Consider the following 57,671-nt stretch of genomic DNA (forward strand, 5'->3'; position numbering starts at 1 on the left):
CCTAAACAATAATCCAAATTCAGCAGGATGGACATGGCTGCCCGCAACTTTTAACACGCAATCAGGAGATAACGATGAGTATGCTGCCAACATCGGCACGGCATTAACTTCTGGAACCTATTATTACGCAAGCCGATTTCAATTAGAAGGTGGTCCTTACAGTTATGGGGGTTATAGTGGATCAGGTGGCGGTTTTTGGAATGGCACTTCCAATTTGAACGGCGTATTAAGTGTGGATACCGTAGGGTTCTGCAACCTACAATTCCCAGGTATTGGAACTATAAATTTAGGAGATGCTTTTAATGTGTACGGACAAGTATATGAACAAGACGTCACTCCTGGTCCTGGGCAAGGTCCTGGCATAGTGGCGGAAATCGGTTACAGCACTAGCAATTCCAATCCAAACACATGGTCCAATTGGACTCCTGCGGTTTATAACACCGCTTGTTTAGATTGCAACGATGGACAGAATGACGAATATGTCACTAATTTAGGTCCGCTCATTACCAGCCCTGGAACCTATTATTACGCTACCCGTTTTAGGCTTAATAACGGCATCTGGTTATACGGTGGCATTTTGGCGGATGGATCAGCAGGGAGCTTTTGGGATGGTACGACCTATATTTCTGGAGTGTTAAATGTGACGGCGCCAGAAATTAGGGTGGAGGGCAACTTAGGCACATTTCCTGAAATCGTTAATGGCGATATTTCTCCGCAGGGTACTGATAATACATTATTCGCTGCTCAGTTTATAGGCGCTTCGCAGTCAAAGTCCTACCGGATTCGAAACCTTGGCAACTTAGATTTAAATGTTCCCAGCGTAAATATCATTGGCGCAAATCCTGGGGATTTTATAATCACCATATTTCCCGCAACAACAATTCGTCCTGGGGAATTTTCAATTTTTGAAATTGAATTTTCGCCTTTAGCTGCTGACCTTAGAAATGCAACCGTGTCCATCGTCAATAATGATCCTGATAAAAACCCCTATACTTTCGCGATACGAGGTACTGGTCGTTGTGTTGCCACCACTAGTGTCGTTAGTCCAATAAATGGTCCATCAGGTACCATCGTGACGGTTACCGGAACGAATTTTAACGCCTCAACCTTAGCCAGTATAAACGGCAATGCTATGCCAACAGGCTTTATCAATTCAACCACCCTTGAAGTGACGATTCCTGAGAATGCGGCTACAGGCCATATCGTGGTTGTCAACAGCATTGGATGTATCAGTACCATGCCTTTTACGGTCATAGACCAACGCATTGGGGGTTGCGAAGGGAGTGCCAGTCTTACTGATTTATTTATTAGTGAGGTTACCGATGCTACCGTAGGCGGATTAAGTTATGTGGAAATTTATAACGGGACTGGTGCCACAATAGCTTTGGGCGATTATTCCGTTGGCATTTACAACAACGGATCCAGTTCTCCTAGCAGTCTTATTCAACTTCATCCGGTGAACCTAGCAAACAATTCAACCTATGTTATTGCCATTGGAGTATCTGCGAGTAACTCAAACACCTGTCCTATAACGGGAGGAAATGGCCAATTAGCTGACCAAGTGAGTCCTTTGAGCGGCATCAACAAAAAAGATAATGAACACGACCTCATCCGTTTATTAAAATCCAATGGGACCGAAGTTATTGATCAATTTGGCGTGTATATGGATAATACATGGATGGACGCCACCCTAATTACCGGTGATCGCGGCTTTAATTTTAGACGTTTGAATACCGCTTCCCTGCTTCCAAACCCGAATTTTAATCTAAGTGATTGGAATATCATTGATTGGGTGGGATCTGGTCCTAGCTCCTGTGGCACAAATGATTATTCAGACATTGGGTATTACGATTATTCAGGCGGTGCTTCGCCTACCCTAACCCTTCAGCCAATTGCACCAAGTTCAAACTGTCTTTTATCAACAACCTTATTGATTGCAGGTTCAGAAGGTGTTCCAGGTGGATCTCCTTTAACCTATCAATGGTTCTATCACGCACCAGGAACATCCTCTTGGGTAGAAATATTAGTTGTAAATCCTGCGTACTCCGGCCAGCAAAGTGATTCCTTGACTATCGTGAGTACTCTAGATTTTGACGGCTTTCAATTTTATGCACAAATCCGTGAGGACACAGCCACATGTTATTCAGCCAGCAATGCTGTAAGATTAAAAATCAATCAAAGCACTTGGGTTGGGTCCAATTGGATTACTTCAGCCCCAGATCAAAACACCATCGCCGTCATTAATGGGAATTACACCACAAGTTCTACATCTGGAAGCTTCACTGCTTGTAGCCTGGTTGTGAATTCTGGATTTACTTTAAACATCACGGAAGAGTATTATGTGGAAGTGATGACTGATGTGATAGTCAAGGGAAATTCGTCTATGGACTTTGGTGAGATCTTGGTCGATAGTAAAGGAGCATTTGTACAGCGCGGGGATGACGAAAATGCAGGACGTTTTACATTGAATACCCTAGGTGTTTCCAATGTGAGAAAATCTACTGCTGAAAAGCAGAATTGGTATGACTACACCTACTGGAGCTCACCCGTAACCAATGAAATGATTGAATCTGCCCTGAGTATGGCATCTCCAAGTAGACGGTTTTATTTTGAGGCTGAAAATTATGAAGACACTAATGGTGATGATGTCGATGACAATGGTGACGATTGGCAATTAGCAACTGGACGCATGATCCCAGGTGTAGGCTATGCGGCAACCTCCAACAATTCCGGAACATTCCCACGAATTGATAGCACCTTGTTTAACGGAGAATTTAACAACGGAAATATCTCGGTCACCATTCATACAAACGCCATTACTACCGACAATGACTGGAATTTTATTGGAAATCCCTACGCCTCTGCCATCGATTTTAAATATGTTCATAACCAAAATTCAGAGGTGATTTCTGGCGCAGCCTATCTCTGGTCTCAAGCTAGTCCGCCTTTAGCCAGTAATCCCGGCAATCAAGTGCTTAATTTTAATAGAAATGATTACGCAATAATTACTGCGGGCAGTGGAAATATAGCTGGTGGTAAAAACGAAATACCTTCAGATTACATTCCATCAGGACAAGGTTTTTTTGTTATAGGAATCAATGATGGCGGCATCTTGACTTTCAAAAACTCCATGAGGATGGCGGATGGTAACAGTAACTCCCAATTTTTCAGAAATGCTCCTGAAGATGTTCCAAATAAATTTTGGATCAACCTCACCTCCGATAATGGCATCTTTAATCAAATTCTAGTGGCTTATGTGGAAGGCGCAACCAATGGGGTTGACGGATTTACCTATGATGCTGAGCGCAATCTATCAACCGGCTTGGGTGCCATTATCTATACTGAAATTCCTGAAAGCAATAAGAAATATGCCATTCAGGGAAAGGCGGTCAATAGTTTAACGCTAGATGAAAATATTCCCTTAGGATTAAAGACTTCAATAACACAGCCAACCTTGTATAAATTGTCCGTCGCCCAGTTTCAGGGCCAATTTTTTGAACACAACCATCTCTTTCTGAATGATGAATTACTGAATATCCAACATAATCTGTCGGCCTCCGATTATAATTTCACCTCAGCAACTGGCGACTTTAACAATCGGTTCGTTATTATATTTCAAAGTAAAACCTTACCCACCATCGACTTTATTTTGGACACCAAAGAGTTGTCAATTATTGAGCTCAGCAATGTACAAGTTGAATTTTCCGTTAGGCAAAACCTTAGTATCAAATCCGTAGAAATTATGGATATATTGGGTAGAACTTTAAATCAATTTAAAGGTAACCATACCACTGAAACTTACGATCTAAGCCATCTCAGTCAAGCTGCTTATCTTGCCAAAATCGAAATTTCCAACGGTCAAATAATTACCAAACGTTTTGTTCTAAGGTCTGGGCTTTAAGTATTTAAATTTCGGGTTTGGCAATATAATTGAACTGTCTTGGTTCTTGAATTACCCCCCCCTGTACCGAAAATAGTTCGTTCGTGCGGGGCAACATTCTTAAAACGTATATTTTAAAGACATTATAAAATTACGTCCCGGAGCCGCGATTCCTGAGGAGTAAGGTTTATAGCGTTGGTCTGTAATATTTTCCAAACCCGCCGTTAGAGATATTGCGTCGCTAAATTTATATTGGGTTCTTAAATTTATTGTATACCATGAGGGTGCATACGGATGACCATTAGCATCCAATGCGTAAATATAATCCTTACTCTGTTCTGAAGGCGCCAATTGATTATAAGACAACGCAGCATTATATCTAACAAATCCATCTACTTGCAACTGTTCATTTTGCCATATTAAATGGGTGGCTCCAAACTGTGGCGCAGCGTGGCGCAATGGTTTTTTTTCGCCATTATTGCCCTCTTCTTCACCTCCAATGATATTATAATAAGATTTCAATTTTAGTGCTTTGGTAAAATTGACATGCATTCCAACTTCAAAACCATATATGCGAGATTCTGCGGCGTTTTGAATAGCCTGTACAGTGCTTAACTCGCCATCATACATAATTTCCGAGGCGCCATTCAGTTTAAAATCACGCCGAACCAAAGTATTGTCCAAATGTGTATAATAAGTGGCCATATCTAGTATAAACACGTTTTCGAAATTCAGTTTTACACCAAACTCAAGTCCGTATGCATATTCTGCTTTTAAATTATCATTGGGCACCACGACTGCACCCGGCTCAGAATCAAAAACTTTTCCAATGTCATCTATGTTTGGCGCCCTAAATGCCGATGATACATTGAACCTCATCCCCAGCGTTTGGTTTGGATTCCAGTTGATGCCGGCGGTTCCTGTAATAGCACCCGCATTGATATTGGTCGTAGTATAGGGCAACTTGAGATAGGTATTGTTTTCTGTAAAATCGGCATGGACAATAACATGATTGTAGCGAACGCCTGTTTGAAACACAAATTTCTGATTAGGTTTAAACTTAAGGCTTGTATAAGCAGCCATAGATTGCCAATCTGATCCATTAGGATAACGTGATACTGCTGGGACGCTCGTTCCTGTATTGATATTTTCTTGCATCCCGCTAGAAATAACCTGATTGTAGATGTACTCTAACCCGTAAAAGAATTCCGTTCTTTTACCTAGTTGCTTTTCAAGATCCAAATTAAATGAAAGGGCATCTACTGCTTCCTCTTTGATATGTCTGTCAGTTTTACTGAAATCCCGATCCATTCTACTTTCCTGAAAATTTTGATAGGCTACAGTAGATTGTATTTTATCATAAAGATTGGAATTGCTACTTAATTTTGTCACTTGCAAATTGCCCATGAACCAGCGCTGAGGTCCATAATTCCATTCGGCGGAACGCAAACTTCCATTTTTGTAACGAATTAATCTGTCATATCGTGAAAACTCAGATGTGGTCTTATAATACAAACCTAAATCAAAACTCCAATCTTGTTTGGGCTCGTATCGTATCTTCTGTAAAAGGTTAATTTGGTCATAACCGGTAGGAATTTGTATTAGAGCATGGTCATTTGCGACGATCCTGTCAACACCGCCTGAAGTTTGCACAAATTCTGGTCTGATATAGTCTATCGGTCCATGGCTGCCCATTCGTAAATCATCAAAATCAGTATAACTCACGCTAGTGAAAAAGGCCCATTTCTTTAATCCAAAATTCAAATCGAGATGTCCGGTTTTCTCCTTATTGGCTGTGGCATATCTGCCGACAACACTACCTTTAAAATATAGCGAATCCGAATAAGAAAGTTGTGGCGTTTTGGTGTAGAAGCTCAATACCCCTCCAATGGCATCACTACCATAAACCACTGAACCTGCGCCCAAGGTGACTTCAGTATTGTGGATGGAAAAGGGATCAATAGAGATTACATTTTGTAAATTACCACCCCTAAAAATTGCGTTGTTCATGCGCACCCCATCTACAGTCATTAAAAGCCGATTGGCAGACAAACCTCTTATCATCGGACTTCCGCCCCCCATTTGACTTTTTTGAATAAACACATTACCTCCATTCTCCAATAGATCGGCGCTGGTTTGTGGGTTTGAAAACGTGATGGACTTCGCATTGATATTGATGATCTTTTGTGGTATATCTCGTTTCCTTTGTTGAAACTTTGAAGCCGAGACGACAATTTCATCCAAACCCTCAATTTTAGGTCTCAAATAAATTGTGCTATTGTTAAGGTCTGTAATTAAAAAACTGCCACTTTTATAAAGTATGTGTTCTATAAAAATCAATTCACCTGCTGTAAACCGGCTTAAATTAGAAACACCATCAATATCAGAGGTTGTTGATCTGCTTTTTGAAGCATTGTAAATAGCCGCACCAGCAATTGGAAGGTTTGTGGATTCTTCTAAGATTTTAACATTCTGTGATTGTCCTGGACCAATAGCGAGCAGGAAAGCACTTATCAAAAAGAAAAATCTCATAGTGTAAAACTTAGTTTAATGAAACACTTCATTAAATATTTGAAGTGATTTTGGTTTTCTAAAATCTGATAGGTGCAATTCAAAATAAAGTAATAATATATTCAGAAGGGCCTGTCTTTGTTTGGAATGTAGCTTTAGAGACTTCAGAGCATCAAACTTTATGCCCAACAGCTGTTTCATAAGTATTAAATTTTCGCCTGAAATGGTGTAGGGTGTTTGTGGCTTAAGTTCGAAACTTCCGGAGCGTAAATTAAAGTACGGAAACTCAGATTGTGAGGTATCTGGATAAAAACCTAAATGCTTGGAAAGTTCTAGTAAGAACAACAAATGAAAATTCGCGAAATCAGTTTCATGATCCAACCACTGTAGCGTAGTTTCCAAAAATTCATATAAAGACAGATTAGCTTCTTCTTCTTTTAAGGTGGTCGCCAAAACTTCTGACAAAAACATAACAATCGCGCCTTTAAGGATATTGGTATGCATGCTTTGGTAGACCACAGCCAATTTGACATCGGCAATATAATGCAAGGATTGGTTCGCCCTGTAGTTCTCTTCAATTTCTAATTGCGACAAAGGCTGGTAATACGCAATTTTAGAATTACTTCTTTTGCTTTTTAAAACACCTCGCAATAAATAGCTGACAATACCTCTATTGTGGGTATAGCATTTTACAATCACATCATGGTCTCCATACCTGATCTTGGAAAGAACAATGGCGTTGGTCTTAACTAACATAGTCTTTAAAATGAGTGGGTTACCTGATGATCAATAATTTTAAGACCTTGGTTTCAAAAGAATCCAGGTCAGAAATCAAAATCAAATAAACTCCGGAAGCCACAATATTATTGGCTAAGTTTTTACCGTTCCAAATGGCTGTTCCGCCATCAATTGCAAAATTATAATTGGAACGTGAAGCTCTTAAATTGACCCTTGACTGCGCTTCTGCAACAAGATTGCCTTCAATATCGGTGATTTTTATATTGACATTTTCAGTGATACCTCTAATTTTCACACCTTTATTAATATCATTTAAATTGTTGGCACCAAGAATATCATATTCGGGTCTTACAGGATTGGGATAAACAAAAGCACTTGCCAATTCCTCTTCTGGTTTCGAGCCACCAGAAGAAAAAGACACCAATCCTTTTGATGTTGCAATATAAACTTTACCATTTTGGGCATCAATAGATATATCTTTAATGAAATTGGAAGGCAACGGCGAATTCTTTGTGGTAAAGTGATAGATGGTTTGTTGACCATCAGGGGAAAAATAGAAAATACCGGCATCTAACGTTCCAATCCATTTGTTATTGGAGCCATCTACTTTAATATCCGTAATATATTGGTTGGACAAAAGCTCTTGAGGAATGCCGTCGTCAAGCACCACAATTTCCTTTACACTCTGGTTGGGCGTATCGAAAAAACCACCAGTGTTATAAAGCACTCTTAATCCTTTTATGGTACCAATCCATAGTTGATTGTTGTTGTCCACTGCAACGGCTGAGACTATATGGTCGGGCATATTCTGCTCTTCAGAATTTATGTAACCTATCTTATTGCCGTTTTCATTAAAACCAATAAGACCTTTTTTATACGCACCAATCCATTTGGTACCACTTCTATCGATTACCAAATCACCAAAGCCAAATTCGTCTAGAAGAGGATCTTGAATGATTTCACTAAAACTATAACCTCGCCATTGTCCGGTGCTTGGATTGTAAGACTTTAAAGCTTTATCAACACGACTGGTCATGGTCCATAAGATTCCATTTCTATCAAACTGAGACCCCGTCTGTCTCACGGAGGGATCCGTAGCAGCAATGGGTTCCAGACCACTATTGTTCTGATCCAATAACACGGTTGCCTCTTCATTATTAAGCTCCAAAATCCCCTGTTGACAGGCACTTATAAATACTTGCGCCGGATTAAAAGGATTCACAGCAATATAATTCAGGTTCTGGGCATTTAAAAGATCGCTAAAAGGCGTATTTATCCAATTTTCCTCTACTAAGTGACTAAGGCCGTAGCTACGCAAGGGATACGGATTGTAAGAAACGGTATAATCGCCATAGGTGACCCACAAATTGTTATGTCCAGCTTCAATCTTAAAAGCGTCATTCATAAGTGGTCCTTCTGGTCTAACCACATCATAAGCCATCGTGTTTGATAAGTTGGTTTTTAAAACACCAGAGCTGCTTGTCCCAATATAAATATGATTTTCAGAGATTGTGGCAGTAGTAAACCTTGTGCTCAACTCAGGTTGAAGCGTTGCTGTAGCCAATGTAGCAAAATTACCATTATAAACATACACATTGTTTCCAGTGGTAATTACTAAATTATCATTTACCGCTTTGGTATCCAAAGGCATGTCAGAATATGTAAATAAGGCAGCAAAACCACCATTGGATATTTCGTAGACCACATGATTTGAATTAACAGCAAACAATCGACTTCCGACACTTTCAACCGAAACAAAACTCCCACTTCCTATGGTTTGCCATTGCTTATAGTCTATAAGGTTAGGGTTTGATAATGCTCCCGTTTTTATAGCGTTATTATTCCCACAAGCTGCGTAAATTATATTATTCAGCACCGTGGTTTGGTTCACATTAATCTGGCTCCCACCGTTGCCAATAAAATAGGAATCCCCAAACTCAAGACGTTCCAAGTTATAAATCGAAATTCCAAAGTCAGTAGAGATATAAGCCAACCCATCAAGGACATTAAAATGATTGATGCGCTTAAGGTTTGGTGGAATGGTTTGTTTATCAAGAATATCAACCACCGAAAGTATCTCATTTTCAGGACCTGAAACTATTTCAATAAGACCATTTTCATAACCAATTATTAAGGTGTCATAAGCTTCACTATAGGCAATGGTTGAAATAGTCTCGCCGGATAAGCCGTCTATCGTGGTTATGGTTTCAATTTGATTGGATGACAAATCATAGGTAAAAATTGCATTTTCAGAAGCACCATAAACTTTATTGTCCCCAATAGCAATATCCTTAATGTTATAATAAGAAAAATAACCTTGCCATAATGTGGAAAAATCCTGCGCTTGGGATGAAAGCACTAGGAAAAATAAAAAAACGGATGCAATCTGTTTTATCATAGCATAGTAATAGAGGTCAAAGATATTTATTACTAATGACATTTTTGGTCTATTCATATATTAAGAACATAAATAAGGCTCCAATAATATCTTATTGAAGCCTTTAAATCATTATTCTTATGATATATTAGACTACCCCTTGGGCCAACATAGCATCTGCTACTTTAACAAAACCAGCAATGTTTGCCCCCTTTACGTAATCAATAAAACCATCCTCTTGCTTTCCGTAAGTCACACAGGATTGATGGATATCTTCCATAATAGTCACTAGTTTGCCATCTATCTTCTCTCGATCCCAAGAAAGCTTTAAGGCATTCTGGCTCATTTCCAGCCCAGAAGTGGCAACTCCACCTGCATTTGCTGCTTTTCCTGGTCCAAATAAAACTCTCGCTTTTTGAAATACCTCGATGGCTTCTGGCGTACATGGCATATTAGCACCTTCCGCAACGGCTATTACTTTATTTTTCACAAGTAGCTTTGCATCTTCCTCATTCAATTCATTTTGTGTGGCTGATGGTAAAGCGATATCGGCTTTTACTGACCAAGGTCTACCTTCATGGAATGTTGCCGATTTGTACTTATCTGCATATTCACTTATTCTTCCGCGCTTTACGTTTTTTAACTCCATAATAAACGCGAGTTTATCTACATCTATTCCATCCCGATCATATATATATCCAGAGGAATCCGACATTGTCAATACTTTTGCGCCAAATTCCGTGGCTTTTTCACAAGCATATTGCGCTACGTTTCCAGACCCTGAAATGGATATTGTTTTTCCCTCTAAAGTGTCCTCCTGAACTGCCAACATACTTCTTACAAAATATACGCAACCATACCCTGTTGATTCCGGTCTGATCAAAGAGCCACCATAGGACAGACCTTTACCAGTCAAAATTCCCGTAAATTCATTTCGTAACTTTTTATATTGCCCAAACATATAGCCAATTTCTCGAAACCCAATCCCTATATCGCCAGCAGGAATATCTGTACTTTCACCGATATGTCGGTATAACTCATTCATGAAAGATTGACAAAAACGCATCACCTCATTGTCGCTTTTCCCTTTAGGATCAAAATCAGAACCCCCTTTTCCACCTCCCAATGGAAGCGTGGTAAGCGAGTTTTTGAACGTTTGTTCAAAGCCTAAAAATTTTAAAATACTTAAATTTACGGTGGGATGAAATCGCAACCCACCCTTGTAAGGCCCTATTGCCGAATTGAATTCGACCCTAATGCCTCTATTTACTTGGATCTTACCTTTATCATCAACCCAGGGAACTCTGAAAATAATTGTGCGCTCTGGTTCAACCATGCGCTCCAATAACATCTTATCTTTGTATTTTGAATTTTCTTCTATATAAGGTAAGATGGTTTCGGCTACTTCATGCACTGCTTGTAAGAACTCTGGTTCATTGGGATTATTTCTACGCACATAATCTAAAAAAGATGTTACTTGCTCTGTCATTTATTAACTTATTATCAACATTTATTACATTTAACCTAGCAAATATAAGCATTTTAAAGGTTTTGATGGATTTTTCATAATAGAATCTTGAATCGTTTATTAAAAATTACGAAATTCATAAATCAACTGTAATTCATTGGCATTTTTTGATGTTTCGACCCAAAAAAGAAGGTAAATAAATCAATATCTCAACAAATAAGATCTTTTCTTTGTTATAATCTTCACGTTGCTAATGTTTTGTTTGGAAGTTAAGTCAGTTTTCATATATTTGTTAATACCAACACCGTTAAATAAATAACACTATATGGCGCCTAGTTTGAAACAGTTATCCATAGTATCTGTATTTATTATGGGTATTTCAACAGGCTTTGCTCAAAACAGGTTCACTAATGAATTCGGTATTATTTTGGGCCCTACAGCTTTTCAATCGGACTTTGGGGAACGTCGTGATTTTGAAAGTACCGCTGGCAATACAGGTTTTGGTATTGGAATTGTCCACTTCATGAATTTTGAAGATACACCTGGCTACAAGCCCTATGCTTATTTTAACGATCATTTTAAGGTACGCAGTGAACTTTCTTTTAACACCACCAAACTTAAACATTTTGGCAAATGGGCGGATGCCTCAAAAACAGGTGAAAATGCTGATAAATTAAGAGCTCATACTGGAGAAACACAGAACTTTGATATTGGGATGCAACTGGACTACTTCCCCTTCAGTCTAAGAGAGTTTTCATATGCGACGAATTCTTTCACTCCATTTGTAAGTTTTGGAATACATTACACTTTGTATAATCCTAAGGTTTACACCTCATACGGTGATGGAGATCCAAAAAACTTAGATAACTTCTACGGACCTTGGTACCGGCATTCCGACGGAACAATTAGAGACACTGAATTTGTAAATATTGAAATTGGAACCACTTTTTCTCTTGTAGGAAGTGTTGGTACGCGATATAAAGTATCTTATTACTCAGATTTCATGCTCGACCTAAGATGGCAACACTATTTTAGCGATAAGGTGGATGGCTTAAACCATAAATTACCCTCTAATAAATCCAATGATTATATGGTATGGTTAAACATAGGCTTTATCCATTATTTTGACTAAAAGCAAATATTCAAACCCGTTATAAGACGAAATAATTCAAGATCAAATCGTGTTTTTAAATTCAGATCTCCTTATCCTATCGCCTGTTTCAAATCGGCAATCAAATCTTCTTCATCTTCAATTCCAACGCTCAATCTTATTAAAGAATCCACAACTCCAATTTTTTCACGCTCTTCTTTAGGTATACTGGCATGCGTCATACTAGCTGGATGCCCAGCAAGAGATTCAACACCACCTAAAGACTCTGCTAAAGTGAAGATTTTCAAGTTTTCCACAATCTTGATGGCTTCTTTGTAATTATTTCCTTTGGTGGTAAAAGACACCATGCCTCCAAAATCCTTCATTTGTGCTTTTGCAATATCATGATTCGGATGGTGTTTAAAACCTGGCCAATACACGTTTTCTATCTTTGGATGTTGATTCAAATACTCAGCTACGGCTTTTCCGTTTTCGCAATGACGTTGCATCCTAATGTGCAAGGTCTTAATCCCCCGCAACACTAAAAAACTGTCTAGGGGTCCACACACCGCACCACTCGCATTTTGGATAAAATACAATCGATCTGCAAGTTCCTTATCTTTTACAATGAGCGCTCCCATGACTACATCACTATGGCCCCCCAAATATTTTGTGGCCGAATGCATCACGATATCCGCACCCAAGTCTAACGGCTGTTGTAAATAAGGTGTCGCAAAAGTATTGTCAACCGCCAATAAAATATTATGTTTTTTAGCCACCGCCGCGGTTGCTTCAATGTCTATGATATTCATCATTGGGTTTGTGGGTGTTTCCACCCATATCAATTTTGTGTTTTTATTGACATAGGATTCAATATTTGACGCATTTTCCATCCCAACAAAATGGAATTTGATTCCAAAACCTTCAAAAATCTTCGTAAACAACCGATAAGTACCACCATAAAGATCATTGGTTGAAATGACCTCGTCTCCAGGTTTTAGAAGTTTCATGACCGCATCAATAGCAGCCAAACCTGATCCAAAAGCCAAACCATGATTGCCATTTTCAATACTGGCAAATGAATTTTCCAATGCCGTACGGGTTGGATTTCCACTTCGTGAGTATTCATACCCTTTATGGCCTCCAGGTGTAGTCTGCGCAAAAGTAGTGGTTTGATATATTGGCGGCATCACAGCACCGTAAGCCTTATCATGCTCCTGATTACCGTGAATGGTTTTAGTGTTGAATTTCATAACAGAACATTTTGTTGAGAACAAATTTAAGCTTTAAGCACTTGGTTACAAAAGGATGTAATATCTTTATTGATTGTTTAACAAAACCTCTAATACCTTGAAAAAACTAAGTTTCTTTTTGATGACTGCTTTCCTGTTATCAGGTTGTAATAAAGATGTTAAATTAACTTTCGAAACACAACACATCGAAAAATCATCTGATGCAACAATTGTTATTAATTATCCAAAAGCCATAGGATCTAAAGATGTTGCCCATAACATAAACCAACAGATAGCACATGTCATTATCAACGAAATAAATATGGCTGATACTCCAGAAAATGACATTTCTATTTCTGAAGCCGCTTCACAATTTGACAAGGAATACAAATCGTTTAAACAGGATTTTCAAGACAGCAGTCAAAAATGGGAAGTCAAAGTGGACGGCCAAGTGATTTATGACTCTCCAGAAATCATTTGCATTAGCCTTCAAACTTATACTGATACTGGCGGTGCACATGGAAATGGAAAAACTACATACTTAAATTTCAACCCAGCAAACGGGGTTCTATTTGAACAAAAAGATTTTATCAAGAATTTGGACGAATTTAAAAAAGTTGCCGAAAAAGCTTTTAAAGAACAAACCAAACCAAAGGATAATGATGAAAGCATGGAGGATTTTTTCTTTGGTGAGGATTTTCAATTACCATCAAACATAGGCTACACCAACAAAGGTTTGGTTTTACTTTACAACAATTACGAGATTGCATCTTACGCGCAAGGCATCACAGAAATCGTTTTACCTTATGCTCAAATTAAGGAATATCTAAAAGTAAATCCATAGTATCTAACAATAGAACCTGAAACATTTGATGCCACGCCAATTTCTAACGTAAAATAAATTGATATCCTAGTTGAAATTTCTTTATTTTGACGCCTATCATTTTTAAACCTTAAATCCACTTGTTTTGAAAAAAATATATCATTTAAAATCATGCAGTACGTGTATCAGGATCATCAAAAGCCTAGAATTACCTTCTGATTTTATTTTTCAAGATATTAAAAGTGAACCGATCACGGCCGAACAATTGGAAGAACTCCACGAGCTCTCCGGCAGCTATGAGGCCTTATTCAGCAAAAGGGCACAACGGTATAAAGCCTTGGGGCTTAAAGACAAAAATCTGACGGAAAAAGATTTCAAAAATTATATACTTGAACATTACACCTTCTTGAGCCGACCAGTTGTGGTTTTTAACCATCAGATATTTATTGGAAATAGTGCAAAAACCGTAGAAGCCGCGAAGAAAGCTATTTATGAAGGCTAGAAATACGTCGATCTGTAATGCTCAGAGTTTACGCTAGAACCTCATTGTTTTTGCGTCTCTATTCTAAAAGATCGAAATATAAAACATTACTCGTATCGCTAAAAAACCTAAATTCTCAACTTAAGTTCACTGGCTTTTTACCAAATTTGCGAGTATCCTCCTTGGTCAAGATTTTAAAATCCTTGGATTTAGGAAAAGTACCCATCTCCTCTAAAAACTCTGATGGCAATCCTGTTAATTGGCGCGTTTTTAAATTTATCCAAGCGCCCAAAAGCTCACAATTAGCCAAGTTTTCTCCTTTATCATTGTAGATATTGTGTTCTATCCTAAAAAACATACCGTCCTCACTCAGCCCTGTAACTTCAAGACTAACCCGTATTGGCGTACCCAAAAAGGCTTCCTTGAAATAAAAAATATGCTCATAAAAAACAACAGGACTGATTTGAAACTTTACAAGATTGGATAATGAAAACCCATGTTCTTCAAAAAATGCCACACGTGTATGGCTCATAAAATTCACATAAGCTGAATTGGCCAAATGTCTGTTGGCATCTACATCACTCCATCGGATTTCAAAATTCTTTAAGTACATAGTTTTTAGAATGTAGAGGATAGATTTTAGAAAATAGATCTGATTTAACACATTTAAAAATCACCACTAGATTAACAAGCCCACCTCCAGGTTAAAATTTAAAGAAGCAAATTTAGAATTTTTAAATGTCTCGGACACAATTCCATCGATTTATTATCTTATGAAAACTGATGATTTTCATTACCTTTGTGCAACTTTTAAAATAAGTCCATGATACACTCCATGACCGGTTACGGAAAATCTGTAATTCAGCTTCCTACTAAAAAAATATCAATTGAGATCAAGTCGCTTAACAGCAAAAATCTCGACCTGAATACAAGAATGCCCTCTTTATACCGAGAAAAAGAATTAGATATTCGCAAATTGATCGCTTCAAAATTGGAACGTGGCAAAATTGATTTTTCTATGTACATGGAAATTACCGGCGAAGAAACTTCTACACAAATCAATAAAACAGTGGTCAAACAGTACATCAAGCAGTTGAAAGAAGTGGTGGATGGTGACGAAACAGAATTGCTTAAAATGGCCATCCGATTACCAGACGCCGTGACTACGGAACGTGATGAGATGGATGAAGACGAATGGGGCGAAATTGCTGCAGAAATCAACATCGCCTTGGACAAAATACAACAATACCGTCTCGATGAAGGCAAAAGCTTGGAATCTGAATTTTTTGATCGTGTTGAAAATATATCTAATTTATTAGAGGAGGTTATTGCTATGGACCCCGACCGTATTGAAGCGGTGAGAGAACGTTTGCACAAGGGTGTTGCTGAATTGAAAGAAAAAGTTGACGAAAATCGCTTCGAGCAGGAATTGGTTTTCTATATCGAAAAATTCGACATTACGGAAGAAAAAGTACGCCTAAAAAACCATTTGGACTATTTCATCAAAGCACTTAAGAGTGATGATTCCAACGGTAAAAAATTAGGATTTATCAGCCAGGAGATGGGACGTGAAATCAACACCATCGGTTCAAAAAGCAACCATGCACCTATGCAGAAATTAGTGGTTCAGATGAAAGACGAATTGGAAAAAATTAAAGAACAACTGCTGAATGTACTATAGTGGGCAGTCTTCAGTAGGCATTAGACGGTTAGCGGTGGGAAGATTATCGTTTGATTAACGATTAGCGACCCGTCTACACGTGCCATTAAGGTACGTGCGGATTGAGGAATGTTGATTTTTGAATATCAATTAACAGTCAGTACCAATCAGATAAGTTCATGATACAAACTAATAAAATTTCCTTTTAATTGGAAAACTATATATTTAAAAATTATTAATTAGTGACGAAACTTAAAGACATCCCAGGTCAAGGGAAACTCATCGTATTCTCAGCGCCTTCGGGCTCAGGCAAAACAACACTTGTGAGACATTTACTCCAACAGGAAGAACTTAATTTGGAGTTTTCCATTTCGGCAACATCCAGAGAAAAAAGGAACAACGAGACCGACGGTAAGGATTATTATTTCTTAGACGCTCAGGCATTTAAAAACCGGATTAAAAATGATGAATTCTTAGAATGGGAAGAAGTCTATCGCGATAACTTTTACGGGACTTTAAAAACCGAAGTGAAGCGTATCTGGGCCAAAGGAAAAAATGTCATCTTTGATATTGATGTTTCTGGAGGTTTACGTATCAAACGAAAATTCCCTGATCAAACCATTGCCATCTTTGTAAAACCACCTAGTATAGACGAATTAAAGATTCGTTTAAAAAAGCGTCAGACGGAAAGCAATGATAAGATCAATATGCGTATTGCTAAGGCATCCGCCGAATTGGCGACTGCACCGCTGTTTGATGTCATAGTAATTAACGATGATCTTGATAAAGCCATTGCCGAATCGTACAAATTGGTGTCCGACTTTGTCAATGGAGATAGTCATAAATAAAAAAAAATACAGATGAAAATCGGACTCTACTTTGGCACGTTTAATCCTATTCATATTGGCCATCTCATTATTGCCAACCATATGGCCGAACATAGCGATCTTGACCAAATTTGGTTTGTAGTTACGCCTCAAAGTCCGTTTAAAGTCAAAGCGTCCATGCTTGATAATCACGATCGTTTCGAAATGGTGTATCGGGCCACGGCAGACTATCCTAAATTGCGCGCCAACGACATCGAATTTGGGATGCCTCAACCCAACTACACCATCAACACACTTGCCTATTTACAAGAGAAATATCCAATGCATGAGTTCGCATTGATTATGGGTGAAGACAACCTAAAAAGTCTCCATAAATGGAAGAACTACCAATTGATCTTGGCCAACCATCATATCTATGTTTATCCAAGATTATCAGAAGGAAAAGTTGAATCCCAATTTGATCAACATCCAAAGATCCATAAGGTCTCTGCTCCTATTATGGAATTATCCTCTACGTTTATAAGACAATCCATAAAAGAGGGCAAAAACGTTAAACCCATGTTGCCCGAACATGTTTGGGAATATCTGGATGAAATGAATTTTTATCGGTAAACACATCCCCGCCAGCATAAAACCTCTCAGGTTTTTAAAACCTGAGAGGTTTCCTAATTACAACACAGGAATTTCAATCGCATCTATTTCATCCTTATAGATCATAATATCGGATTGAATCTCATTTTTATTCAAATGAAACGTTTCTTCGAAAAGACCTTGATAGTATACAATCCCCTCTAATAAATTACTCTTAAAAACCGACCATTTCTTTATGTTTTTAATAGTTAATTCATCAGTAAAGGTCGCGATATCATTTTTCAAATAATCCACATACATTTTTAATTCCTTTACAAACATATTCGGTCGGTAAGTTTGCGAAAGTACTGACTGACCTCCATAAATATGCTGCACCATTTGGGACAAAGAAACTTCTTTATCAAAATAAGCCAAATTGGGCCCTGGACAGATGACCACACCTTGTTGTTGACCTTTGACAGGAATGTCGTTTTCAAGATAGGACGCATTAGCCAAACCAACACAAAGGCACGCCTTTTCAGTAATTTTATTTTTAGCGATTTCATAATGCGAAGATGGCATCGTCTCCTTTTTCAAATCCAATTCAGATAGTTTCACATCTTGATATTTCTTTGATGCGGTACAAATACCTTCCGGTCCAAACTCTTTACTTAAAGCCAAAAACTTTTTAGGGCAGGAACTTCCTGCTTTATTATTAGCAATCCGGTCTTGCTTATAAAACTCATTTGAAGTGCCTTTAAGTGTGTTAAAAGGCACACCTAGTGGTGAAATATCACTTAAATACAAATCGGCTTCCTTAGCCTCTGCCATGAGTTTTCGTGTTTCATTATCTACAGAGGTCGCTTCAGGAACTAATAGAAATGGTGTTCCCCAACCTACAGAATCTACCTGATAGTTATCAATTAGAAACTCATGTTCAGCCGCAGTACCCACGCCGCCTTGGACCGTAATCCTAATCTCTAAGTGATGTTCTGGAACATCTGTCTGTTTATCTACCAAAGCCTTTACAAAAACAGCATGCGTGCCTTGGAGTAACTCCGTTTTTTTACTTTTAAATTCCTCCAAAATTGGTCCTAATAAAAATCCTTCGGTTGCAAAGGCATGACCACCACAATTCAAGCCAGATTCCACACGGTATTCTGAAACCCAAAGTCCTTTTTTGGCTAAGTATTTCCCTTGGATCAATGCAGATCGGAAATCGCTCACCTTTAAAATAATTTTCTTTTTTAATTGGCCTTTGGCATCCGGATAAAAATCTTTGAAATTTTCAAAATAGCTATATAATCTTGGATTCATCCCAGCAGAAAGCACAACGGAAGAAGACAAATTACTATTTGCAAAACCACGGAGCGATGCATGGGCATCATTGTATTCTACCGGTAATTGCTCAGAGCCCTCGAAATTATCTTTATCAATTTTGGTCATGATGTTCACATCAATTTCTCCGGCAGACAAATGTGTATCGATATAATTTTTAATACTTTCCTTTATCAGCATCCCCTCTTCCAGCATTTTTAAAAGACCTTCTTTTATGCTCGATTTATGAGGAAGCATGCCTACAAAGTTTTCTAGGGCAGATTTGCTTTCTGACAATTCTTCCTTAAATTTTTTAAACTTGTCCTTAACGATGATATCCACTACATTCAAATACGCTGTAATACGTTTGGCGCGATAATCGTCTACTTTTTTGGAAATCTCTTGATAGGGTAAACTGAATTTCTGACTATAAAAAGCAGTCATCTTTTCTATAAGGTCGTCATCAATAATAGAGATGACGGAGGAAATACCAAATTGCGCCACACGAATGGGACTATCTATGGTATAAGCTAAACCCATAACAGGAATATGAAAACTGTGGGCTTGTTGGATGGCTATCATAATATGATTTGCTAAAAAATTAAGCCTCAAATGTAGATAACCTGGAAAATTCAAAAGATGACAATTGTCACCGCTTATTAAATCTTATTGTATTATATTGGAGGTTTTGTTCTTACCACCTGTTGGGATTTAGCTTTCAAATATCACATCCATGCCATAAAGTCTTCTGGTGATTTCCAGTTTTGTGTCTACCAAAAAGGACTGATTAGGGATTAAAAGTGATAAAACGCATTTTGATAATGCGTTAATTCTTCTTTTGTTTTATTCTTCAAAATAGCGATAATATCAAATCGAGATTCCAAATTAATATCGTTTTCAATGATAAAGGCATCCATCGCTTTGACCAAGAGTTTGATTTTACTTGGCTTCACAAATTCTTGGGGATCACCGAAAAAATCGGAATTTCGGGTTTTGACCTCCACACAAACCATCATGTTGTTATGTTTTGCAATAATATCAATTTCGGCCTTTTGGAAGAAATAGTTTTTGCACATAATCTCATAACCTTTTGAGAGAAGGTATTCCGCGGCAATTTTTTCGCCAATTTTACCAAGTTCGTTGTGGTGTGCCATTATTCCTGCGAAGGCAGGAATTTCATCCTGCTATTTTGAACTAATTAAAAAGCCACGAATTATGAAAGTAGTCTTCATTCAGCAGTCGGCAGTCTTCAGTCGGCAGTGAGCTACTAAGAAAAATCCTACTTGTCAAATTTTACCGTTGATACCTCTTTCCCAACGGAAAGTTCAATGTTTCGACCAAAAATCATGGCTCTATTATCATCTTCATGTCCGGCCGGCATTTTAAATGCAATAGGAAAATCATAATCAGCCAAGGCATCTAAAATCAATTGTTCAATAGAGCTTCCCCATGGGGTGGGGTTTTCCCTTACTTTGGAAAAATCGCCCACAATAACCCCTTTACAATTGTCAAAATAGCCTGCGCGCTTTAAACTTTGCAACATCCTATCGGTATGGTAAGCATATTCTCCAATTTCTTCAATAAATAGAATCTTACCTGAAGTATCAATGCTGGTTTTAGACCCCAACAGGGTATGTATCAACGTTAAGTTCCCGCCAACCAATTCACCGGTCACAGTTCCTACTTTGTTATACTCTGACCCTTCTAAGGTATAAGCCAAAGGTTTTCCGAAAATTGCATCCTTAAAGGTACTGACAGTTTCTTCAATGCCTTTCAGGTCTTTGGTTATGCCTGCAGCCATGATGGCATGAATAGATTCAAAACCTTCATTGTGCAATTGGCTGTGTAATGCGGTGATATCAGAATAACCTATCACCCATTTTGGTTTCTTCTTAAATTTGGTATAATCTAATTTATCCAAAATCCGCACGGTTCCGTAACCGCCACGTGCTGACCAAATAGCGCTGATGGTTGGATCATCCATCGCCTGTTGAAAATCGGCGCAACGCTCCGCATCGGTTCCTGCAAAATGATTACTTTCAGCATAAAGATGTGTTCCCAAAACGGTATGCAATCCCCAACTTGCCATCAGATCTTGGGCATTTTGGATTTCCGCATTTCTATTTTTCAGAACACCAGATGGCGCCACAATGGCCACCGTGTCTCCAGCTTTCAAATAGGCAGGACGCACAAGCGTTTGCTGTTTCATAGATGATGATTTTTCTTGTGCAAATAGGTCTTGTGGGCCTAGCCACATAACTATGCAACTTAAAACGAGGGTAAATGATATTTTCGACATAATGTAAAAATACATTTTTTTTCTAAATCGAGGCCAAAATGTGTACTTTTGTGGCTTCTAAAAACAGTGCGTCATTGTGAGTAAAAAAAAGCAATCAATCAGTTCAAAACTGAAGTTTGCTGTTTCGTCTTGTTCCTTGCAATAAATCACCATTAAATTACTAGTTGATGAATCAACCTAAAAGATATACCATTACAGCAGCATTGCCATACACCAACGGCGCCATCCATATTGGTCATTTGGCGGGAGTTTATGTACCTGCCGATATTTATGCGCGCTATTTAAGATTAATTGGAAAAGACGTCGCCTTTATCTGCGGAAGCGATGAACACGGCGTTCCCATTACCATAAAAGCAAAAAAGGAAGGGGTGACACCTCAGGATATTGTGGATAAATACCACGCCATTATCAAAACCTCCTTTGAAGATTTTGGGATCAGCTTTGATAACTATTCACGGACCACGGCTAAAATCCATCATGAAACGGCTCAAGAATTTTTCAAAACCCTGTACGATAAAGGTGAATTTATTGAAGAAACTACCGAACAACTTTATGATGAAGAGGCCGATCAATTCTTGGCCGATCGCTTTGTAACGGGAACTTGTCCAAAATGTGGTTATGAGGAAGCGTATGGCGACCAATGCGAAAAATGCGGAAGCAGCTTAAATGCTACAGATTTGATCAATCCGAAATCGGCTATCAGTGGCAACGTACCTACTTTAAAACAGACCAAACATTGGTTTTTACCTTTAGACAAGCATGAAGCATTCTTAAGAGAATGGATTCTGGAAGGTCACAAGAAAGATTGGAAACCTAACGTTTACGGTCAAGTTAAATCATGGATTGATGATGGCTTGCGCCCAAGAGCAGTCACCAGAGATCTCGATTGGGGCATTCCTGTGCCTGTTGAAGGCGCTGAAGGTAAAGTCTTATATGTCTGGTTTGATGCGCCAATTGGTTACATTTCCTCTACCAAGGAATGGGCCGAACGTGTTGGAAAAGATTGGGAACCTTATTGGAAGGACGAAAACACCAAACTGGTGCATTTTATAGGAAAGGATAATATTGTGTTTCACTGTATCATTTTCCCGGCCATGTTGAAAGCAGAAGGTTCTTATATTTTACCCGACAATGTTCCGGCCAATGAATTTTTGAATTTAGAAGGCAATAAATTATCCACTTCAAAAAATTGGGCCGTTTGGTTGCCAGAATATTTGGAGGATTTTCCAAACCAGCAAGATGTTTTGCGTTATGCACTAACTGCCAATGCCCCAGAAACCAAAGACAACGATTTTACTTGGAAAGATTTCCAGGCCAGAAACAATAATGAATTGGTGGCCATTTTCGGAAATTTCATCAATCGTGTGGTGGTGTTGACTGATAAATATTATGACGGCATTGCTCCCGATCCATCAGAATTTAGCGCTGTAGATGAAGAAACATTGGCAGCAGTAAAAGCTTATCCAGATGTGATTGCAAGCTCCATAGAACGTTACCGATTTAGGGAAGCGAGCCAAGAACTCCTCAATTTAGCCAGATTGGGCAATAAATACTTGGCAGATGAAGAACCATGGAAACTGGTAAAAACCGACGAAGCGCGCACCAAAACCATCATGTTTGTGTCACTTCAAATAGCGTCGGCTTTGGCCACATTGAGCGAGCCTTTTTTACCATTTACGTCTGATAAATTGAAAACCATTTTGAACATTCATTCTGGTGACGCCAAAAATTCATGGACGGATATCGCCTCCAAGAAAGTCCTACTTCCTACGGGACACCGGATTGGAAAGGCAGAACTTTTATTTTCAAAAATTGAAGACGAGGCCATCCAAAGTCAATTGGATAAGCTCATTGCAAGCAAATTAGCCAATGAAGCCGCTAACAAGAAAGTAGAGCCACAAAAAGAAACCATCACTTTTGAGGATTTCTCAAAGCTGGATCTTCGCGTGGGCACCATTTTGGAAGCTGAAAAAATGCCAAAGGCCAATAAATTATTGGTTTTAAAAATTGACACTGGAATTGACGTACGAACGATCGTTTCTGGAATTGCTGAGAGCTTTACTCCGGAAGAAATCATTGGTAAACGCGTCACCGTATTGGTCAATTTAGCGCCAAGAATTTTAAGAGGCGTTGAGAGTCAAGGGATGATTTTAATGACAGAATCTGAAGATGGAAAACTGGTCTTTGTCAATCCGGACACCTCAACTGAAGCCAAAGTCCCTAACGGTTTGCAGATTAGCTAAATTAACGGTTTTACGTAACCAGCTATTTTATTTTGTAAATGGCTTAAAATAGTTTCTTAACTTTGATAAACAAATTAATAAAAAGGTCACCATGAAAAATATTATTCGTTTATCATTTTTGACTTGCATCCTACTTTTTAATTGTAAAACGCAAGTGCCACCGCAAGCGCCTTCCAGTAAAGGAGAAACACCTTTTATTGGCACAAAATGGGTATTGACCAAACTCAATGAAGACGTCTTGAATCTCACCAAAACTGAATTAGAACAACCATTCATAAAGCTTAGTGCCAAAGATAATGGCGTAGGCGGCAATGGGGGGTGTAATTCCTTTGGAGGCACATTTACCTTAAAAGACAACCAGCATATAGAATTTTCCCAAATGATGGCAACTATGAGATATTGTGAAGGAAGCAGTATTGAAAACATGTTCATGGCCAATTTGCAAAAAGCGGTAAGTTATACTATCAATAATGGCGAATTGACCCTTAGGGACGAAAACGGCTATGTTTTGGCATCCTTCGAACCAGAATCAGAGAAAACGGACTAATTAATTCGCCGAAAGCGCAATTATCCTTTCTAATCTTATGATTAATTAAAACTAAAACACTTAAAATGAAAAAAACTATCATCAACACCTTATGCATCACCCTTGTTTTCCTCATAACAAGTTGTAATTCTGGAAAGAAAAAAGAAACACAAGTTATTGAGGAACCACAACAAGAAATAGAAATGGAAGCTACTGGCGACAACAGTATGACCTCCTTAGATTGGGATGGCGTATATGAAGGCGAATTGCCTTGTGCAGATTGTGAAGGCATCAAAACCGTAGTCACAATCAACAGCGACAAGACCTATACCATACAAGAAACCTATTTAGGAAAAGAAACGACACCAATTGAAACTAAAGGTACTTTTGAATGGGATGACCAAGGTCAAAAAATTATCTTATCAAATGACAGAAATCCTTTCTTTGTTGGCGAAAACACTCTGACCCTTTTGGACAGTGATGGCAACAAAAATACTGGAGAACTCGAATCCTTTTACGTTTTGAGAAAAGTCATGGATTAATCCAAAATCACAAAATATAAAATTAAGAACTGTTTGAAATTTCAAGCAGTTTTTTTTATCTTCTTATCTTTACAACTCATTCTTTAAAGCCTTTACATGTCATTGATTTCTTATATCATTTCCCAAACAAAACTTCCAGAACTCTCGGTAAAAAATACGGTCGAATTATTAAATGAAGATGCCACCATTCCGTTTATTTCGCGATATCGAAAGGAACGCACAGGCAATCTTGATGAAGTGCAGATTGGTGATATTGTAAAATATAAGGAGCAATTTGAAGCGCTCGAAAAACGTAAAACGGCAGTTTTAAAAGCGATTGAAGAGCAAGATGCCTTAACTCCTGAATTAAAACAAAAAATTGAATCCGTCCAGGATTTGACGGCGCTGGAAGATTTATATCTCCCCTTCAAGAAAAGCAGGAAAACAAAGGCTGAAACGGCGCGACAAAACGGTTTGGAACCTTTGGCCAAAATAATTATGAGTCAAAATGCGTCAGATTTGGGATCGATTGCATTTAAATACATTAAAGGTAATATCGCTTCCGCAGATGACGCTCTGGAAGGCGCCCGGCATATAATTGCGGAATGGATCAATGAACGTACCGATATTAGAACTAACATCCGTCACCAATTGGAGCGTTTTGCGATGATCTCCACAAAAGTTGTTAAGTCCAAAATAGAAGACGAAGACGCACAAAAATTCCGTGATTATTTTGATTGGGAAGAGTCATTGAGCCGCATACCATCGCATCGATTATTAGCTATTTTGAGAGCCGAAACCGAAGGCTTTATCAAATCTAAAATCACCATTGACGATGATAAAGCATTGACGAAAATTGAAGACCGAATCATCCGCGCAAATAACGAAAGTACTGAACACATAAAAATGGCCATTCAGGATGCTTATAAACGATTGCTCCTACCTTCCCTTTCAAACGAAGCCCTTCAAAATGCCAAAATTAAAGCTGATGAAGCCGCCATTTCGGTATTTGCAAAAAACTTAAAACAATTGCTTTTGGGCTCCCCCTTAGGCGAAAAGCGAATTTTAGCCATCGATCCTGGATTTAGATCAGGATGTAAAGTGGTGTGTCTCGATGCTCAAGGCGGATTGCTTTACAACGAAACCATTTATCCGCATCCTCCAAAAAACGATACCCTTGGGGCGATGAAAAAAATAAGCTCGCTATCCGAAGCTTACCAAATTGAAGCTATTGCTATTGGTAATGGCACCGCATCTAGAGAAACAGAAGCGTTTATCAGAAAAATAAGGTTTAAAGACGACATTCAGGTTTTTGTAGTCAGTGAAGCTGGTGCGAGTATTTACTCGGCTTCAAAAATCGCACGTGATGAATTTCCCAATTATGATGTCACCGTTAGAGGATCGGTTTCCATTGGCAGACGACTTCAGGATCCCTTGGCAGAGTTGGTGAAAATTGACGCTAAGTCTATTGGTGTTGGACAATATCAGCATGATGTGGATCAAACAAAGCTTAAAAAAGAATTGGACGTCGTAGTGGAAAGTTGCGTGAATGCCGTTGGCGTTAACCTCAACACCGCCAGTGCAAGTTTGTTGAGTTATGTGTCTGGAATCGGGCCAAAATTAGCGGAGAATATTGTCAATTATCGCGACGAGCATGGCGCTTTTTCATCAAGAAAAGACATCCAAAAAGTGCCGCGCTTAGGGGCTAAAGCTTTTGAACAAGGTGCTGGATTTTTAAGGGTCAAATCGGCTAAAAACCCCTTGGATGATTCTGCTGTACATCCTGAAAGCTATTCCATAGTTGAAAAAATGGCAAAAGATTTGGGCAAGGAAGTGTCTGATTTAATCGGTAATACATCCGAACTTCAAAAACTCGATTTGAAAAAATATTGTACAGATACTGTTGGATTGCCTACACTTCAGGACATTATTAAAGAATTGGAAAAACCAGGATTGGACATTCGGGAGCAAGCCAAAGTTTTCACTTTCAACCAAAATATCAAAACGATCAACGATTTGGAAGAAGGTCAATTATTACCTGGAATTATTAACAACGTGACCAATTTTGGTGCGTTTGTAGATATCGGTATCAAAGAAAGTGGCCTGATCCATGTATCTAATTTATCGGATACTTTCGTTACGGATGTGAATGCCCATGTGGCCTTACATCAACAAGTGATCGTTAAGGTTTTGGACGTCGATATTCCGCGAAAGCGTATCCAACTAAAGTTGCAAAAATAACAACTTATTGCAGTTCCTTGCTTACAAGATACGTGGTATAACCTATAAACACCAACAAAAGGATTCCGGCTTCCCAGCGGTCTAAAGTTTTTTTCTTACCGGTAAACATGGCCACAAACAAAAACAAAGTCCCGCCCAATAAGAGGTAAATATCGGTATTGAACACCGTACTGAATGTAATTGGCCGCACAAGGGAACTCACCGAAAGGATCAGGAAAATGTTAAAAATATTGGAGCCAATAATATTTCCGATAGCAATATCACTATTTTTTTTCATGGCTGCCACTACTGAAGTCATCAATTCTGGCAAAGAAGTGCCGGCCGCAATAATGGTAAGTCCTATAATCTTCTCGCTCACCCCCAAATCGCTTGCGATAGAAACCGCATTGTCCACAATTAATTTTCCACCAATAACCAAACCGATCAAACCCAAAACAATCAATCCCCAAATTTTGTAGTTGGAGGCTTTAATGATTACAACCTCTTCAGTAGAGGGATCACTTTTCATTTGTTTATAAATATAAAATAAGAAAAGTAAAAACATTATGAGAAAGATTATCCCGTCAATTCTTGATAATCCCATATCAGAAAACAAATAGCCATTGGCTAGCACCAGAAAGACTACAGCCGCTAAAAATGAAATGGGAATTTCCTTCCAAACGGTTGAGGATTGTACAGCAATCGGAAAAATAAGACCCACAATACCTAAAATCATGAACAGATTAAAGTTATTGCTCCCGATGATATTACCCAGAACAATATCTGAATGGTTTTCAAAAGAAGCCACGGTATTTACTACCAATTCTGGAGCAGAAGTTCCAAAGGCTACAATGGTCAACCCAATGGCCAAATCTGGAATTCTATTCTTTTTTGCCAATAGCGTAGAACCATTGACCATCCAGTCTGCACCTTTTATTAAAAGGACAAAACCCACAATAATAAGAAAACCATCGAGCAACATAACCTATTTATTTATCATCAAAAGTAGCGGAAAAACTGACACGAAATAGGGTGTTATAATTATTTTATATAAAAAAACCATCCCTGTATTTCTTCCATTTTGAAGAAGTCAAAAGGTCGAAAAGAGATGGTTCTTTTTGCGTTTGCATTAGTTATGCCGCTACGACATTATTCTTGTTGTACTTATGTTTATTAATAAGTGCCAACCATTTTTCGGCGCGCGCCACCTCTTGGTTTTGAGAGAAATTATCGTCATTATTATATAACGTTATGGTCACCGGCGGTCTATTGGACACAAAAGTGAACTCTAATTCAAGACGCATCATTTCAGAATAGTGCTTATCACCATTTTTATAATCTTTATTTATTTTATTGATGACACATTTTCTGACATCATCCAACTCTACTTTTTCAAATTCAGAATCTGGTGTGTTCAAGTTGTTATGTAGTAATGTGTTTTCTTGGGCATCATAACCCAAGCAGTGATTATTCCAATATTCTACCTGCGATAGGTTAAGATTTTGTGCCTGGGCAATTTTTTGAAATGCTTTCTTCTTTTTAGAAACAGCACTTCTTTCAGCCATGATAAACCAGGCGAAAGGTACGATGACGATGAGTACGACGACTAACATCACCACATTTAATGAGATATCCATTGTTTTATGTTTTTAAATGATAATATAAACTTGAAGAGATGCGATTAGGCATCTTAGATTTTAAACGAGAAGAAAAATCAGTTTATGTAAAACAATGAAAAGGAAAAATAATGTCCTTGATAGTGAAGTTGACCACAATTTGTTGACCAATGGTGTAATAAGAAAGCGAATAGGACGATTGAGGAGTTGGGCTGCTATCTGGTTTACTTGGCTGAGTGAAGGTTTTTACTGGTGGCGTCTCATGGGTTGACGACTGGTTGACTTCAAAAACCGCATCCAAAAATAACGGACTATGATCATGGTCGTCCGTGGCAGAAATGTTGTCTACGGGTGTATATGACGCACTTGGCAATGTTCCTAGATCATTAGATCCGAACAACATCAACCATCCGAAAAGATAAAATATAATACCTTTTAAAGCGAACATCATCGTGTTTTTACATTACAAAGATAAGTTATAGGGATGTTAAAAAAATCAAAACCTCTGCAATTAATTTCACCGCAGAAAACAAGTATAAAAAAGAATACCTACGGTGCCCAATATAGTTATCTGTTTTTTATCCAATTTTTAGGATAGATTTTTATATTTTGCCACCTCGATCTTTGATAAGAGATCACCATCATCTCATTCCATTCCACAAGTTATTACTTATGCTTAAAATAGCGTTCCATCCTATTTACAACCATCCATTACCAGAAGGGCATCGGTTTCCAATGCTTAAATATGAATTGCTCCGAGACCAACTGTTATATGAAGGCACCTGTACCCGCAATAATTTTTTTGAGCCTACTTCGTTGGAGGATTCCTTTATTCTGAATGTTCATACTTCAGACTACTTTAACGATTTAAAAAACCTCACCTTAGATGCCAGGGCGGCACGTAAAATCGGATTTCCGCTAAGCGAAGAGTTGATCAAACGTGAAATCATTATTGCAGGCGGTACCGCAAAAGCGAGCGAATTCGCTATAAAAAACGGTATTTCTATGAATATTGCTGGAGGTACCCACCACGCCTATTCCAATCGAGGTGAAGGATTTTGTATGCTGAACGATCAGGCTATCGGCGCGCGCTATCTTCAGGAAAAAAAGTTAGCGGAAAAAATTTTAATTGTCGATTTAGACGTGCACCAAGGGAACGGCACTGCTGAAATATTCCATAATGATCCATCGGTTTTTACGTTTTCGATGCATGGAAAAAGCAATTATCCATTTAAAAAAGAAATCAGCGATTTGGATATTGCTCTAGAAGATGGTTGTGATGATGACACCTATCTTTCGATCTTAAAAGATAATTTACCCAAGTTGATCCAAACTGAAAACCCAGATTTCATCTATTTTTTATGTGGTGTCGATGTGATTGCTTCCGACAAGTTGGGAAGATTGGACCTATCCATAGAAGGTTGTAAAGAACGCGACCGTTATGTCCTACAAATCTGCAAGGATCATAAAATTCCCGTTATGTGCAGTATGGGCGGTGGTTATTCGCCAGAGATCAAAACTATTATTGACTCGCATGCCAACACGTTTCGATTGGCTCAAAGCATATTTTTCTGAAATTTCAATAAAAAAATTCCAAATCCCAATGGTTTGCATTGGAATTTGGAATTTGAATATTGAAATTGAATTTCTCCTATTTCCCTCCCAATAGCAGGAGTTCATTACAGAACACTTCTGTGATATAATGCTTCTTGCCATCTTTATCGTCCCATGAGCGGTTGGTCAATTTACCTTCAATGGCGATTTCTTTGCCTTTGGCCACATATTTTTCTACAATTTCTACCAGACCACCCCTTACTATAATGTTGTGCCAATAGGTGCGCTCCACTTTGGCGCCGTCTTTGTCTTTATAGCTGTCATCTGTAGCCATAGAGAATTTCGCCATTTTGTTTCCGTCAGGAAAGTTTACAATTTCAGGATCTTGTCCTAATCTTCCAATCAACTGTACTGTGTTTCTTAATGCGTTCATGATTTCTAAAATTTAAAGGTTAAACAGTTAATACTATTGAATATCGTTCGGTCAATTCAACATTACAAAGATGCAATGGCTTCCTAATGTTATTCGGTTGTTAACTAATTAAACTCGTTTGTAAATGATTGTAGTCGTTTGTAAACAGATAAAATTCACTTCAAAAAAACTATTTTAGAATAGACCGTTTGGTTGAAAAATAAGTACTTATCGCTAACTTTACTTGAAACTTAAAATATAATATTATGGCAGTAATTATGCATGTCGATTTTCCGCATAAGAATATTTGGGGAAAAGAAATGGCAATTCAAATGAAAGAACTTGCGGAAAGCATTAATAAGGAACCTGGTTTTATCTGGAAATTTTGGACAGAAAGCAAGAAAGACGACATGGCCGGAGGTGTTTATATGTTCGATTCTCGACAACATGCAGAGAACTATTTCAAAATGCATTCAGCAAGATTAAAGGAATTTGACTATTCAGATATCCGAGGAAATATTTTTGAAATAAATGATGAACTTTCCACCCTAAATAAAGCGCCTTTTTAATTGATTTGATTTTATAATTATATCTATCTTATTTTACGGGGATGTTGTTCCTTCGAGTCAAGAACACAGAATCATGAAATTGAAAGGTGCAACATCTATTCCACCCGCTTCAGCGCCTCAAATAGCAATTTGGCTTTCTTGCCTTCTATAGTGCCGCGATCAGAATATACTATAGTGCCCGCACTATTGATAACGAAATAGGACGGAAACGAACGCAAATCATAATGCTGATCAAAAATGGCATCACCTTGCAGGACCATGTAATTGATCTTTCCAGTTTTAACTGCCTGTCTGGTTTCCTCTAGATTATAATCAAAATTTACCGTGATGACTTTAATCTTGGTGCCAAATTCATTTTCTATTTCTTTGACTTTTGGAAGGGATGCCATACAATGGCTGCACGACGATGTCCAAGCTTCCAAAAAGATTGGGGACCCTTGAAAATCCTTCAACGACACTTTTTTACCATCCAAATCCAATAAGGTCCAGGCAGGGGCTTTAATATTGAGCATCGGCTCTTTTTTAATTCCGAAAACAGAAGAAACATAGCCCTCCTTCTCCTTATGTGTAAAGGTATCGTCATCCATAACCTCATTAAATACAAGCGCGTCATAGACTATTTCTTTTTTACCAGAACCGTCATTAGCTATTTCAAGTTTTAAAGGAATCTCCAATTTGGTGTCTAACCAAATTTTGTATTTATCAAAGCTATATATATAGGCTGTTCTATCATTAAAATCCGTTTGTTCAACATAGACCATGTCCTCTTTAAATTGATTCATGAGTTTCGTCGTCACCAATAGATTATCATCATCTCCCATATATGCCTCCAAATATCTTGGAATAGAGCGGTCTTTGGCATAATCAAAGATGGTAATTTTATTCTTTTTATCTTCTACCACAGCCAAAGAAGCGAGTTTATAAAAAATAGATATGTCTTGGTTCATTTCCTTGAAGAAAAACAGTTTTAAATGTGGCTCATAACCAACCTTCTTTAATTTATAAACGGTTTGGGTAGTTGGTTTGGAGGTATTGGATGTTGTGGATGTAAAACTTAAGGTCTCCCAAGTATTCAATTTCTCCAAAGTTTTGGCCAATACCTCATCTGGAGAGGCTATTTTCTCCTTTCCTTCACAGGAGAATAAACTAAGAGCGACGGATAATACAAGCACATATAATTTCATGAATCTCAAATTTTTAGCAAAAATGAAATTTACAGCCTTATTTACTATTAAAAAAACCTGAGCTTATTCTTTTGAAGAAATCAAAGAGGCTCCCCTACTTATACACTTCAAAACAGAGATGAAACATGACCTAATAAAAATGCAAAATCGCTGTTTAGAACTTTTATCCGACCCTTCTACGTGCGCTTCTAAAAACCTATAAGTTCTTTGGAGTCAAGGCATCCGTTTTAGATAAGCCAATAAAAACAAGCTTACTTTAAAGAACTTTTTATATATTTAAGAGAATTTAGCCATTGTGGACTGCAGAGCTTAATAGAGTTGTTAGGTTCATGAGTATAAACTAGAAACCCAGCTCCAAAACCGTCCGCATAGCTCGGGAAAGATTAAAAATAAAAACAGGGAATTATGAAATTAACCTCAAGAGAAACAGAAAAACTCATGCTCTTTTTGGCGGGTGAACTTGCTGAAAAAAGAAAAGCGAGGGGTTTAAAATTAAACTATCCGGAATCCATAGCTTTAATAAGCGCAAGACTTCATGAATTAGCCCGTGATGGTAAGAAAGTAGCAGAACTCATGCAATTAGGGGCCACTTTTCTTACCCGAGAAGACGTGATGGAAGGTGTTCCTGAAATGGTCAAAGACATTCAAATTGAAGCCACTTTTCCCGATGGAACCAAGTTGGTAACCGTAACCAATCCTATCCGTTAACAAAACTCAGAAACCATGATACCAGGAGAATATATTTTAAAAGAAGAGGACATTGTTTGTAATGCAAAACAGGAAAGTACCACTCTTAAAGTTATCAATACGGGAGATCGACCAGTACAGGTTGGGTCGCATTTTCATTTTTTTGAAGTCAATAAGGAAATTTCGTTCGATCGCGAAAAAGCCTTTGGAAAACGCATGGATATCCTATCGGGAACCGCAATACGCCTAGAGCCAGGAGAAGCTACTGAAGTACAATTAATAGATATTGGTGGAAACAGGAAGTTTTACGGCGCCAGTAATCTAACTCAAGGGGATACGACATCTAAAGAGAGCTTGGCAAAAGCCATGAAGAAAATGGAAGCAGAAAATTTTAAAAACATCAAATCATGAGTTTTAAAGTAAACAGAATAAAATACGCCAATAGTTACGGTCCTACCGTGGGTGATAAAGTACGCTTGGGAGATACTGAACTTTTTATTCAAATTGAAAACGATTTTAACAGTGACCATTATGGGGAAGAAAGCACGTTTGGTGGGGGTAAAAATGTTCGCGATGGGATGGCACAGTCGTCAACTAAAACTAGAAATGAAAATGTTCTTGACTTTGTAATCTTAAACGTCATTGTGCTTGATCATTGGGGAATTGTAAAAGGTGACTTAGGCATAAAGGACGGCAAAATTGTAGGTCTGGGTAAGGCTGGAAACCCAGACACCATGGACGGCATTTCAGAAAACATGATTATTGGTGCTTCTACAGAAGTGCATTCGGGAGCCGGTCATATATTAACTGCTGGCGCAATAGACACCCATGTTCATTTTATCAGCCCACAACAAGTTGAACATGCTTTATTTAGTGGAGTGACTACAATGATTGGTGGCGGATCTGGCCCTGCAGATGGCACCAGTGCAACTTTAGTGACCTCTGGCGCATGGCATATAGAAAAAATGATCCAAGCTACAGAGAACTTCCCTATGAACGTTGGTTTCTTTGGAAAAGGAAACTGTAGCACAACCGCACCATTAATAGAACAAATAGAGGCCGGAGCACTTGGATTAAAAGTTCATGAAGATTGGGGTGCCACCCCAGCCGTACTGGATGCCGCACTTACAGTTGCTGACAAATACGATATTCAAGTAGCCTTACACGCCGATAGCTTAAATGAAGCGGGGTTTTTAGAACACACGGTAAACGCCATTAATGGAAGAACGATTCATACTTTTCATACTGAAGGTGCGGGGGGTGGCCACGCCCCGGACATTATGAAAATTGCAGCGCATTCCTATGTGTTGCCAAGTTCCACAAACCCAACCATGCCTTACACGGTCAATACTATTGATGAACATTTGGACATGCTTATGGTAGCCCACCATTTAAAAAAATCCATCCCTGAAGATGTGGCATTCGCAGATTCAAGAATTAGAAAAGAAACTATGGCCGCTGAGGATGTTTTGCATGACTTGGGAGTGATCAGTATGATGAGTTCAGATTCTCAGGCTATGGGAAGGGTTGCCGAAGTTATTATTAGAACCTGGCAAACCGCCCATAAAAACAAGGTACAGCGTGGGTTTCTGGAAGAAGATAAAAAAATTGAAGCCGACAATTATAGAGCAAAAAGATATGTGGCAAAGTACACCATTAATCCAGCGCTAACCCATGGTATTTCTAAACATGTAGGCTCGGTTGAACCAGGTAAAATGGCCGACCTTGTATTATGGAAACCCGCTTTTTTTGGTGTTAAACCAGAAATGGTAATTAAAGGCGGCATGATCGCAGCCAGTAAAATGGGCGATCCTAACGCGGCTATCCCTACGCCACAACCTGTTTTAATGCGAAATATGTTCGCAACCTTAGGGACTGCCGTGCATAAAACTTCGGTAACCTTTGTTTCACAAGCAGGAATTGATAATAATATTGTGGAAAAATACGGTGTTAAAAAGAAATTAATAGCTGTAAAAGGCTGCAGAAGCATTGGCAAAAAGGATATGGTTCACAATAATGCTATGCCAAACATTGAAATCAATCCTGAGAATTATCAAGTAACCGTGGACGGAAAAGTCATTACCTGTGAGCCTCTAGATGTTGTTCCATTAGGTCAACTCTACTTTCTTTTTTAAGAGTGTAAATTCTTAAACTAAAACGATGATTTGTAAAGAAGTAATTGGTAATATAGATACATATCCTATAGGCAATAAAACTAAAGATCCACTCAACCTGCAATGGTTTGAGACTACTAAGCGCATTATGCGTAAACGGTCGGAAGGAAATCAAGAGGTTGTCATTAAATTTCTAAAGGAAGGGACACGACTCAAAGAAGGCGACATTGTTTATGAAGGCCCGGACAAAGTCGTAGTCGTAAATATTTTGGCTTGCGATGCCATACAAGTAACCCCAAGATCCATTTACGAAATGGGGACGGTTTGCTATGAAATAGGAAATAAACATTTGCCACTTTTCATTCAAGATGACCACGTGCTTATTCCCTATGAAAAACCGTTGGAACGCCTTCTAATGGCTACTGGGTATGAAGTCAAAAAAACCCATTGCAAATTGCTCAATATGCTAAAAGCCAATGTAGAACCTCACCAGCATGGAAGATCAGGAAGTTCACTCTTTTCTAAAATACTTGAACTAACCACTAAAGAGTAGCACAATTATGAGATACTGCTGCCTCAAAAAACATTTTTTTGGGCAGCAGATTATTTATAAGATAAAATGAAATGAATAAGAACACAACCAAACCTACAGCATTGGGTTCACTTATTGTTATACTCCATATTTCGGATCCCACATTGCCCATTGGCGGATTTTCGCATTCAAATGGTTTGGAAACATACGTTCAGCAGCATCTGGTAAGGAACGCTTCCACCACCCAAGAGTTTGTAGAAAGCATGCTGAAAAACAATTATAAGTACAATGATGGCTTAGCGGTAAAACTGGCTTTTGAATTCACTGAGCAAAACAACTTGGATGACCTCCTAAAATTAGACAACGAATGTCAAGCTTTGAAGGCCCCATTAGAGGTGCGCGAGGCCAGTGAGAAATTGGGTAATCGTCTCATAAAAATCTATGCAAAATTATTAGAGGAGCCATTTTTAAATGAAATCAATGATCTCATTGCAAAAAAGAAGATGCTGGGCCATTATTCTGTCGTGTATGGAAGCATTACGGCACTATTAAAAATAGATAAGGAGCAAGCTATCTGTGCGTTTCTTTATAATGCCGCCGTTGCTATGGTTACAAATGCGGTAAAGCTGGTTCCACTTGGCCAAACGGATGGTCAACAAATAATTTATAACGTTCAAGGCCTTATCGAAGATTTGACTTTAGAAATAATGAATGTCGAAAGAGACCTACATGGTGTTTGCAACACCGCCTTGGACATTAAGTGCATGCAACACGAACACCTCTATTCAAGATTATACATGTCCTAAAAAACTACAATTAAAGATACTATGGAAGAAAGAAAATATATAAAAATTGGCGTTGCAGGACCAGTAGGTACTGGAAAAACAGCTTTGATAGAAAAAATAACAAAAAGAATTGCAAAAGACTATAGCATTGGTGTGGTCACTAATGATATTTATACAAAAGAAGACGCTAAATATCTTGAAAAAAACTCCTCCCTGGATGCCAATAGAATTATTGGTGTGGAAACCGGTGGATGTCCTCATACTGCTATTAGAGAAGATGCCAGTATGAACCTTGAGGCAGTTGACGAAATTGTTAATAGACATCCAGAGGTGGAAATCATCTTTATTGAAAGTGGCGGCGATAATTTATCAGCTACGTTTAGTCCTGACCTTGCCGATGTCACCATTTTTGTAATTTCCGTAGCGGCAGGATCTGATATTCCTCGAAAAGGGGGTCCAGGCATCACGCGTTCAGATTTATTGGTCATCAATAAAAAAGATTTAGCTCCTTATGTCAATGCCGATTTAAAACTCATGGAAGATGATGCGCGCAGAATGCGAAACGGAGAACCTTTTGTCTTTACCAACCTGATGACTGATGAAGGCTTGGACAGCGTGATCCAATGGATAAAGCGCTACGCCTTGGTGGAGGAGCAAACTCAAGAACCGCAACTCCTTAGATAATGGAAAAATACAGTCTTAAAACTGGACTAAGAGAACAAACGATACTAAAAGACGTCTATTTTACGCCACCGTTTAACTTGGTTGAAGTTAGAGAAAATAAAAAAAATCCATTGTTAGAGATGATGGTGATGTCTTCATCACCTGGGATTTTAAACGATGACTTTTATGATATCAATATTGAAGTGATAGATGGCTCTTCATTGAATTTGCAGACCCAATCCTATCAGCGCATCTATGTTTCTGATAAAGGCACCAACCAACAGATGAATATTTCAGTAGGAGATCGCGCTTATTTTAGCCATGTACCCCATCCTGTGGTACCTCATAAAGGAGCCCGTTATACAGCTAAGAGCACCATTAATCTCAAAAAAAGCAGTACATTTTTGTGGAGCGACATATTAACCTGTGGACGGAAATTTATGGGAAAAGGAGAATTATTTCAGTTTAAAAAGCACCACGCCATTACAGAAATATATCAAGAGGATGTTCTGATTTTTAAGGACAACCTCTATATCGTTCCTGAAAAAATAAATCTGAAGGATTTTGGTCAATACGAAGAATACACCCACCAAGGAAGTTTATTCTTTATAGTTCCGGAAACTGATGTTACAGAACGCATGGTCCATATCTCCAACAGATTATCAAAAGAAGAGGGCATTAGTTACGGCATATCTAAGTTGTTAGATAATGCCTATATACTCAGAATCCTGGGAAATGAAGGCCAACAACTCTATAAATTATTTACCGAAATACGTTTAGCTGAAGATAAATTAATTAACCAGAGAGTAAGCATAAATTAAACAAATGGAAACAGAATTGAGCATTTTATTGTTTACGGCAGTTTCTGTAAGTGTATTGCACACCGTCTCAGGTCCGGATCACTACATTCCTTTCATAGCCATAGGGAAAACCAAAGGTTGGAAACTTCCAAAAATCGTCATGTGGACTATTATTTGTGGAACGGCACATGTTTTGGCTTCTGTATTAATTGCCTCAGGAGGTGCTGCATTAGGATTTTCCTTGAGCAAAATAGATGGCCTGAACGAAATTAGAGGTGGTTTGGCCAGTTGGGCCATCCTCATCTTTGGACTTCTCTATTTTCTGTACGGCCTTTATGGAGTCTATAAAGAGAAAAGACACAAACATTTTGATGTTTATGACGATGGTTCAGTTTATGTTTTTGAGCACGATCACAAACAAATGACCTATCCGTCCAATCGAAGAAAAGTGACACCATGGGTTCTTTTTTTAATTTTTTTACTGGGACCATGTGAAGTCCTATTTCCTTTGTTGACCTATCCAGCGGTTGAACAATCTACATTTAATATGTTTATTTTAATCACAACCTTCCTGTTCACCACCGTCTCAACAATGGTCTTGGTTGTGATATTAATTTATTACGGTTTTAATTTTATTAAAACCGAATGGTTAGAAAAATACGTGACCCCAATCTCAGGCCTCTCCATTGCCCTATGTGGAGTAGGAATGGTTTTTTTAGGATGGTAAATTTCATCTCTATTAAATAGTTTCCTTCTCCTTTCGTCGTGTATACCCTTTAATGGATGAGCACATGTTGCTTATCCTTTTTAAGGAATTCCATTTGGACTTGGCCTTTCAAATTTCCTATAAATTTTGGCGGGCTGTTAAATGTTAATAAAATACATCTTGATTATAAATATTTTTATATTTGAAGTATGTCCAAACTTCTAAGCTTCCTCTACCCTATTACAAAAAAAATTCAATCCGAGTTTAGCGGGACTTTGGAAATCACTTGGCACAACGGAAAAAAGCATCTCGACACCAAAAACGCAAATTACTCTTATGGTTCCCTTCAAAGAATTTTGAAGTTTGGATTGGACCACATTGATGTGAACAGAGTAAATTCGGTCTTGCTTTTAGGTCTGGGTGGTGGCAGTGTAGTTGAAACGCTCCGTCAAGATTTTTCCTATTCCAAAGATATCACCGCCGTGGATATTGATCCGACCATCATAGAAATTGCCAAGAATGAATTCAAGCTCAAAGAAGATGAGTATTTAAAAATCGTTTGTGCAGATGCCTTGGATTTCATGCAAATAAATAGCACTCAATTTGATTTGATCATCATCGACTTATTTATAGATACTGAGGTGCCAAAAGCATTTTTGGGAATTCCGTTTTGGAAGGACGTTCTTAAAGCCTCATCTACTAATGGCGCCATTTTATTTAACGCATCCTTAGCCAAATCAAAAAGCAATGCTTTAATTAAGGTTATCGAATTCTTAAAATCACGTATGTACCACACCGAAGTTTTTGAAAAAGTCAATGCGACCAATACCCTTATTTTATCAAAAGGATTATAAACCATTCAAAACGAAATATTTGTATCTTGTTCTTAAGTTAACTTCATAAATTATGAGCAAAGCGTGTTTAGAATGTGGAGAAAAAATTGTCGGGAGAGCCGATAAAAAATTCTGCAGTGATGCCTGTAGAAATTCCTATAACAACACCATCAACAAGGATGGGAAAAACCTGATCAGAAACACCAACAACAGATTGCGGAAAAACTATCGGATCTTGGAGGATTTAAATCCAGACCAAAAGACGAGGGTTTCGCGTGGAAAATTGATTGAAAAAGGATTTGATTTTAATTATTTCACAAGTATCTATACCACTAAAGCAGGCACGGTATATTACTTTGTATATGACCAAGGCTATTTACCTCTGGAAGGTGATTTTTATGCTTTGGTGAAGCGGGAGAGTTGATCAACTTCAGAAATTACTTCACCGTCGAATTCCAGTTTTGCCCTTTCATTTCCAAGGCCGCCTTTAAAACATCTTTCTGGCTGATTTGCCCGACCAACTTGCCATCTTCAAGAATTGGAAATCTGCGATGTTTGGATTCTAAAAAAATGCTGGCTGCATCAAAAACATTCATATTTCCGTCTAATGTATCCACGTTGGTCATCATGCGCTCACCAACTTTATCCTTTTCATTGGGCATATTGTAGTACCGGCTCTCACTGATATGTTTTAAGCAATCGCCTTCGGAAATTATCCCAACCAACTCATTCTTTTCGTTGACTACTGGACCGCCAGAAATTCTATGCTTGATCAAAATCTCAACAACTTCTATGATTTTTTGATCCGGCCTGAACGTAATCAAATCGCGCGTCATATAATCACTCACTCTGCACGACAACTGGTCGGTAACTTTTTGCTGTTGTCTTCGTGCGCCTTGGAAACTCTTGATAGCCATAATCTTATAATTTAGTGAACTTTAAATTTAACAAAAATTCATCATTTAACCTAACCCTCATTTACACGAAAATAATTTTGTAGATTTAACATCCAACCAAACCCGTTTCTTATGCTCAAAAAAGCACTTGCTGTCGCCTTAATTATTTTAGCGATTTATTGGAGTTATTTCGCTTTACTGCCGACTAAAATTTCCGATTTAAATACCAAACCCACCGCTTTTTCCTCTGAACGTGCTCTTGTTCATCTAAAAAACATATCTGAAAAACCACACTATGTGGGATCTGAAGAACATGAAGTGGTCAAAAACTATCTCGTCAAAGCGTTGAACGATTTAGGTCTAGAAACTCAAATTCAAGAAGGGTATAGCCAAAATAAGAAATGGGGAAGCATTGTCAAACCTAAAAACATATTAACGCGCATAAAGGGCAGGGACAATTCCAAAGCCTTGATGCTGCTCACACATTACGATAGCAAATCGCACGCGTCCTATGGGGCAAGTGATGCGGGTTCTGGTGTGGTCACTATTTTAGAAGGCATCCGCGCATTTTTGAGCGAGGGAAAAACACCTAAAAACGATATCATCATCCTTTTCTCTGACGCCGAAGAATTAGGATTGAATGGCGCCGATATTTTCGTCAATCAGCACCCATGGGCAAAAGACGTAGGTCTTGTCCTAAATTTTGAAGCGCGTGGAAGCGGAGGCCCGAGCTATATGTTGATTGAAACCAACGGCGGCAATCAAAACCTGATCAATGGTTTTATAGCAGCAAATCCTGATTACCCTGTAGCCAATTCCCTGGCCTATAGCATCTATAAAATGTTGCCCAACGATACGGATCTCACCTATTTCCGGGAAGATGGCGATATAGATGGCTTGAATTTTGCCTTTATTGATGATCATTTTGATTACCATACCGCTTTAGACTCTTACGACCGATTGGACAGAAACACTCTCGAACATCAAGGCAGTTATTTCATGCCACTACTCGCGTATTTCTCAGAAGCCGACCTCAGCAGTTTAAAAAGTGATAAAGATTCGGTCTATTTTAATGTCCCACTTTTCAAAATGATCAGTTATTCCAATTCCTGGATAGTACCGATGCTCATTTTTGCAATCCTCATATTTCTTGCCTTAGTATTTTATGGCATTAAAAAGAGACGCTTAAATTCCAAACACATGGCTTTGGCTTTCCTTCCAGGGATAGCTGCCTTACTCATCAACGGCATTATAGGCTATTTTGGATGGAAATTACTTCTGGTCATCTATCCGCAATACGTAGAAATCCTTCATGGCTTTCCTTACAATGGGCACCTTTATATCTGGGCTTTTGCATTGTTGTCCACAGCCGTATGCATGTGGCTTTACAACAAAGTTTATAAACCGGAAAACACTGCAAGTTTAGCGGTTCCGCCATTGATATTATGGCTCATAATTTGCGCCGTTGTAGCATTTAAACTTGAAGGTGCCAGTTTTTTTATCATTCCTGTGTATTTTGGATTGATCAGTCTTTTTGTTTTGATCCGGCAAAAACGTCCCGACATTCTGTTGATGACTTTTTTGCACTTTCCGCTTTTAATGATCATGTCGCCATTTATCAAAATGTTCCCGGTAGGGTTGGGACTAAAAACCATTATCGCTTCAACACTTTTGATCTCCATTATGTTTTCTCTATGTATTACGGTTTTTGGATTTTCACGCTACAAAAACCGATGGGCTTACATTCTTTTTATCGCTGCTTTCGGATTCTTTATTGCCGCACATACAACATCAGATTTTAATGAAGAACGTCCAAAGCCAAACAGTCTTGTTTATTTGTATGACGCCGATAAAGACACGGCACTTTGGGCAACCTATGACCAAACTCTAGATGATTGGACCAAAGCCTACCTAACGGATGAGCCAGACGTTTTTGACGTTTCCAATATCAGCTTTGACAGTAAATATGGGACAAAGTTATCTTACAGTAAAAAAGCCGATCTCAAGCCTCTTAAAAAACCTTACGTGGACAAGCAGAAGGATACGATTATTGGTGATGTGAGACATCTTCAAATTTTCGTTTCCCCACAACGCGCCGTAAACACTTTAGAGTTTTATTCCGATGATTCGAACAAATTCCTAAGCTTTAATATCAACGGATTGGAAATCGCAAAAAACAAAGATGAGACGCATGTTTTTACCCATCGCATTAAAAATAGATTGTTCAGTTATGTGGTTACCGATCATAAAAACATAGAACTGAACTTTAGTGTTCCTGCATCCCAAAAAACAACTTTCGACATTTTTGAGGTTTCTTTCGATTTGATCGATAATGATTTGTTTAAAATTCCAAAACGTCCAAAAACAATGATTTCGAAACCATTTGTTTTAAATGACGCTATAATCATTAAGAAAACTATATCGGTTGAATAAACATATCAGCATTATTGGTTGTGGTTGGTTAGGATTGCCGCTTGCCACGGAGCTGCTTAAAAGTGGCCATTTCGTAAAAGGATCAACAACTTCTGTGGACAAAGTGGCCCTTTTGAAAAATGCAGGCATCCGTCCGTTCCTGATTTCTATTTCTGACGTTGGCATCACAGGACCCATAGAAGAATTTTTGAAAGACAGCGAGATTCTTGTCATCAACATTCCTCCAGGTCTAAGAAAAAATCCCGATGCAAATTTTGTAAAACAGATGGATTTTCTTTGTAAGCACATTGAAACTTCCACCGTTAAACAGGTGCTTTATGTGAGTTCAACTTCGGTATATGAAGACGTTGCAAAACTGTCCTTTATTACAGAGGAAAGTCCAACAGATGGTCAATCGGCAGCTGCAAAACAACTCATCGCTGCCGAACAGATTTTTAAAACCAATCCTAATTTTGAAACAACAATTTTGAGGTTTGCCGGTCTGATTGGCGATGATCGTAATCCCGCAAAATTTCTGTCTGGAAAGAATAACATTAAAGATCCTGAAGGTCCTGTCAATTTAATCCATCAAAAAGATGCTATTGGCCTTATTAAAGCCATCATCAACAACCAACATTGGAACACCGATTTTAATGCTGCGTCTCCACAACACCCAACAAGAAAAGCGTATTACACCTCACTTTGTATAATTGAAAACTTACCCATTCCGCAATTTGAGGATTCAGGACCAAGTCTCGGAAAAATCATTTCCAGCGAGAAAGTAGAGCGGATTTTGAAATATGGCTTTCAGCACCATCTGTAACAATTAATAAGCTTTTAAGAGTTTATTTTATTAATTTTTATAGATTTGGCGCAATTAACTAAATAACCGCCTGATTTAAAGGCACGAATATCTAATTTGAAAATGAAAAAACTAATACTACTTGTGGTTGTGATGAGTTCTTTAAACGTCGCTGCCCAAACAAAGACAGAACTTCAAAAGCACTTTGAAAAGTACTACCAACAAATGAAAAAGCAAGGTGATGTTCAAGGTGTCATCAATGCAATGACCCACTTGGATGTTATGGCACCTAGCCAAGCGAGAAAAGATACTCTGGCTTATATTTATGTTTCTGAAGGCCGAAACATGGAAGCGCTCAACACTATTGGTATCGAATCAAGTGGTACAGATTCTGACTTGAATACTGAAATTAAGGCTATTGCATTAAACGCTTTGGGCGAACGTGCACGGGCTTTGGAATTTTATCAAAAACTATATAAAAAACAAGCCAGCCCAGTATTGGCCTATGAAATAGCTGATTTGCTATTGCAAACAGGTGATCTAGCCGGAGCCCAAGAAAAAGTTGAATACGGTTTGGCAAATGTAACGGATGAAATGAGACGCACGTTTTATGAAACACAGCAACCTTATCAAACGTCTCTCAGAGCCGGATTTCTCTATTTAAAAGCCATTCTCACCTATACCCAAGATAAGGACGCCAATCAGGAAGTTGCTATAGCCACTCTCAATCGTGCTCTTGCCATTGACCCTAATTTCAATTTGGCAAGAATCAGTAAGGAAGCATTACTATCCCGCAAGAAAGGGGAAGATTAACACCCTTTTAAGCCAGTTTAAAACACCTTTAAATAAAAAAGCAGCCTCATCTAGAAGCTGCTTTTTTGTTTATAATCGTATTCAGAATACTACCAAATTCTCACACGTTTTTCAGGTGCCAAATACATGGGATCACCTTCCTTAATATCAAAAGCTTCATAAAACGCATCAATGTTTTTTAAAGGCTGCGTCGCTCTTTGAATTCCTGGGGAATGCGGATCTGTTTTGATTTGGGTTCTTAAAGCATCTTCTCGAGATAAAGTTCTCCAAACTGTAGCCCAACTCATGAAGAAACGTTGTTCTGGAGTAAATCCGTCAATATTTTCAGGACGTCCATGTTTCTTAAAGTGTAATTGTAACCCATCATAAGCCCCAAGCACACCACCAAGGTCACCAATATTTTCACCTAAAGTAAATTTACCATTGATAAAAACACTGTCCAGGACCTCAATACCGCTGTACTGTTCGGCCAAGGCATCGGCACGTTTGGTAAACTCTTCCAAATCATGTTCTGTCCACCAATTTTTCAAATTCCCGTCGCCATCAAATCGAGCGCCGGAATCATCAAAAGCATGAGATATCTCATGTCCGATTACCGCACCAATACCGCCATAATTCACGGCAGCATCAGCAGTATAATTGTAAAAAGGAGGTTGTAAAATAGCGGCTGGAAATACAATCTCGTTGTTACGCGGATTGAAATAAGCATTCACCGTTTGTGGTGCCATTCCCCATCGCTTTCTATCCACTGGCTCATTGATTTCTGAGAAATTTTTCTCTCTTGCCCATTTACTAACAGCCCTCATATTCTCAGCGTAAGTGTTGCCTTCTTTTATTTGAAGATTTGAATAATCTTCCCACTCATCAGGATAGGCAATCTTAACCGTGAATTTATCCAACTTTTCAATTGCTTTTTCCTTGGTTTCTTCAGTCATCCAATCCAATTTCTTAATTCTATTTTGGAAGGCTTCAATAACGTCAGCAATCATCTCTTCAGCTTTAGCTTTAGCTTCTGGTGGAAACTTAGCTTCTACGTACAATTTCCCGATAGCTTCACCAATAGAACCATCAACGGTTCCTAAGGCGCGCTCCTCGGCTGGACGTTGTTTTTGTACACCATTAAGGGTCTTTGCATAAAAATCCCAATTGGCTTTTTCGATTTCGGTAGATAAATAATTTGCAGACCCATTAAGCGTATTCCAAACCATTAAAGTTTTAATATCTTCAATAGGGGTTTGTTTTAGGAATTTTTGCAATGAGGCCATATATTTTGGTTGCATGATATTTAAAGTATCGATCTTTTTATCGATGCCTAAATCGTCAACCAATTTTTGCCAATCTAAGGCCGGTGTCATTTTTTGAAGGTCAGAAAAAGCTACTGGATTGTTATAATTCCGTGCATCTCTCATGGCTACTTTATCCAATCTTGGCTCAGCCAATTTTGTTTCCATTGCCAATATTTTTTTAGCAGCAGCTTGTGCTTTTGCTTCATCATAATCGATAAACTGAAGCATTCTGGCAATATGATCAACATATTGTTGTCGGATCTCTTTTGATTTGGCATCTTGGTCCAAATAGTAATCTCTTTGCAATCCAAGACCACCTGGATAGATCCAAGCCATATTCATGCTACTGTTATTAAGATTTGGTGACGCCCCAAGACCTGCAAAAGGTGCTCCTACCCCATCAACAGTGGCGTAAACCGTTTGCATGTCATTCAGGTTTTTGATGCCTTCAATAGCTTCCAATAATGGTTTGATGGGTTCAATACCCGCCTCGTTTCTCGCTACGGAGTCCAACTCACTTTGAAAAAGCAACAAGGCTTTCTTTTGGTCGGTACCGTCGGCATAAGTGCCTAATTCATGAGCATTTCTTACAATGTCCAGAACGTCTTGACGAGTTTCTTTTCTCAGAACTCCAAAACCACCCCAGCGGGTTTCATCATCAGGAATGGTGGTGTTTTTTGCCCAGTTCCCGTTGACATAATTGTAGAAATCGTCTTTTGGACTCACAGTGGTGTCCATATTTTCAAGTACGATTCCAGGAATTTTTTTTTCTGCCATGACGGTCTCCTTTTTAGGTTCTTCTTTACAACCAACAATGGTTATAAAGACTAAACCGGTAGTTGCCAATGCATACTTAAGATTGGTTTTCATAGTGTTTAAATATTTAATTTGACTAAAATTAGTTATTAATAGGAAGCTTGTTCATCGTAATTGTTACATCTTAACAAAATATTAAGAAAAACCGGTAGATTGTAAAAAAGTCCAAACTCAAATTCCAAATTCCAAGTTTCTCGTTTCTGTTGTTTCTTGATTAAAGTTTCCAACTTCCGAAAAAGCTGTGGACGGACAGACCGGTTTCTTAAGCGGCGCGCATTCATTAACTTTGGCCAGCCTGAGTTGCTCCAAACCTCGGAACTGCACAATCACCATTAATTTCCAATCCCTAATGCCTAATGCCCCACCAACAACATATCAGCTACTCTGGTCTCACGGGCAATTGAATCTGCTGTGCTTCCTTTTCAAACTTTTTATTTATTTGAAGTATGAGATTGACATTTGCTACCAGCAATTCCTTAATGCTTTCCATAAGATCTTTTTTCTTAATATTATCTAGATTGGCAAGGTCTTGTAGCCTTAACAATGTGGTTTCCAAAACGGTCATGCGCGAACGAATTGCCGGTGTTGTCACTGCAGGAGGTTGTTCTGCCTTCAATTCTAAAATGAACTCCTCCATGATTTTTTTCTCGACCTTAAAAAAAGTGAGATTCCCGTTTTTTAGAAGATCAATTTGCTCTTGTAGATCCTGAAATTTCTGCCAATCCAACACAGCCTGCTGGCTATCTGCACTTAATATATAATCTGTATAGTTTAATTTTGCAATATCCTCTGCGGTAATAACATAGGCCTTCTCCTGATTTTCAATAGCCGTTGGGTCAACTTTTGGTTCAGATTTACAGCCTATAAAAATTAAAACACTTAGTAAAAAGAGTTGTTTCATACCACAAGGAAATTTTTAAAATAGATGATTAGAGTTCAAATATAATTAAACTAAAGGGATCTGCATTTATTGTTAATTCAATCCTTAATTCAACCAATAGTGTTTTTTTCGAGATAAATCAGTTGTAATGGCACCACCATTGACGGACATTTTTTATCTTGCCTCACCGTTTCAAATATGTTTATGAGATCATCTAACAGAAAAATTACTTTTAAGGTGCTTTTCGGATATATCGCTCTTGGAGTTTTAGCAGCAATTTCCGGGTGGTTGGTCTTTACTGAATTGGGAAATTTTACCGCAACCCAAACTGACGATTTAAAGGAGCGCCATAAACTCATCAAAATAAGTGGCCTGGTAGCGGATATCTATGAGAACGAAAGTTTGGCGCGAGCGGCACTTCAGCTCAATACTACGGAAAAATTCAACGCCTATATTTCTCAAAATGACAGCCTGATTACGACTATCGACACCTTGCGTGTTTTGGTAAATAACGAATATCAGAAGGCACTACTGGACAGTGTCAAAGTTATTTTTGATAAAAAGCAGCAAGATCTCAACGAATTGCGACGGCTTAAAGACAATAACACCTCCGAAAAATCGATTGAACAGACCATCAATAAACTTAAAACCATTGATCCTATTCTAGGAAAATTGACTTTAGAGGATTATGTGGAAAACCCAACGGAAGTCAATCCGAAAGTAAAAGAGATTTTGGAAGGTTGGATTCAATTTTCAAACGAATCTAAAGCAAAAGATTCCGTGAGTAAGGTAGATCAAAAGCAGATAGATTCAATCGTTACAACGTCACGGAACATGCTCCGCAAAATTCAGCAGGAAGTTGCTTTGCAGAGACAATCGTTGATGGTTAAAGAACGCGAATTAGTTGAAAACGATTTAAATACCTCACGGCAATTACGCAATTTACTGCGCACTCTAGAACGTGAGATGGTGGCCTCTTCCCAAAGCATCATAGCCCAACGTCAAAAAGCTTTAGATCGTGGCACCAGCATTATATATTTGGCCGCCATCATCAGTTTTATCTTAGTAGTCATCTTCTCCATCCTTATTTTGAACGATTTTTGGAAAAGCCAGGAATATCGTGATGAACTCGAAAAATCAAATGCCTATACCAATTCGCTCTTAAAAAGCAGGGAGCAATTGATCAATATGGTGAGCCATGATTTAAGATCGCCATTGAGCACCATTTCAGGCTATAGCGCATTGCTGCAAAAAACTGCCCAAAACACAAGAGAAGGTAATTATCTGGACCATATTAAAAATGCCTCCACTTACATGAGCCAATTGGTCGATGATCTTCTGGAGTTTTCAAAATTGGAAGATGGCCATATCACCATAGAAAGTATCCCTTTTAATCTTAAAACTGTTTTAGACGAAACCAGCACCAACATCAAAGCAATATATTCCGACAAACCTATTGCACTGCTTGTCAAACATGACCCAGCATTGGACATCACTATTGTTTCTGATCCTTTTAGAATTAAGCAGGTACTTTATAACCTCATCGGAAATGCATACAAATTTACCGAAGAAGGCAGCATTAGCATAACTACCAAACTACATTCAACAAACAATAAGTACAGCGTAAGCATTACCATTACTGATACTGGAATTGGGATTAGCAAAGAAAAACAAAAGGATATCTTTAATGCCTTCACCCAAGTCAATCAAAGCAGTAACACCAAGCATTCTGGTTTTGGCCTTGGGTTGGCCATTTCAAAAAAATTAGTCAATTTATTAAAAGGCAGATTGACCTTGAACAGCATCCCAGGAAAAGGGAGCACTTTTGAAATTTCGTTCCCGATAAAGCTTTCTTACGAAGAAGTGGAAGAAAAACCAAACATCCCAGAAGCCTCCCATTTTAAACTAAAAGCAATTGTTGTGGACGATGATGCGTCCCTACGACAGCTTATCGCAGATATATTAGAACAGCATCAAGTGGTCACCTATACTTTTGAAGATGCCAAAGCTGCTCTTTCGGCTTTGAAAGATCTGACCTTCGATTTCATCATAACAGACATTCAATTGCCAAAAATGAATGGCTTCCATTTTATGGAAACCGTCAAACAATTGCCGTTTTATAAGCAACAGCCCATTATTGCAATGACCGGAAGAATGGATATCAATACCGAAAACTATATTGACAGCGGGTTTTCAAAAGTGGTTTATAAACCTTTTGAGGCCCATATTTGGTTTGATATTTTAAGTGAGCTTTTTCCCGAGAGCATTACAAAACCCGAAGAAGATATCAAAAAGACGACTTATCGTTCGGACTATTTTGACACGAATTCCATCGCTGGTTTCTTAAATTATGACGAAGAAGCCCTTAAATCGTTGTTGGAAATATTCTTAAAGGACACCAAAAAACATATGTCCGAATTAAGACAGGCACAACAACAAAATGACCTTAAAACCATTAACAATCTGAGCCACAGAATGCTGACCATGTTCAAGCAATTAAACGCGAAAACGGTCGTTCCACATTTAGAAGTTTTAGAACATATATCCGTGGTGGATCATCAAATTCTGGACACTTTGGAAATAGAGCTCAAGGCTTTTTACGAAGACATGCAAGCGTACATTACTCCAAATTATACTCCTTAAGTTTATTATAAAGCGTTTTTCTTGAGAAATTAAGAAGTTTTGCCGCTTTGGTTTTATTGTTATTGGCTTCCTGCAGAACTTTTACAATCAAATCCTTTTCGTTGGACTTGGCAGAAAAGGAGGGTGACGCAGCCTCTTTTGAGGGCGCAACAGACAATTCAGGAGGCAGTACTTCTTTTTGGATTACCTCTCCGGTAGTTAATAAGGTAGCGCGCTTGATGACGTTGGAAAGCTCTCGTAAATTGCCTGGCCAGGTATAATTTTGGAATATTTTCAACACTTCAGAAGAAAATCCGATGATGGATTTATTCAACTGTTGATTGGCATTCTCCAAAAAGAAATCGGCATAAAGGATCAAATCATCTCTACGCTCTTGCAAGTTGGGTACTTTTATAAAAAATTCATTTAACCGGTGATAAAGATCTTCTCTAAAATCGCCGTCCTCAACAGCTTGCAACAAATCTTCATTGGTGGCGGTCAACAAGCGGATGTCCACTTCAATTTCTTCATTGCTACCAATAGGTTTAACCCGCCTCTCTTGAAGGGCCCGAAGCAATTGTATTTGATTTTCATAAGATAAATTCCCTACCTCGTCCAAAAACAGTGTGCCACCGTTTGCCGCTTCAAAATGACCAATCTTATCATTGATAGCGCCAGTAAAGGAGCCTTTTTTATGTCCAAAAAACTCACTAGACGCAATTTCCTTCGGAATAGCGCCGCAATCCACCGCAATAAATGGTTGGTTTTTTCTTGAACTTTTTAAATGAATGGCCTTGGCGACTACCTCTTTACCCGTGCCACTTTCACCAGAAATCAACACGGACATGCTGGTAGGCGCGACAAGGTTAATATGATCATATAATACTTTGGACGCAGCGCTAATGCCCGATACAAAGCCAGGGGCCGCCGCAGACGGAGCTTTTGGCACTGAACCCGTTTCTTGTTTTGGTTTTTTAATTTCCTGCTTCTCCTTAAGTGCATTTTTGACCACTTGCAAAACTTCTTCAGGATTAAATGGTTTGGAAATATAATCAAAAGCACCTTCCTTCATTGCCTTAACTGCTGTGGATACTTCGGCATAACCTGTCATCAACACTACCGGAACAGAGGCATCTTTGGCTTTAATATGGTTCAATAGAGCAATTCCATCACCATCAGGAAGTCTAAGATCTGCAAACACCAAATCAAAAGAAGTATGCTTCACCTTATTTTTGGCATCTTCAAGCGTATAAGATAATGTCACCGAATGCTGGTGACGCTCCAAAAAACGTCGTAACATCTCAGAAAAACTCACATCATCTTCAACCAAAAGAATGGCACTCATAGTTTATTCGTTTTTACAAAAATATCAAGTTAAACTCAGTAAACCATTTAAAAAAAACATAAAAAAAAGGACGCTTCCTTAAAAACGTCCTTTTCCAGCTTAAATAAGTGATGAATCCTTACTCTTTTTCAATCCAGTTTCCATCCTTATCAGCATATACTGTTGATGCCGCTCCATCCACAGTAATATTTAATTTATATTCTTGCTTATCATTTACATAAGCCTTATCAAGAGTGGCGGTCTGAAAATCTTCTGCCAACGCATCTTTCACAGCTTGTGGAAGTGCTTCAGCTTCAATTTCTTTAAATTCTTCTTGAGCTACCAATTCAATTTTAGGGGTTGCGTTCATAGGAAATGCAGATGTTGCATACGTTGATAATCCTCCTAAAACGATTGCTACTGTTAAAACTACTTTTTTCATAATGTTATGTTTTTAATAATTTATTTTAAATGTTGTGGTATTACTATCCTAAGTTTTGCAACCTATTCTTTTATGATCCAGACGCCATCTTTATCGGCATAAACAGATGAAGTTGCGCCGTCTACAGTAATATCCAATTTATATTCTTCCTTATCGTTCACATAAGCTTTATCAAGTGTAGCCGATGGAAAATCTTTTGCCAAGGCATCTTTCACTGCTTGTGGAAGTGTTTCAGCGTCGATTTCTTTAAATTCTTCTTGTGCTACTATTTCAATTTTATGTGTTGCGTTCATAGGAAATGCAGATGTTGCATACGTTGATAATCCTCCTAAAACGATTGCTACTGTTAAAACTACTTTTTTCATAATATTTTATTTTTATGATTTATTAATTTGTATTAAAATGATGCATTATTTTAATAACGAAACCCTTATTCTTTTTCTATCCAGTTTCCGTCCTTATCAGCAAATACTGTTAAAGTTTCTCCATCCATCGTAAGATCCAGTTTATATTCAAGCTCTTGTTTTTCACCTACATAAGCTTTGTCTATAGTGGCGGTTGGAAAATCTTTAGCCAAGGCATCCTTCACAGCTTGTGGAAGTGCTTCCGCTTTGATCTCTTTATATTCTTCCTGAGCGATAAGCTCAATTTGAGGAGTTTGGCTCATTGCAAATGCTGAAGTCGCGAATGTTGATAATCCTCCTAATACGACTGCTACTGTTAAAACTATCTTTTTCATAATATTTATTTTAAGTGTTGTTTGTAATTCTGTTGTGCTACTGTTCTAATAAGAAATAAACATGCCATGGAACCGAAGACCACGTTTCATACCTATAAACAATTGCTATACAATGCATTACACTTAATTCATGTTTTTGACGTTTTTATTCAAGGTGTGTAATTCCGAATCTGAAGATCACATTTTGTGTAAATTTTACCCAATTCTCCCTTTAATAGCGGATTTTTTGTTTTTGTGCGAAATAGTTAAAGGGGAAATTCATTCCATTAAACATCCTATTCTTCCTAAAAAAACTTTGTACTTTTGCGATTAAATCAAACAACAATGTCTCAAAAGATTCTCATTATTGGAGCATGTGGTCAAATTGGCTCCGAATTAACCTATAAGTTACGGAGTATTCATGGCGATGAAAATGTGATCGCATCTGACATCGGTTATAACAATCTTGACGTGGTCAATTCCGGTCTTTTTGAAATTGTTGATGCACAAGATTATGGCTCGATTCTACACTGTGTAGAAAAATACCGAATTGATACCATTTATTTAATGGCCGCTATGTTGAGTGCCACCGGAGAAAAATTTCCGATGAAAGCATGGGATTTAAATATGAGCTCGTTATTTCATGTTTTAAATCTCGCAAAGGCCAAATTTATCGAGAAAATATTCTGGCCTTCAAGTATTGCGGTTTTTGGTCCTACAACACCTAAACATGACACACCCCAACATACAGTTATGGCTCCTACAACGGTTTATGGCATTACCAAACAAGTTGGCGAACGCTGGTGCGAGTATTATTTTGATAAGTATGGGGTGGACGTGCGCAGTATTCGCTATCCAGGAATTATCAGTTGGAAAACAATGCCTGGCGGTGGCACGACAGATTATGCCGTGGAAATTTACCACAGAGCCATTACTGATGGTCATTATTCAAGTTTCCTGTCTGAAGACACAGAACTACCTATGATGTTTATGGATGATGCCATAGATGCCACCATTCAAATTATGGATGCGCCGGCCAATCAATTGACCATAAGATCTTCATATAATTTGGCGGCCATGAGTTTTACACCTAAAGATATTGCGGCTGAAATCCAGAATCATATTAAAGATTTCATTATTACCTATAATCCTGATTTTAGACAACAAATTGCCGATTCTTGGCCAAAATCAATTGATGACAGCGTTGCACGAACCGACTGGGGCTGGCAACATAAATTTGATCTCAAGAAAATGAGCGAGGAAATGTTGACTAAGTTAGGTGAAAAGTATGCGATTTCCGAAAGTTAGATTTGAGGCTTGAGGTATTAGGGCTTAGCGCTGAGAGCGTGAAATCGCGAATGTTGATTAACGATTAACTATTATGGAATGCTGATTTCTGAATAGTAAAACTCTGAAGCCTGAACTTTGAAAATAATCTAACAAAAATAAATTAGCCTTAACATCTCTTTATATAGCCCATTATATCCCTTTATAAAGTTCCGTATTAATTAAAATCGCAGAAGCTCAGAGGCAGATGGCGTTTAAAAATAAGAGAGAATTGAAATGACGATTAAATCTTATTTTTGTTGGTAATGGAGTGGTCTTTTTTTAATCATTGAACTCAATTTTTCCTTGGTATACCTATTTGATTTCGAACCTTTAATTCGTGCATTAACAATTTTTAAGAGAACCGAGCTTCAATGTTAATCCTATCCCAAATAAGATTTCTTTAAGATAAAAGTGAGGCATGGGTTTGTAACTTAGTGAGGAACTTAAAAATTATAAACTCATGAAAACCTCATTAGAAAAAGCTAGAGAACAAACACATAAAGATACCGTCAACGTTTTACAAGGTATCATAGAAAAGAATTATGATGCTGAAAAAGGCTATAAAAAAGCGATGCAGGATGCAAAAAATCCAGCGTTAAAAAACTTTTTAAAACAGCAGGCTTTACAACGCAGCACTTTTGCGACAGCAATTGATAAAGAGCTACGCGATTTGGGGGAAGCTCCCAAAGAAAGTGGCAGTGTCACCGGAAGTTTACACCGTGCGTGGATTGACATTAAGAGCTCTGTCGCCGGAAACGACGATGAAGCTGTTCTGGAAGAAGTGATTCGCGGAGAAAAAGCGAGTGTTGAAGAGTATGAAGAGGTGATGAAGAATAATACCTTGGCACCTCATATCAACAGTGTGCTGCAATCACAGTTAAGAGATATCCAAGGCACGCTCAACCGCGTAAGAACGCTTGAAGATATTGCGTAATTTAGATTGATAAAAATTACAACAATAAAAGACCTCCGTATAAGGAGGTTTTTTTTGTTTCAATTTGGATTTAAACCACCACCAATCCTTACCAGCTTCCGCCACCCCCGCCGCCAAATCCACCGCCCGATGAACCTCCACCTCCAGACGAGCCACTGCTGCTTGGCGAACTGACCATGGTGGACTTTGCGGACGACATCGTATTTGCAAACGAATTGGAAAAACGGTTCATGGTTAATGGCATTGTTGAAGATGAACTATACCATTGTGGTGGTGGTATGTTTAACGCATCAAACTTATTTGCCCATTTATCAAACAGTCCAAAGGCCAGTGCATAACCCATGGTGGTTTCAAAATAGGAAGGGTCTTCTGCAATCAGCATTTTTAATTTATTTAGTTCAGCAACTTTTATGAACTGTTTGAAACCTTTCAATTCAGAAAAAGCAGTATTCCCTTTCGTGTTCTTTTTTATCATGTGCTTGTTCATAAAGAGCAAGAATGCACTTATAATAATCAGGGCAATTACTGCAACAAAGCCCCAAACATATAACATTAGAGGTGCCAAGGCCAGAGCCAACAAAACAAGCATCACATAAGTTACAATCTGTACCCTTCTGGCTTGCGAATCATAATAGGGTTTGGCGGCTTTTTTTAATGTACCGCGCGCACTGCTCATGGTGGTATAAAATTTGTTTTTTAAGCTACTGATGAGAACTTCCGTAGTATTTTGAATGATGGACCTACCAAACAGCCCCTCAAAAATGGTCTTTTCATAGCTGGAAGCGTCGTCAGGCAAAGGTTTTAGAGCTATTAACTTGGTATCAGCAGATGAAAACCAGCCTTTTTTTGGAATCTCTTCTATTCTTAAAATCCCTTTGGAACCCCAATATGGAATCAAGGAAATCAGATCTGAGATATCATCGGCATCATTGATCAAGAAGCCCGCCATGGCAGGATCCATGCCGTCCGGTGGAAAATAACTTGTAATGCTGATCACTTTATCATCCTTACCAAAACGCAACCAAATCATATAAAAACCTCCCAGGAGTGCTGTCAATATCAACACCCAACCATAATCTGTCCAAAATGGCCATAGCGGTTTAATTTCTGCGATAGAACCCGTTGGCAGGTTAATTAAGATGGTCACACTTTGCCCTGGATAGGAATTAAAGCCAGGTTTGGCTCTACCCTCTATTAGGTTATTGACAACGGTAAAGTCAATTTCCTGGCTAGGCGTAGTTTCACCTAACACTCCAGAATAGACAAACACATCATCTGAATCTACTGTAACTGAAGGCGGTAATTGGATCTTAAATTCAATAGTATTGAAAGTGGTCCTCCAATCGCTAGGTTTTAAGTTCCAGTAGAATTTTATGCCATCCGACTCATACAGAAAGGCGTTATGTACACGGTATCTGATCTCATACTGTTGGGGTCCCATAACGGTCCTGTTGGGGTCACCAATCTTAATTTGATAGGTTTCCGACAGTTTCTGAGCAAAGGTTGATGGCTTTTCAAACGCATGTCCAGGTACGGCAACATCACTAATTTTAATCTTTCGGTTTTCTTGGTTGCCCCCTTCGGTCAAAAGATCATATCTGGTCTGGATATCTCTATAAATTCCGTGTTTTGACGTTTCAAAAGTGAGATTGTATTTTTCAATTACATCAAAATAACCTTCTTCATGCACGGTAATGTCCACCGCATAGTGATCGACCGTAAAATCTTGGGCATACCCAAAATTCAGGCCCAGAAAGGCAAGGAAAATAAATATGGGCTGTTTCATTGACACAGGTCTAAAGTACGCAGACATGCTGCGCTGAAAAAATTAGCATAAAGAAATGCCACGGGGATTCAAAAATAACTGAAGTTGCTAAAAGCTTACTTTCACGTTCTCACGGCTAGCGGCGTCGGCTTCAAAAAAGTCGAAATGTTGGTATTTGAGCACCCCAGCAAACAAGGCACCTGGAAGACTTTCGCCATAAGTATTATTCTCTCGGACCGTTCCGTTATAATAACGACGACTGCGTTCAAGATTTTCTTCAATCTCGTTGAGTTTGTTCTGCAAATCGAGGAAGCCAGCGTTTGCCTTTAAATCGGGATAGGCTTCACTAAGCGCAAAAATACTGCGTAAGGTTTGTTGCAGTTGGTTTTCTGCCTTTATCTGTGCATTGATGTCGCCATCCGGAACTTGCATAGCGGCATTACGCGCTTGAATAACCCTTTCTAACGTTTCTTTTTCGTGCGTGGCGTAACCTTTTACAGTTTCCACAAGATTCGGGATCAAATCATAACGTCGCTTTAAGGCCACATCAATATTGCCCCAAGCATCCTTGACCACGTTTCGGTTTTTGGCAAAGTTGTTGAACACTGAAACCATTAAAAAAACAAGTAGGACAATAATGCCCAAAACGATATATCCAATCATAAGCAGGTGGTTTTTAACGGAAATTCCGTTTTAAAACAGAAAATTCGTTCATTAACAAGAGAACAATATAGTGATTTTTGCCGAACGCACAACTCGCGAATTGGCCGAACGATTTCTTGTAAACATCCTGTCCTGTAGATTTATATCTTTTTAATTTCGATGCGTCGGTTTCTAGCTCTGCCATCATCGGTACTGTTGTCAGCGAGCGGTTGATCCTGCCCCAAACCAACAGTCTTAATTTTATCCGGGGCGATTCCCTTATTCACTAAAGCCGCTTTTAAACTTGTGGCGCGTTGCTCAGATAAGGATTGATTGGAAGCTTTGTTGCCCACGTTGTCCGTATGGCCTTCCACTAAAATATAGAGTGTTGGATTCTCATTCATCATTTGGTAAAGCTCTGCGACTATATGTTCAGATTCGCTTTTGATGGTGGATTTTCCAGTTTCAAAATTAACATAAAGTGCAAGCGGAAGGCCAGAATTGATTTTTTCAAACATTTCGTTGGTGGCAATTTCCTGAGTCATTCCTTCGATGGTCAGAAGAACTAAGGTGAACTGATCCACTGGATTATTGATTAAATCGTAAATTCCCAACCAATATTCGGTGCCATCTTTTTGAAGATGAAATGTCGCGCCCGTCCAACCGCCGTCATCCGTAGTTCTGGAATACACTTTTTTTCCACCCATTTTGGCAACAGCATTTTCATAATTTCTAATGACCTGTAGCTTGCT

At 38.4% G+C, this 57,671-nt stretch carries 53 protein-coding genes (1 of these 53 running past the window's edge); 29 read left to right on the forward strand and 24 right to left on the reverse strand.

The annotated features are described in order from the left end of the window. On the forward strand, positions 1–3,901 hold a 3,901-nt coding region (locus VLZ86_RS03110), incomplete at its 5' end, for a choice-of-anchor D domain-containing protein (protein WP_325448620.1). A 99-nt stretch (positions 3,902–4,000) separates the two neighbouring features. Here VLZ86_RS03110 and VLZ86_RS03115 read toward each other — a convergent pair. The 4 genes from VLZ86_RS03115 to gdhA form a co-directional block, all read right to left on the reverse strand. Then, positions 4,001–6,412: a TonB-dependent receptor gene (locus tag VLZ86_RS03115; protein ID WP_325448622.1), complete on the reverse strand. Its 2,412-nt coding sequence runs from the start codon at positions 6,410–6,412 to the stop codon at positions 4,001–4,003. A 15-nt stretch (positions 6,413–6,427) separates the two neighbouring features. Beyond that, entirely contained in the window at positions 6,428–7,147 is a 720-nt protein-coding gene (gene recO / locus VLZ86_RS03120; protein ID WP_325448624.1) for a DNA repair protein RecO, read from the reverse strand. Positions 7,148–7,166: 19 nt separating this feature from the next. Beyond that, entirely contained in the window at positions 7,167–9,569 is a 2,403-nt protein-coding gene (locus VLZ86_RS03125) for an ABC transporter substrate-binding protein (RefSeq protein WP_325448626.1), read from the reverse strand. Between the two features lie 85 nt (positions 9,570–9,654). After that, positions 9,655–10,995 (reverse strand): NADP-specific glutamate dehydrogenase, encoded by a 1,341-nt coding sequence (gene gdhA / locus VLZ86_RS03130; protein WP_325448628.1) that lies wholly within the window; start codon positions 10,993–10,995, stop codon positions 9,655–9,657. Between the two features lie 304 nt (positions 10,996–11,299). Between gdhA and VLZ86_RS03135 the strand changes: the two genes are divergently transcribed. Further along, on the forward strand, positions 11,300–12,106 hold the full coding sequence (locus VLZ86_RS03135) for a THC0290_0291 family protein (RefSeq protein ID WP_325448630.1): 807 nt from the start codon (positions 11,300–11,302) through the stop codon (positions 12,104–12,106). 71 nt (positions 12,107–12,177) lie between these two features. On the opposite strand, the gene VLZ86_RS03140 is transcribed toward VLZ86_RS03135, so the two are convergent. Next, complete coding sequence (locus VLZ86_RS03140; protein WP_325448632.1) at positions 12,178–13,317, reverse strand: cystathionine gamma-synthase; 1,140 nt, start codon at positions 13,315–13,317, stop codon at positions 12,178–12,180. 97 nt (positions 13,318–13,414) lie between these two features. Here VLZ86_RS03140 and VLZ86_RS03145 point away from each other — a divergent pair, with 97 nt between their 5' ends. Further along, a complete protein-coding gene (locus VLZ86_RS03145) occupies positions 13,415–14,140 on the forward strand; it encodes a DUF3298 and DUF4163 domain-containing protein (protein WP_325448634.1) in 726 nt (241 codons plus the stop codon). 124 nt (positions 14,141–14,264) lie between these two features. Beyond that, positions 14,265–14,621 carry an arsenate reductase family protein gene (locus VLZ86_RS03150; RefSeq protein WP_325448636.1) on the forward strand — a complete coding sequence of 119 codons (357 nt, stop codon included), beginning with the start codon at positions 14,265–14,267 and terminating at the stop codon, positions 14,619–14,621. Positions 14,622–14,736: 115 nt separating this feature from the next. Here VLZ86_RS03150 and VLZ86_RS03155 read toward each other — a convergent pair whose 3' ends face one another. Then, positions 14,737–15,213, reverse strand: coding sequence for a thioesterase family protein (locus VLZ86_RS03155; protein WP_325448638.1), 477 nt, complete (start codon positions 15,211–15,213; stop codon positions 14,737–14,739). Positions 15,214–15,423: 210 nt separating this feature from the next. Between VLZ86_RS03155 and VLZ86_RS03160 the strand changes: the two genes are divergently transcribed. From VLZ86_RS03160 to nadD, 3 genes are all read left to right on the forward strand, one after another. Continuing rightward, positions 15,424–16,281, forward strand: a complete 858-nt coding sequence (locus VLZ86_RS03160; protein WP_325448640.1) for a YicC/YloC family endoribonuclease — start codon at positions 15,424–15,426, stop codon at positions 16,279–16,281. A gap of 221 nt (positions 16,282–16,502) precedes the next feature. After that, positions 16,503–17,108 (forward strand): guanylate kinase, encoded by a 606-nt coding sequence (gene gmk / locus VLZ86_RS03165; protein WP_325448642.1) that lies wholly within the window; start codon positions 16,503–16,505, stop codon positions 17,106–17,108. Positions 17,109–17,120: 12 nt separating this feature from the next. After that, complete coding sequence (nadD, locus tag VLZ86_RS03170) at positions 17,121–17,699, forward strand: nicotinate (nicotinamide) nucleotide adenylyltransferase (protein ID WP_325448644.1); 579 nt, start codon at positions 17,121–17,123, stop codon at positions 17,697–17,699. Positions 17,700–17,756: 57 nt separating this feature from the next. Here the strand turns inward: nadD and VLZ86_RS03175 are convergent, their stop codons facing one another. The 3 genes from VLZ86_RS03175 to VLZ86_RS03185 form a co-directional block, all read right to left on the reverse strand. Further along, on the reverse strand, positions 17,757–19,556 hold the full coding sequence (locus VLZ86_RS03175; RefSeq protein ID WP_325448646.1) for a hypothetical protein: 1,800 nt from the start codon (positions 19,554–19,556) through the stop codon (positions 17,757–17,759). Between the two features lie 212 nt (positions 19,557–19,768). Further along, a complete protein-coding gene (locus VLZ86_RS03180; protein WP_325448648.1) occupies positions 19,769–20,128 on the reverse strand; it encodes a YraN family protein in 360 nt (119 codons plus the stop codon). A 125-nt stretch (positions 20,129–20,253) separates the two neighbouring features. Continuing rightward, positions 20,254–21,183, reverse strand: coding sequence for an LD-carboxypeptidase (locus VLZ86_RS03185; protein ID WP_325448650.1), 930 nt, complete (start codon positions 21,181–21,183; stop codon positions 20,254–20,256). Between the two features lie 257 nt (positions 21,184–21,440). Here VLZ86_RS03185 and metG point away from each other — a divergent pair, with 257 nt between their 5' ends. From metG to VLZ86_RS03205, 4 genes are all read left to right on the forward strand, one after another. Then, on the forward strand, positions 21,441–23,516 hold the full coding sequence (metG, locus tag VLZ86_RS03190; RefSeq protein ID WP_325448652.1) for a methionine--tRNA ligase: 2,076 nt from the start codon (positions 21,441–21,443) through the stop codon (positions 23,514–23,516). 91 nt (positions 23,517–23,607) lie between these two features. Beyond that, entirely contained in the window at positions 23,608–24,063 is a 456-nt protein-coding gene (locus VLZ86_RS03195) for an META domain-containing protein (protein WP_325448654.1), read from the forward strand. A gap of 65 nt (positions 24,064–24,128) precedes the next feature. Beyond that, positions 24,129–24,584 (forward strand): copper resistance protein NlpE, encoded by a 456-nt coding sequence (locus VLZ86_RS03200; RefSeq protein WP_325448656.1) that lies wholly within the window; start codon positions 24,129–24,131, stop codon positions 24,582–24,584. 96 nt (positions 24,585–24,680) lie between these two features. Beyond that, on the forward strand, positions 24,681–26,804 hold the full coding sequence (locus VLZ86_RS03205; RefSeq protein WP_325448658.1) for a Tex family protein: 2,124 nt from the start codon (positions 24,681–24,683) through the stop codon (positions 26,802–26,804). A 4-nt stretch (positions 26,805–26,808) separates the two neighbouring features. Here the strand turns inward: VLZ86_RS03205 and VLZ86_RS03210 are convergent, their stop codons facing one another. From VLZ86_RS03210 to VLZ86_RS03220, 3 genes are all read right to left on the reverse strand, one after another. Beyond that, positions 26,809–27,765, reverse strand: a complete 957-nt coding sequence (locus VLZ86_RS03210) for a calcium/sodium antiporter (RefSeq protein WP_325448660.1) — start codon at positions 27,763–27,765, stop codon at positions 26,809–26,811. Between the two features lie 151 nt (positions 27,766–27,916). Beyond that, the gene (locus tag VLZ86_RS03215) at positions 27,917–28,420 is read right to left on the reverse strand and encodes a hypothetical protein (RefSeq protein ID WP_325448662.1); all 504 of its coding nucleotides are present in this window, start codon (positions 28,418–28,420) and stop codon (positions 27,917–27,919) included. Positions 28,421–28,502: 82 nt separating this feature from the next. Beyond that, positions 28,503–28,850, reverse strand: coding sequence for a hypothetical protein (locus tag VLZ86_RS03220; protein ID WP_325448665.1), 348 nt, complete (start codon positions 28,848–28,850; stop codon positions 28,503–28,505). A gap of 221 nt (positions 28,851–29,071) precedes the next feature. On the opposite strand from VLZ86_RS03220, the gene VLZ86_RS03225 reads away from it, so the two are divergent. Then, complete coding sequence (locus tag VLZ86_RS03225; protein WP_325448666.1) at positions 29,072–29,974, forward strand: histone deacetylase; 903 nt, start codon at positions 29,072–29,074, stop codon at positions 29,972–29,974. A gap of 76 nt (positions 29,975–30,050) precedes the next feature. Here the strand turns inward: VLZ86_RS03225 and VLZ86_RS03230 are convergent, their stop codons facing one another. Next, positions 30,051–30,386: a single-stranded DNA-binding protein gene (locus VLZ86_RS03230; protein WP_325448668.1), complete on the reverse strand. Its 336-nt coding sequence runs from the start codon at positions 30,384–30,386 to the stop codon at positions 30,051–30,053. A gap of 245 nt (positions 30,387–30,631) precedes the next feature. Here VLZ86_RS03230 and VLZ86_RS03235 point away from each other — a divergent pair, with 245 nt between their 5' ends. Next, entirely contained in the window at positions 30,632–30,934 is a 303-nt protein-coding gene (locus tag VLZ86_RS03235; protein ID WP_325448670.1) for a monooxygenase, read from the forward strand. A 95-nt stretch (positions 30,935–31,029) separates the two neighbouring features. Here VLZ86_RS03235 and VLZ86_RS03240 read toward each other — a convergent pair whose 3' ends face one another. After that, complete coding sequence (locus VLZ86_RS03240; protein WP_325448672.1) at positions 31,030–32,118, reverse strand: TlpA disulfide reductase family protein; 1,089 nt, start codon at positions 32,116–32,118, stop codon at positions 31,030–31,032. Positions 32,119–32,523: 405 nt separating this feature from the next. Here VLZ86_RS03240 and ureA point away from each other — a divergent pair, with 405 nt between their 5' ends. The 10 genes from ureA (at position 32,524) to VLZ86_RS03290 (ending at position 39,662) form a co-directional block, all read left to right on the forward strand. Continuing rightward, positions 32,524–32,826 carry an urease subunit gamma gene (ureA, locus tag VLZ86_RS03245; protein ID WP_129015824.1) on the forward strand — a complete coding sequence of 101 codons (303 nt, stop codon included), beginning with the start codon at positions 32,524–32,526 and terminating at the stop codon, positions 32,824–32,826. 15 nt (positions 32,827–32,841) lie between these two features. After that, positions 32,842–33,216 (forward strand): urease subunit beta, encoded by a 375-nt coding sequence (locus VLZ86_RS03250; RefSeq protein ID WP_325448675.1) that lies wholly within the window; start codon positions 32,842–32,844, stop codon positions 33,214–33,216. After that, positions 33,213–34,940: an urease subunit alpha gene (ureC, locus tag VLZ86_RS03255; protein ID WP_325448677.1), complete on the forward strand. Its 1,728-nt coding sequence runs from the start codon at positions 33,213–33,215 to the stop codon at positions 34,938–34,940. The genes VLZ86_RS03250 and ureC overlap by 4 nt, the downstream gene beginning before the upstream one ends. A 25-nt stretch (positions 34,941–34,965) precedes the next feature. Next, positions 34,966–35,472: an urease accessory protein UreE gene (ureE, locus tag VLZ86_RS03260; RefSeq protein ID WP_325448679.1), complete on the forward strand. Its 507-nt coding sequence runs from the start codon at positions 34,966–34,968 to the stop codon at positions 35,470–35,472. Positions 35,473–35,543: 71 nt separating this feature from the next. Beyond that, positions 35,544–36,257, forward strand: a complete 714-nt coding sequence (locus tag VLZ86_RS03265) for an urease accessory protein UreF (protein WP_325448681.1) — start codon at positions 35,544–35,546, stop codon at positions 36,255–36,257. A 21-nt stretch (positions 36,258–36,278) separates the two neighbouring features. Then, a complete protein-coding gene (gene ureG, locus VLZ86_RS03270) occupies positions 36,279–36,920 on the forward strand; it encodes an urease accessory protein UreG (protein WP_325448683.1) in 642 nt (213 codons plus the stop codon). Then, a complete protein-coding gene (locus VLZ86_RS03275; RefSeq protein ID WP_325448685.1) occupies positions 36,920–37,720 on the forward strand; it encodes an urease accessory protein UreD in 801 nt (266 codons plus the stop codon). Before ureG ends, VLZ86_RS03275 begins: the two co-directional genes overlap by 1 nt. A gap of 4 nt (positions 37,721–37,724) precedes the next feature. After that, on the forward strand, positions 37,725–38,426 hold the full coding sequence (locus VLZ86_RS03280; RefSeq protein ID WP_325448687.1) for a hypothetical protein: 702 nt from the start codon (positions 37,725–37,727) through the stop codon (positions 38,424–38,426). 188 nt (positions 38,427–38,614) lie between these two features. Next, positions 38,615–39,259 (forward strand): fused MFS/spermidine synthase, encoded by a 645-nt coding sequence (locus VLZ86_RS03285; protein ID WP_325448689.1) that lies wholly within the window; start codon positions 38,615–38,617, stop codon positions 39,257–39,259. A 52-nt stretch (positions 39,260–39,311) separates the two neighbouring features. After that, on the forward strand, positions 39,312–39,662 hold the full coding sequence (locus tag VLZ86_RS03290; RefSeq protein ID WP_325448691.1) for a hypothetical protein: 351 nt from the start codon (positions 39,312–39,314) through the stop codon (positions 39,660–39,662). Positions 39,663–39,675: 13 nt separating this feature from the next. Here VLZ86_RS03290 and VLZ86_RS03295 read toward each other — a convergent pair whose 3' ends face one another. Further along, positions 39,676–40,155: a CBS domain-containing protein gene (locus VLZ86_RS03295; RefSeq protein WP_325448693.1), complete on the reverse strand. Its 480-nt coding sequence runs from the start codon at positions 40,153–40,155 to the stop codon at positions 39,676–39,678. Between the two features lie 111 nt (positions 40,156–40,266). Between VLZ86_RS03295 and VLZ86_RS03300 the strand changes: the two genes are divergently transcribed. The 3 genes from VLZ86_RS03300 (at position 40,267) to VLZ86_RS03310 (ending at position 44,161) form a co-directional block, all read left to right on the forward strand. Then, on the forward strand, positions 40,267–42,567 hold the full coding sequence (locus VLZ86_RS03300) for a M28 family peptidase (RefSeq protein ID WP_325448695.1): 2,301 nt from the start codon (positions 40,267–40,269) through the stop codon (positions 42,565–42,567). After that, the gene (locus tag VLZ86_RS03305; protein WP_325448697.1) at positions 42,560–43,369 is read left to right on the forward strand and encodes an NAD(P)H-binding protein; all 810 of its coding nucleotides are present in this window, start codon (positions 42,560–42,562) and stop codon (positions 43,367–43,369) included. Before VLZ86_RS03300 ends, VLZ86_RS03305 begins: the two co-directional genes overlap by 8 nt. Before the next feature lie 102 nt (positions 43,370–43,471). Continuing rightward, positions 43,472–44,161 carry a hypothetical protein gene (locus VLZ86_RS03310; RefSeq protein WP_325448699.1) on the forward strand — a complete coding sequence of 230 codons (690 nt, stop codon included), beginning with the start codon at positions 43,472–43,474 and terminating at the stop codon, positions 44,159–44,161. A gap of 89 nt (positions 44,162–44,250) precedes the next feature. On the opposite strand, the gene VLZ86_RS03315 is transcribed toward VLZ86_RS03310, so the two are convergent. Then, positions 44,251–46,317 carry a M13 family metallopeptidase gene (locus VLZ86_RS03315; protein ID WP_325448701.1) on the reverse strand — a complete coding sequence of 689 codons (2,067 nt, stop codon included), beginning with the start codon at positions 46,315–46,317 and terminating at the stop codon, positions 44,251–44,253. Between the two features lie 325 nt (positions 46,318–46,642). Beyond that, on the reverse strand, positions 46,643–47,164 hold the full coding sequence (locus VLZ86_RS03320) for a hypothetical protein (RefSeq protein ID WP_325448704.1): 522 nt from the start codon (positions 47,162–47,164) through the stop codon (positions 46,643–46,645). A gap of 183 nt (positions 47,165–47,347) precedes the next feature. On the opposite strand from VLZ86_RS03320, the gene VLZ86_RS03325 reads away from it, so the two are divergent. Next, positions 47,348–49,786, forward strand: a complete 2,439-nt coding sequence (locus tag VLZ86_RS03325) for a hybrid sensor histidine kinase/response regulator (protein ID WP_325448706.1) — start codon at positions 47,348–47,350, stop codon at positions 49,784–49,786. On the opposite strand, the gene VLZ86_RS03330 is transcribed toward VLZ86_RS03325, so the two are convergent. The 4 genes from VLZ86_RS03330 to VLZ86_RS03345 form a co-directional block, all read right to left on the reverse strand. Beyond that, positions 49,764–51,110, reverse strand: a complete 1,347-nt coding sequence (locus VLZ86_RS03330; RefSeq protein ID WP_325448708.1) for a sigma-54 dependent transcriptional regulator — start codon at positions 51,108–51,110, stop codon at positions 49,764–49,766. The two genes, VLZ86_RS03325 and VLZ86_RS03330, sit on opposite strands and share 23 nt — an antisense overlap. Before the next feature lie 118 nt (positions 51,111–51,228). Further along, positions 51,229–51,531 (reverse strand): hypothetical protein, encoded by a 303-nt coding sequence (locus tag VLZ86_RS03335; RefSeq protein WP_325448710.1) that lies wholly within the window; start codon positions 51,529–51,531, stop codon positions 51,229–51,231. Between the two features lie 62 nt (positions 51,532–51,593). Further along, positions 51,594–51,896, reverse strand: coding sequence for a hypothetical protein (locus VLZ86_RS03340; RefSeq protein WP_325448712.1), 303 nt, complete (start codon positions 51,894–51,896; stop codon positions 51,594–51,596). A 65-nt stretch (positions 51,897–51,961) separates the two neighbouring features. Next, complete coding sequence (locus VLZ86_RS03345; protein WP_325448714.1) at positions 51,962–52,270, reverse strand: hypothetical protein; 309 nt, start codon at positions 52,268–52,270, stop codon at positions 51,962–51,964. Positions 52,271–52,594: 324 nt separating this feature from the next. On the opposite strand from VLZ86_RS03345, the gene VLZ86_RS03350 reads away from it, so the two are divergent. Together VLZ86_RS03350 and VLZ86_RS03355 are read left to right on the forward strand one after the other, a co-directional pair. Next, positions 52,595–53,557: an NAD-dependent epimerase/dehydratase family protein gene (locus VLZ86_RS03350; protein WP_325448716.1), complete on the forward strand. Its 963-nt coding sequence runs from the start codon at positions 52,595–52,597 to the stop codon at positions 53,555–53,557. Positions 53,558–54,038: 481 nt separating this feature from the next. Continuing rightward, positions 54,039–54,512, forward strand: a complete 474-nt coding sequence (locus VLZ86_RS03355; RefSeq protein ID WP_325448718.1) for a PA2169 family four-helix-bundle protein — start codon at positions 54,039–54,041, stop codon at positions 54,510–54,512. 88 nt (positions 54,513–54,600) lie between these two features. On the opposite strand, the gene VLZ86_RS03360 is transcribed toward VLZ86_RS03355, so the two are convergent. The 3 genes from VLZ86_RS03360 to VLZ86_RS03370 form a co-directional block, all read right to left on the reverse strand. After that, positions 54,601–56,298, reverse strand: coding sequence for a DUF2207 domain-containing protein (locus VLZ86_RS03360; RefSeq protein WP_325448720.1), 1,698 nt, complete (start codon positions 56,296–56,298; stop codon positions 54,601–54,603). Between the two features lie 87 nt (positions 56,299–56,385). Continuing rightward, a complete protein-coding gene (locus tag VLZ86_RS03365; protein WP_325448722.1) occupies positions 56,386–56,940 on the reverse strand; it encodes a LemA family protein in 555 nt (184 codons plus the stop codon). Positions 56,941–57,080: 140 nt separating this feature from the next. Next, positions 57,081–57,671 carry the 3' portion of an OmpA family protein gene (locus VLZ86_RS03370; RefSeq protein WP_325448724.1) on the reverse strand. Its footprint extends 261 nt past the window's final position, so the window shows 591 of its 852 coding nt (coding positions 262–852); its start codon lies off the right edge, out of view; it ends in the stop codon at positions 57,081–57,083.

The sequence above is a fragment of the Gelidibacter sp. genome (genome assembly GCF_035515035.1).
Taxonomy (GTDB): Bacteria; Bacteroidota; Bacteroidia; order Flavobacteriales; family Flavobacteriaceae; genus Gelidibacter.

Coding starts and splice junctions, on each gene's coding strand:
- VLZ86_RS03205 (WP_325448658.1), top strand. CDS start 24,681: ATGTCATTGATTTCTTATATCATTTCCCAAACAAAACTTCCAGAACTC.
- VLZ86_RS03210 (WP_325448660.1), bottom strand. CDS start 27,765: ATGTTGCTCGATGGTTTTCTTATTATTGTGGGTTTTGTCCTTTTAATA.
- VLZ86_RS03340 (WP_325448712.1), bottom strand. CDS start 51,896: ATGAAAAAAGTAGTTTTAACAGTAGCAATCGTTTTAGGAGGATTATCA.
- VLZ86_RS03360 (WP_325448720.1), bottom strand. CDS start 56,298: ATGAAACAGCCCATATTTATTTTCCTTGCCTTTCTGGGCCTGAATTTT.
- VLZ86_RS03135 (WP_325448630.1), top strand. CDS start 11,300: ATGGCGCCTAGTTTGAAACAGTTATCCATAGTATCTGTATTTATTATG.
- VLZ86_RS03185 (WP_325448650.1), bottom strand. CDS start 21,183: ATGAAACAGCAAACGCTTGTGCGTCCTGCCTATTTGAAAGCTGGAGAC.
- VLZ86_RS03225 (WP_325448666.1), top strand. CDS start 29,072: ATGCTTAAAATAGCGTTCCATCCTATTTACAACCATCCATTACCAGAA.
- VLZ86_RS03175 (WP_325448646.1), bottom strand. CDS start 19,556: ATGATAGCCATCCAACAAGCCCACAGTTTTCATATTCCTGTTATGGGT.
- VLZ86_RS03300 (WP_325448695.1), top strand. CDS start 40,267: ATGCTCAAAAAAGCACTTGCTGTCGCCTTAATTATTTTAGCGATTTAT.
- ureE (WP_325448679.1), top strand. CDS start 34,966: ATGATTTGTAAAGAAGTAATTGGTAATATAGATACATATCCTATAGGC.
- VLZ86_RS03155 (WP_325448638.1), bottom strand. CDS start 15,213: ATGTACTTAAAGAATTTTGAAATCCGATGGAGTGATGTAGATGCCAAC.
- VLZ86_RS03325 (WP_325448706.1), top strand. CDS start 47,348: ATGAGATCATCTAACAGAAAAATTACTTTTAAGGTGCTTTTCGGATAT.
- VLZ86_RS03295 (WP_325448693.1), bottom strand. CDS start 40,155: ATGGCTATCAAGAGTTTCCAAGGCGCACGAAGACAACAGCAAAAAGTT.
- VLZ86_RS03125 (WP_325448626.1), bottom strand. CDS start 9,569: ATGTCATTAGTAATAAATATCTTTGACCTCTATTACTATGCTATGATA.
- VLZ86_RS03285 (WP_325448689.1), top strand. CDS start 38,615: ATGTCCAAACTTCTAAGCTTCCTCTACCCTATTACAAAAAAAATTCAA.
- VLZ86_RS03355 (WP_325448718.1), top strand. CDS start 54,039: ATGAAAACCTCATTAGAAAAAGCTAGAGAACAAACACATAAAGATACC.
- VLZ86_RS03330 (WP_325448708.1), bottom strand. CDS start 51,110: ATGAGTGCCATTCTTTTGGTTGAAGATGATGTGAGTTTTTCTGAGATG.
- VLZ86_RS03290 (WP_325448691.1), top strand. CDS start 39,312: ATGAGCAAAGCGTGTTTAGAATGTGGAGAAAAAATTGTCGGGAGAGCC.
- VLZ86_RS03180 (WP_325448648.1), bottom strand. CDS start 20,128: ATGGCACACCACAACGAACTTGGTAAAATTGGCGAAAAAATTGCCGCG.
- VLZ86_RS03235 (WP_325448670.1), top strand. CDS start 30,632: ATGGCAGTAATTATGCATGTCGATTTTCCGCATAAGAATATTTGGGGA.
- VLZ86_RS03335 (WP_325448710.1), bottom strand. CDS start 51,531: ATGAAAAAAGTAGTTTTAACAGTAGCAATCGTTTTAGGAGGATTATCA.
- VLZ86_RS03350 (WP_325448716.1), top strand. CDS start 52,595: ATGTCTCAAAAGATTCTCATTATTGGAGCATGTGGTCAAATTGGCTCC.
- ureA (WP_129015824.1), top strand. CDS start 32,524: ATGAAATTAACCTCAAGAGAAACAGAAAAACTCATGCTCTTTTTGGCG.
- VLZ86_RS03220 (WP_325448665.1), bottom strand. CDS start 28,850: ATGATGTTCGCTTTAAAAGGTATTATATTTTATCTTTTCGGATGGTTG.
- ureG (WP_325448683.1), top strand. CDS start 36,279: ATGGAAGAAAGAAAATATATAAAAATTGGCGTTGCAGGACCAGTAGGT.
- VLZ86_RS03140 (WP_325448632.1), bottom strand. CDS start 13,317: ATGAAATTCAACACTAAAACCATTCACGGTAATCAGGAGCATGATAAG.
- recO (WP_325448624.1), bottom strand. CDS start 7,147: ATGTTAGTTAAGACCAACGCCATTGTTCTTTCCAAGATCAGGTATGGA.
- VLZ86_RS03275 (WP_325448685.1), top strand. CDS start 36,920: ATGGAAAAATACAGTCTTAAAACTGGACTAAGAGAACAAACGATACTA.
- VLZ86_RS03250 (WP_325448675.1), top strand. CDS start 32,842: ATGATACCAGGAGAATATATTTTAAAAGAAGAGGACATTGTTTGTAAT.
- gdhA (WP_325448628.1), bottom strand. CDS start 10,995: ATGACAGAGCAAGTAACATCTTTTTTAGATTATGTGCGTAGAAATAAT.
- VLZ86_RS03215 (WP_325448662.1), bottom strand. CDS start 28,420: ATGGATATCTCATTAAATGTGGTGATGTTAGTCGTCGTACTCATCGTC.
- VLZ86_RS03280 (WP_325448687.1), top strand. CDS start 37,725: ATGGAAACAGAATTGAGCATTTTATTGTTTACGGCAGTTTCTGTAAGT.
- nadD (WP_325448644.1), top strand. CDS start 17,121: ATGAAAATCGGACTCTACTTTGGCACGTTTAATCCTATTCATATTGGC.
- metG (WP_325448652.1), top strand. CDS start 21,441: ATGAATCAACCTAAAAGATATACCATTACAGCAGCATTGCCATACACC.
- VLZ86_RS03195 (WP_325448654.1), top strand. CDS start 23,608: ATGAAAAATATTATTCGTTTATCATTTTTGACTTGCATCCTACTTTTT.
- VLZ86_RS03115 (WP_325448622.1), bottom strand. CDS start 6,412: ATGAGATTTTTCTTTTTGATAAGTGCTTTCCTGCTCGCTATTGGTCCA.
- VLZ86_RS03310 (WP_325448699.1), top strand. CDS start 43,472: ATGAAAAAACTAATACTACTTGTGGTTGTGATGAGTTCTTTAAACGTC.
- VLZ86_RS03240 (WP_325448672.1), bottom strand. CDS start 32,118: ATGAAATTATATGTGCTTGTATTATCCGTCGCTCTTAGTTTATTCTCC.
- VLZ86_RS03160 (WP_325448640.1), top strand. CDS start 15,424: ATGATACACTCCATGACCGGTTACGGAAAATCTGTAATTCAGCTTCCT.
- VLZ86_RS03345 (WP_325448714.1), bottom strand. CDS start 52,270: ATGAAAAAGATAGTTTTAACAGTAGCAGTCGTATTAGGAGGATTATCA.
- VLZ86_RS03200 (WP_325448656.1), top strand. CDS start 24,129: ATGAAAAAAACTATCATCAACACCTTATGCATCACCCTTGTTTTCCTC.
- VLZ86_RS03365 (WP_325448722.1), bottom strand. CDS start 56,940: ATGATTGGATATATCGTTTTGGGCATTATTGTCCTACTTGTTTTTTTA.
- VLZ86_RS03315 (WP_325448701.1), bottom strand. CDS start 46,317: ATGAAAACCAATCTTAAGTATGCATTGGCAACTACCGGTTTAGTCTTT.
- VLZ86_RS03230 (WP_325448668.1), bottom strand. CDS start 30,386: ATGAACGCATTAAGAAACACAGTACAGTTGATTGGAAGATTAGGACAA.
- ureC (WP_325448677.1), top strand. CDS start 33,213: ATGAGTTTTAAAGTAAACAGAATAAAATACGCCAATAGTTACGGTCCT.
- VLZ86_RS03265 (WP_325448681.1), top strand. CDS start 35,544: ATGAATAAGAACACAACCAAACCTACAGCATTGGGTTCACTTATTGTT.
- VLZ86_RS03320 (WP_325448704.1), bottom strand. CDS start 47,164: ATGAAACAACTCTTTTTACTAAGTGTTTTAATTTTTATAGGCTGTAAA.